We start from the raw sequence: 57,671 nt of genomic DNA, 5'->3' as shown, positions 1-57,671 counted from the left end.
GCGCGGCCGACGCGGGCAACGAGAGCACCTCCGGTGAGACGCCCCGCCGTCATCGCCGCCACGAAGGCGGCGAACGCCAGAGCCCCCGTGTGCTCGGCGGTGCCATAACCATCGACCAGGACATACGCGATCCACTCGTTGGCCGTGCCCTCGGCGAAGGCGAACCCCAGGACGCATATTCCGACAAGAAGGGTTCGCCGCTCACGCCAGGAGGTGAGCATTATGCTTCCGGGGGTGCGCGTGGCGTCGTCTGTTCCGCGCGTATCCGCGCCTTGTGTAAGGCGACTGAGCAGAAGAGCCATCAGTGCCAGCAGGCCTGCTATGCCCAGGTTCTGACTCGTCAGGGGCACCGACATGCTCGCCAGGAGTGCTCCGATAAGAGCCCCGACCACGGTTCCCAGGCTGAGTGTGGCATGAAGCCGCGGTAACAGGTTATCGCTGCCGATGAGATGTGCTATGCGTGAGCCGACAACGTTCATGCTGACTTCCCACAGCCCCATTCCCAGTCCGATGAAGAAGAGTGCGGCCGCCGCGACGGGCCAGGAGGCGGTTCGCAGGCCGAAGGCGAGCAGCAACAGTCCTGTTGCCGCAAGAGAGGTACCGGCGGTGACTCCTCGGCTCCCACCGACACGTTGGACCAGGAGGCCTGCGGTGGGGAGCCCGGACACGGCCCCGGCAGACAGCCACAACAGAAGTAGCCCGAGCTCTGCCGTAGACAGGCTCAGCTCCTCTCCCAGGGCTGGCACGCGACTCACAAGCGCTGCGTACATTACTCCGTTCGCCGCGAAAGCTCCATGGACAGCCGCCTTGCTGCTTACAGTCGTGCTGGGCATCGCGGTCTCTCATGTATGGTCACGATGGCGCAGATTGATTGGAGCTATGTACTTCCGTCGCAGAACGAGAGAAATGCATGACATATTTCCTTTGTCGCGCACCCGGGAGCCCAGCGTAAGATCATCGCCACACCGGTGCAACACCTGAACGACGCAGGTCTTCCTCCGTCCCGCCGGGGCACACCGGAAGCGACCGTGTGGTATGCGGTGATCAGCCGGTTCATCCAACGGTGGCCGGACCCGGCCACCGCTTCCACGGATTGACGCCACCCCGGGGCTCCCAAATCCTGTAGCGATCCTCCTCACCCCCGTGGTCTAGTCACGATTTACTCGGCGCCTGGATGACGTGCTCCTTTCTGATGCCCCATCTTCCGGTAAGGACCGTTGGAATACTTCTCGAACAGACACACCGCCCGAATGGCGAAGTCCCGTGCTGCCCCGAGTGCGGGGCCTTGTTGCGTCAGTGGCGTATTATGACTGGCCTTGGTGTTCCCCGGGGCCGCTGCATTCCACGGACGCGGTATCCGAACCAGATCCTCCGAGCAAGGTCGAACGTCCCGCGTGCTTCACGGCGCCTGCGCCGGCACGGGCGGCGGAAACGCCGCACCGGTTCCAGCAGTCCGGGGCAGGGGGCAGGTCCACGGGGTGGCCGCTCGGTCGGTCCAGCACGCCGCACACGGAGCCGGTGATGCTCGCCTGGTCGGCTCCGTGGCGGGCAGCGCTGCCACGTGCACGGACGCCGCCTCACGGAAGGGCATGTACACGGAGCGTGGGACGACACCGTTGACCGCTGGGCCGTCCTGGAGCCGGTTTCGGTGACCAGGTGCCATCTCAGATGTCCACGGCCATGGACGGAGTGCGCCCATGGCCGTTGCGCAAAGAAGACTTTGCAGAGGACTGTTTGCAGGGGGGTTTCCGCAGTACGTTGGGGTCATGACCGATGATGACCCCGACATCCCCTCCGACCCCCATGAACAGATGCAGGTCGACGCCCAGGCACTGCGGGGCCTGGCCCACCCCCTGCGCGCCCGCCTGCTGGACGAGCTCCGGCTCAACGGCCCGGCCACCGCCACCATCCTGGGCCGGCGTCTGGGGGAGAGCAGCGGCGCCACCAGTTACCACCTGCGCCAACTGTCGCGGTACGGCTTCATCGACAACGAACCCGGGCGCACGGGCGGACGCGAGCGCTGGTGGCGAATGCGGCCCGGCGGCTGGAGTATGTCGGGGCACGAGTTCCTCAGCAACCCGCAGACCCGGGTCGCCGCCCAAGCCGTCCTCGGCCGTCTCTACCAGCAGAAGCAGGAAAGGTTCGCGGACTGGACCACACTGGTTCGTGACAGCCCGGACCTGCCTGCGGTACGCCGCTGGAAGGACGCCGCCAACGACTCCATGAGCCACGCCCGGATGACCCCGGAGGAGGCGGCGGAGTTCGCCGACGCGCTCAACGACTTCCTCGGCTCCTGGGGGAAACGCTTCCAGGGGCGGACCTCCGAGAGCCACCCCGACACCGACGTCGTCCAGGTGGACACCGCCCTCTTCCCGATCCTGCCCGAGGCCGAGGGCCGGTCGGGAGAGGACGCCGCCGAGGAGGACTGACCGCTCCGGCGGTGGTCAGGCCCCGCGCAGCTTCTTCAGCGTGGCCACGTCGGCGGAGTGCGGACCGGCCGGGCCGGGGGTCTCCAGGACGAGCGGCACCCCGGCGCTCACCGGGTGCCGGAACAGTTCCCCGAACGGCTCCGCGCCGATGTGGCCGGCGCCGATGTTCTCGTGCCGGTCCTTGCAGCTGCCGCACTCGGCCTTGGAGTCGTTGCAGTGCACGACCTTCAGCCGGTCGGCGCCGACGACCTCGTCGAAGCGGTCCAGGGCCGTGCGCATGCCCTCCGCCGTGGAGATGTCGTGTCCGGCGGCGAACATGTGCGCGGTGTCCAGGCACACGCCCACGCGGGGGTGCCACTCCAGCACCTCCAGATAGGCGGCCAGGTCGTCGATGGTCGCGCACAGGACCTGGCCCTGTCCGGCCATCGGCTCCAGCAGCACAGGCGGGACGTCCTCGCCCAGTTCCTCCAGCAGCGGCATCAGCCGCTCGCGGGTGCGTGCGAGCCCCGTCTCCCGTCCGCCCGAGACGGCCGAACCGGTGTGCACCACCACGCCCAGCGCGCCGATCTCGGCCGAGCGGCGCAGCGCGTGCTCCAGCGAGCGCACCGACTTCTCCGCCGTCTCCTCGCTGGGGGTGCCCAGGTTGATCAGGTAGGGGGAGTGCACGAACACGGGCAGGTCGGTGCGCTCGCGCATCAGCGCGTCCTGCCGGGGATCGCCCCCGTTGGTCGCCCACCCGCGCGGGTTGGACACGAACACCTGGACGGTCTCGGCGCCGATCTCCTCGGCGTAGGCCAGGCCCTTGGTGGCCATGCCGCCCGCGACCGGGACGTGCGCGCCGACCGGGGACGGGGGGCGCTGCTGCTCACTGTTCTTCATCGCCAAAAGCCTAGAGGCCGCGTGGAGCGGCCCGTCCGTGCCGGTGCTCACACCGGTCCGCCGCCGGGCGGATGCGGCGACGGTGCCTCCGCCGCCGCACCGGGCCCCTACCGCTTCGGCGGGATCGGGCGGTTGGAGTGGAGCACTCCGGTCGGGTCGTACTCCGCCCTGACCCGTGTCAGGCGCGCGTAGTCGTGGGGGTCGAAGACCTCGCGGACCTCGGACTCCTCCATCGGCCCGAAACCCAGGGTGAACGAGCGCCCCACGGCGTCCTCACCGAACAGCGCCGCGGCCTCCTCGCGCAGGTCGCGCATCGCCCCGGTGTCGTCGGGGTCGGCGAAGGTCATGACCGTCAGCGCGTAGGCGGCGCCCCGGTGCCCGACCGCGTTGGCGACCTCCGGTTCACGGGCCAGGGCGCCGCCCAGGTGGCGCAGCGAGACCACGCAGAAGAACGGGGCCGAACCCGTCATCCGGATCAGCTCGGCCAGCGCCCCGTCGTCCAACCGGTCGACCAGCACGCTGCGGCCCCGGAAGCCCGCCTGGTCGTGGTGCTCGTCGAAAACCGCGCCCGACTCCGTGTAGGGCATCTCGCGCATGGTGTCCAGCAGCACCGGAGCGGCCGAGCGCAGCGGCTCCACCACCTTCGGCCCCTCCTCCGGCGGGCCCGACCAGGCCACCGACACCTGGGCGACCTGCCGGCCGCGCAGTTCCTCGGGCAGGCCGTCCATGTCCGGATAGACCATCACGGACACACCCGAGGTCAGCTCATCGGGGACCGAGCCGGTCCACCGCCGCCACGCCTCCAGCGCGCCGGGTTCGGCCGCCATGTCGAGGTAGAGGCTTCCGCCGTAGATCCGCAGGACCGGGAACAGGCCGATCTCCACCCCGGTGACCAGCCCGAACGCACCCGCACCGCCGCCGCGCACCGCCCAGAACAGGTCCGGTTCGCTCTCCTCGGTGACCTGGCGCGGGCGGCCGTCGGCGGTGACCATGTCGACGCGTCGTACGTGGTCGGCGGCGAACCCGTACCGGCGGGCCAGGAGGCCCACGCCGCCGCCCAGGGTGTAGGACACCGCACCCACACCGGGCGCGCTGCCCGACAGCGGCGCCAGCCCGTGCGGAGCGGCGGCCTCGGCCACCGTCCGCCAGGTGGCGCCGGCCTCCACCCACGCCGTGCGCCGGTCGGGGGCCACCCGCACCCCGTCCATGCGCCGGGTGGCGACCAGGACCCCGCCCTCCATGCCCGCACCGAGCCCGTGCCCGGTGAGCTGGGCCGACACCGGCAGTCCCCGCTCCGCAGCCCAGGCCACGGCCGCGCGCACGTCCTCCGCGTCGGCGGCCTCCACCACGGCGTCGGGCCGGTGCCGGTCCAGTAGCTGCATCCCCGTGCGGGCCTCGTCGTAGGCGTCGGTCCCGGGTGCGTGCACCGGCCCGGTCACCCGGCCGGCCAGGTCCGCCGCCATGTCCGTGCTGTTCGTCGTCTCGCTCATGTCGGCCACCGTAGGAACCGATGCGGTCACAACGTGGCCGCGATATCTGGCAGTCTGCGTCCATGAGCGGATCAGTACGCGGGGAGATGCCGCAGCGGCTGTTGCGCCTGCTGTCGCTGTTGCAGCTCCGGCGCGAGTGGAGCGGCGCGGAGCTGACCGAACGGCTCGGCGTCAGCGCCCGTACCCTGCGCCGCGACGTCGAGCGCCTGCGCGCACTCGACTACCGGGTGGAGGGCACGCCCGGTGTCGCGGGCGGCTACCGGCTCGCCTCCGGGCGCGACCTGCCCCCGCTGCTGCTGGACGACGAGGAGGCCGTGGCGACCGCACTGGGCCTGGTCACCGCCACCGGGGTGGGGGACAGCGCGCTGCGGGCCCTGGCCAAACTCGAACGCGTCCTGCCCGCCCGTCTGCGACCGCGCCTGGCCGCCGTCCGGGACACCGCCTCGGCGGTGCAGCACGTGGTGGCGCCCTCCAGGGTCGATCCCGCCGTCCTGGGACTGCTGGCCTCCTCCTGCCGTGACCGCGTGGTCACCGACTTCGACTACCGCGACCGGGCGGGCAACGCGCGCGGGCGCCGGGTCGAGCCGCACCACCTGGTCGCCCACGGCGGGTACTGGTACCTGCTCGCGCACGACACCGACCGCGACGACTGGCGCACCTTCCGGGTGGACCGGGTCAGCGGGCCGCGGGCCACCCACCGGCGGTTCACACCGAGGCGGCTTCCCGAACCGGATCCGGCGGTCTCCCTCACCCGACTCTTCGCCGACGGGGTGTACGAACACACCGTGCGCGTCACCGTGGAACTGTCCGCCGAGGCCTTCCGCGCCCGCTTCCACGGCCCTCTGCCCGGCCGGATCGAGCCGCTGGACGACGGCGGCTGCCGGATCCGGATCAGCGCCGACTCCCTGGACCTGGTCTGCCAGTACACGGCGGCCGTCCTCTCCCTCGGCGTCCCCTTCACGCTGGAGGCCCCGCCCGAGGTCGCCGAGCGCCTGCGCGGTGTCGGTTCCGGCCTGGCCGAGGTGCGCGGACACGTCGCCGACGGGCGGGGAGGGCGCTAGTCTCTTGGCCGTGAACACCGAGACCGCGCATCCCACACTGTCCGATGTGACCACCGCCTTCGAAGAGGTCTACCCGCCCGGGTGGGCCGCCTCCTGGGACGCGGTCGGACTCGTGGCGGGCGACCCCGCCCAGCCGGTCGCGCGGATCCTGTTCGCCGTCGACCCGGTCGACGCGGTCGTCGACGAGGCCCTCACCTGGGGCGCCGACCTGATCATCACCCACCACCCGCTGATGCTGCGCGGCGTCACCAGCGTGGCCGCCGACACCCCCAAGGGGCGGATCGTGCACCGCCTCATCCGCTCCGGGACCGCCCTGTACGCCGCGCACACCAACGCCGACACGGCCTCGCCCGGGGTGTCCGACGCCCTGGCCCGCGCCGTCGGCCTCACCGGGCCGCTGCGCCCCCTGGACCCCGACACCACCGACCCCGAGGGGTGCCGCGGCATCGGCAGGATCGGCTCCCTGGAGCGGCCGGCGGTCCTGCGCGAGTTCGCCGGGCAGGTCGCGCGCGGGCTGCCCGCCACCGCCGCGGGGATCCGTGTCGCCGGGGACCTGGACCGCCTCGTGGCCACCGTCGCCGTGTCCGGGGGCGCGGGAGACTCCCTGCTCGGCGCCGCCCGGGCCGCCGGCGTGGACGTCTTCGTCACCTCCGACCTGCGCCACCACCCCGCCTCGGAGTTCGTGGAGGAGCCGGGCGGTCCCGCGCTGATCGACACCGCCCACTTCGCCAGCGAGTGGCCCTGGCTGGCCGACGGCGCCGACCGCCTGGCCGAGGCGCTCGGGCGCACGGTCGGTCCCGATGGGGCTAACGTGGAGATCCGCGTTTCTACGACGGTGACGGACGCCTGGTCACAGGTCGTCTCACACGTCTGAGAGCCCGCCGCCCCGCGAGGGGCGGTCCGACCAACTGCACAGAGTAGGGCGCGGGCGGCATCCTCGCCTTCCCCAGCCACCCCAGGAGACGTCACAAGTGAAAGCCGAACCCGCAGCACAGGCCAGACTGCTCGACCTCCAGGAGTTGGACACCGAACTCCACCGCCTGGACCACCGTGCGCGGCACCTGCCGGAGGTCGCCGAGGCGAACCGGCTCAAGGAGCGGGTGGACCAGATCGACGGCGAACTGGTCTCCGCCCAGACCGGTGTCTCCGACGTCGAACGCCAGCAGCGCAAGGCCGAGAGCGATGTCGACCAGGTGCGCACCCGCTCCGACCGGGACACCAAGCGCCTGGAGTCGGGACAGATCACCAGCGCCAAGGAGCTGCAGAACCTGCAGTCGGAGATCGCCTCGCTGGGCCGTCGCCAGGCCGAGCTGGAGGAGGTCGTCCTGGAGGTGATGGAGCGTGCGGAGGAGCTCAACGCCGAGGTGGCCCGCCTGACCGCCGAGCGGGAGCGGACCGTGGCCGAGTACACCGAGACGGTCGCCCGCCGCGACACCGCCGCGGCCGGGATCCAGTGGGACCGCGCCCGCGTGGTCGAGAACCGCGCCCGTGTGGCCGAGGAGGTCCCCGACGACCTGCTGGCCCTTTACGACAAGCTGCGCGCCCAGTACGACGGCGTGGCCGCGGCGCCGCTGCGCTACGGCCGCTGCGGAGGCTGCAAGCTGGCCCTGAGTACCGTCGAGCTCAACGAGATCAAGGCCACCCCCGCCGACGAGATCGTGCGCTGCGACGACTGCCGCCGCATCCTGGTCCGCACCGAGGAGTCGGGTCTGGGCAGCCAGGACGGGCAGTGAGCACCGCCTGGGGCGCGCACGACACCGAGCCGACCCGGCTCCTCCTGCTGCGGCACGGGCAGACGCCGTGGTCGGTGGAGCGCCGCTTCGCGGGGCGGGAGGACATTCCGCTGACCGAGGACGGGCACGCGCAGGCCAAGGCGGCGGCCCAGCGCCTGGCCTCGCGGCCGATCGACGCGGTGGTCTCCTCGCCGCTGCTGCGGACCAGGGACACCGCCGCCTACGCCGCCGAGGCGCTCGGGCTGCCGGTCGAGATCGACGAGGGGTTCGTCGAGACCGACTTCGGGGCCTGGGAGGGGATGACGTTCGCCGAGGCCAGGGCCGAGGCCCCGGTCGGGGTCGACCGGTGGTTGGCCGACCCCGGGACGGCGCCGCCCGGCGGGGAGAGCTTCGGGGAGGTGGTCCGGCGGGTGGTCGCCGCCCGGGACGCCCTGGTCGAGCGGCACCGGGGGCGCACCGTCCTGGTGGTCTCGCACGTGACACCCATCAAGGTGGTGGTGCAGCAGGCCGTGCTCGCCCCGCTGGACGCGCTGTACCGGATGCACCTGGACACCGCGTGCCTGAACGAGGTGGACGTGTTCGCCGACGGTCCCATGGTGGTGCGCTCGCTCAACGACACCGCCCACCTGGACTGAGGGTTCACGGGGGAACCGGTGCTCCCGCCAGGGCGTAGGATGGGAGTGAGGGGAGTCGGCCAGGCGGCCGCGGACCGCGCCGGGTGCGCGGGTTCGAGGAAAGTCCGGACTCCACAGGGCAGGGTGGTCGGTAACACCGACCCGGGGTGACCCGCGGGACAGTGCCACAGAAAGCAGACCGCCACCGTTCGCGGTGGTAAGGGTGAAACGGTGGTGTAAGAGACCACCAGCGGCCGGAGTGATCCGGCCGGCTCGGTAAACCCCACCCGGAGCAAGGTCAAAAAGGGAGCCCCCGGGTTCCCGCGCGGATGTTCGAGGGCGGCCCGCCCGAGTCCGCGGGTAGACCGCACCGAGGCCGTCGGTAACGACGGTCCCAGATGGATGGTCGCCCGGTCCCTCGGGACCGACAGAATCCGGCTTATCGGCCGACTCCCCCTCCTCCAAGCCTTTGACCTGTGCCACGGCGCGCGAGAGCCGGCCGTGTTTGCTCCCTGTTCGCTCCGGCTGGTCCGCCGGAGCGCAGGAGCAGGTCTGTCGCCCCGCGTCCCGGCTCCCCATGGCCGGGAACGGGTGCCCGTAGGTGTCGATGGTCTCGGCGGTCGAGGCGTGCCCCATCCGGTGCCGGACGGCCTTCGGGGCCGCCCCGACGGATCGGCCCCCCGTGCCGGCGCCCCGTCCGGGCGCGGGCCCCGGCCGCCGTCGGGGCGTGCGCGGACGCCGACGCGGGGTGACACCGCACGGCTACATTCCTACAGCCCGGCGGTGATGGCCTCCTGCCCTCGCGCACCGATAGATTGGCCTTGCGCTCCCTACCCCGGGCGAGTTCCGGAGCGTGTACGCCCGTGGACCGACGTCCGGGGTCGACGGCCCACGGGCAACAGCGTTCACGGGAATGGGTGACTCTTGTTCGAATCCACCACCTTCTGGGTGGCTCTCTTCGGCCTGCCGGTCCTGGCCATCGTGGTGATCATCCTGCTCGCCTCCTACCAGGCCTCGGGTGTTCAGCAGGACGGACGCGACGACGCACCCGAGGACGACTCGTCCAGTAGCTGAGCCCCCTCGTTCGCGCCCGGCCTCGGCTGGGGCACCGGCTCTTTCACGCTCTGGGCGCCCCGCACGGGCGCGAACTCACCCGTCCCGGCGTCCAGGAGGTGCACCCTCGCCGTCTCCAGGTCGTAGTACATCCCCGTCAGCTCCAGCTCGCCCGACTCCACCCGTTCGCGCACCACCGGGTACCCCATGAGGTTGCCGATCTGCTCCTCCACGTTGGCCTGGGCCAGGCGGCGCAGCGCCTCGGCGGCCGGCAGGCCCGCGAGGGCCCCCGACTCCTCTCCCACGCGCACCAGGCTCCCCGCGCCGTTGGCCAGCCACCGGCACATGTGCGAGGTCCCCGCCTCGCCCGGCTCCAGGTGCGCCTTCTCCAGCAGCGCCCTCATCGCCCCGCAGTGCGAGTGGCCGCACACCACGATCGACGGCACCCGCAGGACGTTCACCGCGTACTCGACCGCCGCGCCCACCGACCCGTCGCCCGGAGCGTCCCGCGGCGGCACGAGGTTGCCGAGGTTGCGGATCGTGAACAGGTCGCCGGGCCCGCTCGCGGTGATCAGGTTGGGCACCACCCGCGAGTCGGCGCAGGTGACGAACAGCGCGGTCGGGTGCTGGCCGTGTGACAGGCGGTTCATCACCGACCGCATCCGGTCGGCCGTGCTGGAGTGGTACTCGCGGGCACCGGCGGCCAGCAGCCCCAGCGGGTTGACCTCCCGGTCGGCGTCGCCGCGCATGTCCCACGGCGCCCACCAGCGGGCCAGCCCAGCGGGCCCGGTCTTGACCGCGGGCGCCGACTGCGTGGAGTTGCGCGCGTACCAGTTCTCGTGCACCTCGTCGATGTCGACGCTGCCACCGGTGCGCTCGTGGTCCACCCTCCAGGCGTGGATGGCCTCGAAGGCGGCGTGGTCCATGAAGTCCACGTGCAGGTCCAGGTCGACCCGCGCGCCCTCGGGGACGGTGCGCAGCACGTGTGCGAGCCGGGGAACGCCCAGGAAGGTGAGCGAGCCGTGCACGGTGACGTGTACGCGGCCGGCGCGCTCCTCGGTGGTCACCGTCAGCTTGGTGAGCCTGCGCAGGGACACGATCATGGCCAGCGCGAAACCGATGGACACCCCCTCCAGCAGGCCCAGGAAGACCACTCCGAGCAGGGTCACCAGGTAGACGCTGCCCTCGTGGTGGCGGCGCAGGTCGCGCAGGTGGGCGACCGAGACCATCCGTACGCCGATGAACACCAGCAGCGCGGCCAGCGCGGGCATCGGGATCAGCTCGACCACGTTGGCGAACAGCGCGACGAACAGCAGGATCCACACCCCGTGCAGGACGGTCGAGAGCGGGGTACGGGCCCCCGCGCGCACGTTGGTGGTGCTGCGCACGATCACACCGGCGACGGGCAGTCCGCCCAGAGCACCGCTGACGGTGTTGGCCACGCCCTGCCCGCACAGCTCACGGTTGAGCATGACCCGGCGCCCGCTGTGCAGCCGGTCCACGGCGATCGCGGCGAGCAGCGTCTCGACGCTGGCGACCATGGCCACGGTGGCCACGCCCACGGCCACGCCGTGCCACTGCCCGGACTCGGGCAGGACCGGGCCGTTCCAGGCACTGGCGAGGGAGCCGGGCAGGGCGACGGTCTCCACCTGCCAGCGGCTCGTGGTGGCGATGACGGTCGCGGTGGCCACCGCCACCAGCGCGGCGGGCACCATGGCGGGCCGGAGCCGTCCCAGGGAGGGCATCCTGTTCCAGGCGAACATGATCGCGATGGTGATCACGCCGACCGCGACCGCCGGGGAGTGGTTGTGCATGACCTGGTCGGGCAGGTCGGTGATGTTGGCCAGCGCCGAGCTCTGCGGCGCTCCGCCCAGGACCACGTGCAACTGGGCCAGGGCGATGGTGACCCCGACCCCGGCGAGCATGCCGTGCACGACGGCGGGGGAGACGGCCAGGGCGGCCCGGGCGATGCGGAAGGCGCCAAGGGCGAGCTGGACCAGTCCGGCCAGCAGGGTGATCAGGCAGGTGACCCGCCAGCCGTGTGTCATGATCAGGTCGGCGACGATGATGGTCAGACCGGCGGCGGGGCCGCTGACCTGGACCATCGATCCGCCGACGAGTCCGGCGACGATCCCGCCGACGACGGCGGCGATGATCCCGGCGATGAGCGGGGCACCGGAGGCGACGGCGATGCCCAGGGACAGGGGGACGGCGACCAGGAAGACCACGAACGAGGCGCCGACGTCGGCGGCGATCCTCCTGTGGTCGACGCGGGGCCCGGTGGCGAGGGCGGGCGGCCTCTCGGGGGCGGCTCCCTGGGCGTCGTTGCGCATGGTTGCTCCGTTCGGGTTGGACCAGGCAGGTGATGCGTGGGCGCTCGGGGACGGCGGTGTCCGGACCCGGGGCACTCGTGGAGGCGAGAGGGCGGACGAGTCCGAAGAGTGTGCTGTCGGTAACCAACTGTAGTCAATTCTTGACGTGTGGTGTTACGGATTGTTGTGGTTCTGGTAACCATTTCCTTGTCTTCACGCGTCTTCGGGGAGAACCCGGGCAGAGAAAACCCGAGGTGGCGGGAGTTTCCCACCACCTCGGGGATGTGAAGCGGTGAACCGGTCCGGACGTCACGCCCGGAATGTCCGCTACCGTGCGTTACGGATGCCCGGTAGGGAGGTTCACAGGAAGCGGCCGTCCTCGTAACCGCCCTCGTAGCGGTCCTGGTCGTATCCGCGCCGGTCGTAGGGGTCGGCCGGGTACTGCACCGGCTCCTGCGGGCCGCTGGGAGGGCGGCCCTCGCCGCCGGGCCGCCAGCCCTCCCCGGGGTAGCCGCCGTACCCGGGCCGCTGCGGTTGCGGACCGGCCGGGTAGCCGTTGTCCATGACGCCGGAGTAGCCGCCCGCGGGGCCGCTCACCGGGGGCTCGAAGCGGTCGCTCGGAGCCGGGTAACCGCCGTATCCCGGGGGCAGGTCACCGCGGGCCTGGTCGGCGGGGCGGCCGCCCGCGGGATAGGAGCCGTACGGGTGGCTCTGCGTCTCACCGGGGAACGCGGGCCCGCCGGGGGGCTGCCGGCCCACGGGGCCCTGGTCGAACGGCGAGGGCACGCCGCGTACCGGGGTGTTGGGACCGCTCGTCCCGCCCATGCCACCGGGACCGCCCATACCGCCGGGGCCGTTGGGTGCCCCGAACGCGCCGCCGCCCTCCTGGCCGCCCCACGGCTGCGGGCCGGGGGCCTGGTAGGCCGCCCGGTTGTGGGTGCCGCTGTCGTAGGGGGTGTTGTTGTAGGGGATGCGGGTGTGGGGGCCGGTGTCGTAGTTGTCGAGGCTGAAGGAGTCGGTGGTGTGGGCGGGGCGGGTGTGGTTGCCGGTGTCGAACTCGGGCCGTCCTGTTCCCGGTGTGCCGAGGTCCCCGCGGCTGTAGGCGCCGGTGTCGAACTCCGACCGCCCTGTTCCCGGTGTGCCGAGGTCCCCATGGCTGTAGGCGCCGGTGTCGAACTCCGACCGCCCTGTTCCCGGTGTGCCGAGGTCCCCGCGGCTGTAGGCGCCGGTGTCGAACTCCGACCGCCCTGTTCCCGGTGTGCCGAGGTCCCCATGGCTGTAGGTACCGCTGTCATAGGAGGGGCGCCGCTGTGTCCCGGTGTCGTAGGCCGACTCCGAGAACGCGCGGTACCCCCCGGACAACGGATCGGAGGCCTCACCCGCGGGACGCGGAAGCGGACCGTTGTCCGTGCCGGACCCCGGCGCACCGCCCAGGCCGCTCTGCCCGCCGCCGAAGCCCAGGTCCGAGCGCTGGTGCGCGCCGGTGTCCAGGCTGGACCATATCGGCGAGCTCGTGTCCGAGGCCGGCGGTGGGGCCGAGGGCCGAAAGTCCGGGTCGAGCGGGTCGGAGGACGGGCGCTCGGGTCCGCTCGGGAGCCCCGGATAGTCCGGCCGGCTCACCGTGCCGTCGTAGGACGGACGGTCGCCGAGCGGGTCACGCGGACCGGAGGAGGTCCCCAGCGGATCACCGTGCGAGGGGGCGTAGGAGGAACCGGGCGACCACGGCCCCGAGCCGAGGGGGTCGTCGGAGGAGGCCGCCGGTGCGGCGGTCCGTGACGGCGGGGCCGCGCCGTGCGCTCCCTGCCCGTGGCGCCCGGGTTCGGGTGCCTGGTGGTCCCGGTCCTCGACGGCCCGAGGGCCGCCGCTCTGTCCGAGGCTGGCCAGCATCGCCAGGTCCGCGGAGGAGCTGATGCCTCCGCTCCCGGCCGCGGGCAGGACCGTGGTGGCTCCGGGCGGCCCCGACTCCTGGTCGTCGAAGTCCTCGTACCCGTCGTCGTAGTCGTCTTCCTCGTACTCGTACGCGGTGACGTTGGGGGCGTCGTCCCTGTCCCCGAGGCCGTCCCGGGCCTCCGGAGGGCGCTGTGCCGGGCCCTCCTCGCTCAGACTGGACCAGAAGTCGTTGTCGGACAGGGAGTCGTCGTCGCCCCAGTCGTCCTCGTCGCGCTTGCGACCGACCCTGGGACGCCGCTCAGCCCTGCCGCCACCGTCCTGACGCGGTCGGCGGGCGCGCCCGCGCGGCGCCGGCTCCTCGACCCGGCCGCGGCCCCGTCCCCGGCTCCGGCCCCGTGGTCGCTCGTCGGCGATTTCGGCGTCGGTGCCCTCCTCGTCGTGGTCCTCGTACTCGTCGTCGTAGTCGTCTTCGCGGGAACCGGTACTCAGCGACCGCATGCCCAGTAGGAGGAGCACGAGAACGGCGAGCACGACGATGACGACGATGATGATGATGACGGTTACGGTCATGTTGTACGCACTACCTTGGGGAGGTCGGCCGCGCCCGGATCGCATCGGAGACCGGCTTGGTGAGAACCGGTCGGGGGGAGGCGGTGACCGCCTGGTTCCGCGATGATTCGGGGTGTCCGGCCTGCGTGGATGGGAGGACGCAGGCGGTCCAGTGCGGTTCCGGGGCAGGGCGCCACGCGGCGAGCGGACGGGTATCGGTCATCTGAAATGGGGCGAGGGGCACAGGCCCACTGTATGCGTTGTCGCGCGATGTGTGCAGAGGGAGAGGGGAGCTTCCTCGGGGAATCACCGTGGGCCCGAAGCCACCGGAACACCCGGGTTCCACCCGGGCGGGACCCGGGTGGAACCCGGTGTCACTCGTTGCTCGCGACCAGGGTCCCACGGGCGACGGCCTGTTCGGCGATGGCCTCCAGGGAGTCGTTCAGCGGGGCGCCCTCCGGCAGTCCCAGCGCGTTCTTGAGCGCGTACACGGTGAACCGGTACTCGTAGGCCTCACCCGGCTCGGGGCAGGGCGCGCTGTAGGCGGCCTCGCCGGCGCTGTTGCGTCCCTGTTTGGCGTCGGCGGGAACGGTGTTCTGGCGCAACTCGACCAGCTCGGGATCCAGGTCGTAGACCACCCAGAACACCTTGGCCTTTTGCGGATCGTCCACCACCAACGCGATCGAGCCCGCCTCGTCGGGCAGCCCCGACCAGCTCAGCGGCGGCGAGTACGCCTCCTGGACCTCTTCCTCGTCCCCGGCGCCCCCGTCGGCCGAGCCGCCTCCACCATCCCCGGAGCCCTCGCCGTCCTCGATCTCCTCACTGACGCCACCGCAGGAGTAGGCGGCGGGAAGCGGCTGGTCCTCCTGCATCAGCGGGCTGGTGACGTTGATGTCGTCGGGCATGTCACCGTTCTGGCCGGGGGAGAGGATGCCGCAGCCCGTGGTCAGGACCAGCGCGGCCCCCGCCGCGACCGCGCCCACGCGTGTACCGGGGGGCGTGTGGGCCGTACGCGGCGCACCGGTGATCCGAGGGAAGGGGAGGGCCGGGAACAATGGGACTCCTGCTGGACTTTCGGGCCGTGGAGGCGCAACTCGCTGTGACCACCGGCGCGGTGTCGGGGAGACACCCGGTGCCGGGCTCGGTGGAGAACGCACGGATGCCGGCACGGGCACCGCGAACACGTTCCAGAGCGAACCCTACTGTGGTCGGGAGAGCGCTCGGTCTGCCGTTACCGCTCGCACCTCCCCGGGAACGTGCCCCGTCTCGTTCAGCCGGAAGAGAAGCGGGGGCGAAGGAGCGTCCGACCACGGGCGCCCACCCGCGCGATCGGTGATCATGGGGCAGTGCGGTTCTCCATCCTGGGGCCCCTCGCGGTCCACGACGCGGCCGGGCGGCCCGTTCCCATCGGCGGCGTGCGCCTGCGCACCCTGCTCTGCCTCCTCCTGCTCCGCCCCGGCCGGAGGTTGACCACCGAGGAGCTCACCGACGCGATCTGGGCGGGCAGCCCGCCCTCGGCCGCGGGCAACGCCCTACAGGCCCTGGCCTCCCGCCTGCGCCGCGCCCTGGGAGAGGGCGCCGTGATCGACGGTGGCGCCTCCGGCTACCGGCTGGCCGTCGCCCCCGAACAGGTGGACCTGGTCCGGTTCGAGACCCTGGCCCGGCGGGGACGGGACCACCTGGCCGCGGGCAGGTCCGCCGAGGCCGCCCACGACCTGGACGGGGCACTCTCCCTGTGGCGGGGGCCGGCCCTGGCCGACCTGACCGCGCACGGCCTGGCGGAGGACACCGCGCTGCGCCTGTCCGGGACCCGCCACGCCGCCCTGGAGGACCACCTGGCGGCACTGGCCGACCTGGGACGGTACACCGAGGTCCTGTCCGAGGCGGAGGCCCTGGTCCGCCGGGCCCCGCACCGCGAACGCCCCCTGGAACTCCTCGTTCGGGCCCTGGCCGCCACCGGCCGCACCGCCGACGCGCTGGCCGCCTACGACCGCTTCCGCACCCACCTCGCCGACGAACTGGGCCTGGACCCCTCACCCCGGTCGCGGGACCTGCACCTGAGGCTGCTGCGCGGCGAACTCGACGCGCCCCGCCCCGGGAGCGCACCCCGTCCGGAGGGTGCGGAGCCCCTCTCCGAGACGGCCGGGCCCGCCGACGCGCCCGCCCCGTCCCCGCCCCTGCGCCTGCCGGACACCCTGACCAGCTTCGTGGCGCGTGACGCCGAGGTGGACACCACCGTGGACCTGCTCACCCGGGGACGCCTGGTCACCCTGCTCGGGCCCGGCGGCGCGGGCAAGACCCGCCTGGCGATCGAGAGCGCCTCCGCCCTGGCCGTCCGCGCACCGCACCTGCTCACCCGCGGCGGCTGGTTCGTCGAACTCGCCTCCAGGACGGCCGCGGACATCCCCCAGGCCCTGTCCGGCCCGCTGGAACTGCGCGAGCACGTCGTGATCCAGGCGCGGTCCACCGGCTCCGCCGCCGCCCCGGCCCTGGAACGGGTCGTCTCCTTCGTCGACGACCATCCCGTCCTCCTCGTCCTGGACAACTGCGAGCACCTCGTGGAGGAAGTCGCCCGCACCGTGGCCCCGCTGCTCGCCCGGTGCCCGCGCCTGCGGATCCTGACCACCTCGCGTGAACCCCTGGGGGTGCCCGGCGAGCAGCTCATGAACGTTCCCTCCCTGGCCCTGCCCCCGGAGGGCGCCACCGCCGAGCACGCCGCCACCTGTCCCTCCGTCGTCCTGTTCGCCGAACGCGCCGCCTCCGTCCGGCCGGACTTTCGCCTCACCCCCGACAACGTCGCCCACGTCGTACGCGTCACCCGGGAACTGGACGGCATGCCGCTGGCCCTGGAACTGGCCGCCGCCCGTCTGCGCTCCATGACCGCCGCCCAGCTCGCCGACCGGCTCGGCGACCGCTTCCGGCTCCTCACCAGCGGGTCCCGGTCGGTGCTGCCGCGCCACCGCACCCTGCGCGCCGTCGTCGACTGGAGCTGGGACCTGCTCGACGAGTCCGAGCGCCGCCTGCTGCGCCGCCTGTCGGTCTTCGCCGGTGGCGCGACCCTGGAGGCCGTCGAACGCGTCTGCGCCGATCCGGGGACCGAGGGCACGGTCGGTGGACACGACGTGTGGACCGTCCTGTTCAGCCTGGTCGACAAGTCCCTGGTGATCGCCGAGAACCCGACCCGGGACGACACGCCGCCCCGCTACCGGCAGTTGGAGACCGTGCGCGCCTACGCCGCCGAGCGACTGGAGCGCAGCGGGGAGGAGGAGTGCGTCCGCGACGGGCACGCCCGCCATGTCCGCGACCTGTGGCGCGGGGCCGACCCGCTGCTGCGCGGTCCCCGCCAGCGGGAGACGCTCGCGCGTCTGGACGCCGAGGCCGACAACTGCGGTGCGGCCGTGCGCTGGGCCGTGGACCGCCGCGACACCGCTCTCGGCCTGGACCTGGTCGAGTACACCCAGTGGTACTGGACCCTGGGCGGATCCTGGCGCCAGCTCAACCGGTGGTCCGAGGCCGTCCTGGACATGGTCGGCGACCGTGTGCCCCGGGGACGCGCCGTCGCCTACGCCAGCTGCCTGTTCCACCGGGGCGTCGACGGGACCCTGGACCACGGGGCCATGATGAGGTGCCTACGCCGTGTCGAGGCCGTCCTCGACGATGAGGGGAGGCGGGTCGAGGAGCACCACATGCTGGTGTACGCCCTGGTGTACGGAGCACTGGGCGAGGGACGGGTGGGCACGGCCCGCGACCGCCTCGCCGCGGCGATGGACCAGTCCGACCCGTGGATGCGCGCCATGGTGCGGCTGCTGCTGTCCCTGCTCGACTCCGTCTCCGGGCGCGTCGGGGGGTCCGTGGACGGGGCGACCGCCGCCCTGGAGGGGTTTCGCGCGTGCGGGGACACCTGGGGCGAGTGCCAGGCGCTCGCCCATCTGGTGGACGTGCACCGGTTCGACGACCTCGGGCTCTGCCGTGAACTCCTCGACCGGGGGGTGAGCAGGACCGAGGAGGCGGGGCTGTGGGGGATGTCCGCGATGTTTCGGACCCGCCGTGCCCAGGTCCTCACCGACCTCGGCGAGCTGGAGGAGGCCTACCGCGACCTGAGGGCGCTGTTCGAGTGCGAGGGTCCGGTCGAGAGGGAGCACATGGTGCTGCTGCGGCTGGGCGAGGCCCAGTGGCTGCGTGAGACGGGTGACCTGGCGGCGGCCCGCGAGGTCCTGGACCGGGTCGGGGCCGACCTGGACGGTCTGGGCGGGATCTCCCCGGCCTACGTCGGGGCGGCCTGGCGGGCCATGCGCGCGGTCGTCTCCTGGATGTCGGGCGAGACCGAGGAGGCGTGGCGGGATGCCGGGCGTGCGTGGTGGCTGGCCGCACACGGCCTGGGACTGGTGTGCGCCGAGGTCCTGGACGTGTTCGCCGTGATGCTGGCCGAGGAGGAACCGCGTCGGGCGGTCCTGATGCTGGGCCGCTCCGAGGCGTTGCGCGGGGTGCCCGACACCGCCACCCCGTTCGTGGTGCGGGCCCGGCGGCACGTGCGCCGCGCGCTGGGCGGGGAGGAGTACGACCGCCTGGTCGCCGAGGCGCGGTCCGAGGACACCGAACGGATCCGCCGGCTCGTGGGCGAGTGGCTGGCACCGATCGTGCCCGACACCGGGCTCCAGAGGACGAACCGGCACTTCTGAGCAGCCCCGGTGCCTCCCCTCCGGGAACACGTCCGGGCCCGTACCCCGGCCCGCCGGCGCGGGAGGCCGCCCGCGCCCTCGCGCGAACGACGCGACGCTCCGGAGTCCGGCCCCGGGGCGTCGCGTCTTCGGTGCCGCCTCGGCCCGCTCAGGTGCGGCGGCGGTAGGCCCACACGGCCAGCGGGAAGAAGACCGCGGTGATGATCGCGGTCCACACCACGGTCCACAGCACCGGGCCGGCGGCGTCGCCCGTGTCCAGCATCAGGGCGCGCATGGCGTCCACGACGTGGGTGACCGGGTTGTTCGCGGCCACGGCCTGCAGCCAGCTGGGCATGTCCTCCGGGCTGACGAACGCCGAACTGCTGAAGGTGAGCGGGAACATCAGGATCATCCCGAAGGCCTGCACCGCCATCGGAGTGCGCACGATCATGCCGACGAAGGCCGACATCCAGCACAGGGCGGAGGCGAACAGCAGCACGAGGGCGGCCGCCACGACCACGCCGACCACGCCGCCCTCGGGGCGGAAGCCGATGGCCATACCCACCAGCATCACCATCACCACGGTGATCGTGTACCGGACCAGGTCGCCGAGGATCGCCCCGGTCAGAGGGGCCGAGCGGGCGATGGGCAGTGACCGGAACCGGTCGAAGATGCCCTTCTCCACGTCCTGGCTCAGCGAGAACCCGGTGCCCAGGGTCGCGAAGATGACCGACTGGGCGATGATCCCCGGCATGAGGAAGTCGCGGTAGGCCTGCCAGTCGCCCATCATCGCCTGTCCGAAGACGAAGACGAACAGGGTCACGAACATGACCGGTTGCAGCATCAGCCCGAAGACCTCTTCGGGGTTCGCCTTGATCTTCAGGACACTGCGCCAGGCCAGTTGGAACCCGTTCTGCACGGTGGTCAGCGGGGTGATCCGGACCGGGGTGTCGGGTCCGCCCCCAGGCTGCGCCGACCGCGTCGGGGTCGTTACGGCGCTCATGCTCTGGTCCCTTCGTTCGCGGTGTCGTCCGCGGTCTCGTCCTCGGCGGAGTGCCCGGTCAGGGCGAGGAACACCTCGTCCAGGCTGGGCTTGCGCAGCGACAGCTCGGCGACCGCCACACCCTGCTCGTCCAGGCGGCGCACCACCTCGGGCAGCACGCCCGAGTCGGTGACCGGGACGCTGGCGCGCAGACCGTCGGAGGTGACCGGCGTACTGGTGACCGTCTCGATGATCTTGGTGGCCAGGGACAGCTCGGAACCCTCGACCGTGCGCAGCTCCAATACCTGGTCGCCCGCCTGGTTCTTCAGCTCCTCGGGCGTGCCCCGGCTGATCACCCGGCCGTGGTCGAGCACCATGAGGTCGTCGGCCAGCCGGTCGGCCTCCTCCAGGTACTGGGTGGTGAGCAGGACGGTCACGCCGTCGTCGACCAGCCCGCGCACCACGTCCCACAGGCCGTTGCGGCTGTGCGGGTCCAGGCCGGTGGTCGGCTCGTCCAGGTACAGCAGCGCCGGGCGGCCCACCAGGCTCGCTGCCAGGTCCAGCCGTCGGCGCATGCCGCCGGAGTAGGTCTTGGCGGGGCGGCCGGCGGCGTCGGAGAGGCCGAAGCGCTCCAGCAGCTCGGCCGTGCGGGCCCGGGCACCGGCCCGGTCGAAGCCCAGCAGCCGGGCGATGAGGACCAGGTTCTGGGTTCCGGTCAGGTCGGCGTCGACCGCCGCGTACTGGCCGGTCAGTCCGATCAGGCGGCGCACCTCGTGGGGCTGGCGCACCACGTCGAACCCGCCGACCTCGGCACGGCCCTCCTCGGGGCGCAGCAGGGTCGCCAGGATGCGGACCATCGTGGTCTTTCCGGATCCGTTGGGTCCCAGAACGCCCAGCACGGCCCCCGTCCTGGCCGCCAGGTCGACGCCGTCCAGGGCTCGTTTGCCCTTGAACTGCTTGACCAGGCCCTCCGCGCGGATGGCGTCAGTCATCGCTCCTCCATTTCAACGTCTGCCATCAAGTGTGCCGACCCGGTCTGACAGAACGCTGACAAAGCCTTGTGTACCAGCACGGACCGTCTCCGAACTCCGGAAAAAGGAGTTCCGGGAGCCGAAGCCCTAGACTCGGGCGGGTGATGAACACCCCGCCGCACGAAGCCGCCCCCGGCCCCGGAGAGGCACCGGAACCACCCGGGCCCGACACGGGGGAGACCGCACGCCTGCGTCCACCGCTACACCGCGTGAGCGGACGCGCGATCGGGGTGTGGACCGTCCGTCTGCTGCTCGCCAGCGCGTTCACCCTCGCCCTGGCCTGCGCGCTCGCCTGGGGCGCCTCGTCGCTGGGCTGGGCGTGGATCCCGGCGTGGGCGCGGGACAACGCCTGGCTGCTGCCGGCCGTCTACGCGGTGTACGCCCTGCTCAAGGTGGCGATCGTGCCCTCCTGGCGCTACCGGGTGCACCGCTGGGAGGTGGCCGACGACGTCGTCTACACCCGGACGGGCTGGGTCAGCCGCTCCTGGCAGCTGGTCCCGGTCAGCCGGCTTCAGACGGTCGACCACACGCAGGGATGGCTTGAGCGGATGTTCGACGTGGCGACGCTGGAGGTGCAGACCGCCTCCTACGCCGGGTCGTCCACGATCGAGGGACTGGACGAGAAGGAGGCCCGCCGTCTGAGCGAGGAGCTGGCCGTACGCGCCGGAGCACTGCGGGACGACGCGACCTGATGGACGGACACGAGAACCACGCGCACCCGGACGATCCCGGCCACGGACGCCCGGACGGCTCCGGCCCCGGCGGCTGGGTCGCCCCCGGCGGTGCTCCCCGAGACGCCTCCGAGGACGCCCCCGGCAGTCCCTCCGAGAACGCGTACGACGGGCCGGACCGCGCTCCCGCGGGGGAGGGGCCGCCGCCCGAGGACCCGCGGGAGGCGGGTGAGCGGCCCGGCGCCCCCCGCGACTGGTGGGGAGGGCAGGATACGGGCGCCCCGGTTCCCCCGGGGACCGGGCACGTCCGCCGGCTCAGTCCCCGCAGCATGGTCGTGGGCCCCATCAACCAGCTCAAGGGCCTCCTGCTGCCGATCATCGTGGGCCTGGTGGTCGGCGGGTTCAACGCCTGGGTGCTGGCCGCCACCGGCGCGACCGTCGTGGCCCTGCTCGTGGGCGGGTTCGTCACCTGGAGGACGACCCGCTACGAGGTCGCCGAGGACCGGCTGGAGATCCGCAGGGGGCTTGTCAGCCGGTCCCGGCGCACCATCCCGCTGGAGCGGGTGCGCGGCGTGGACGTCACCAGTACCCTGCTGCACCGGCTGCTGGGCGTGGCCGTGGTCCGTATCGAGGCCGCCGCGGGGTCGGCGGGCGCCACCGAGGACGGCAAGCTCGACGCCGTGCGGGCGGCCGAGGCCGACCGGCTGCGGCGGGTGCTGCTGCACCGCCGGGCGGTGCTCACCGGCCGGAGCCCCGAGGCGGCCGCCGCGCCCTCCGGGGAGGACGCGCGGACGGACACGGGGGAGGAGCACGGCGGTGCTCCGGCGGCCCCGGAGGACGACACCGTCACCCACTTCACCATGCCGCGCTCGTGGTACCTGTACGGGGCGCTGAGCCTGGGTTACCTGCTCACCCCCTTCGCGGTCCTGGCCACCCTGTCCGGTGTGGTCCAGCAGTCGGCCGGCGAGCTGGTCTCCGACTACGTCGTGGACTGGGTGACCGGCTCCGACCGCGGGTTCCTGCTGGTCTCCGCGGTGGTCTTCGCCGGTGTGCTGGTACTGCTGATGCCGGTGTTCGCCGTGGTCTCCTACTCCCTCACCCACTGGGGCTTCACCCTCAAGGAGCGCGACGGCTCCCTGGTCGCCGAGCGGGGCCTGTTCACCCGGCGCAGCGTGACGCTGGAGAAGCGCCGCATCCGCGGGTACGAGCTCCTGGACAACCCGCTCGAACGCACGCGCCGCACGGTACGGCTGCGTGCCGTCGTCACCGGGCTGGGCGACACCGCCAACCGCGCGGTGCTGCTGCCGCTCGGCCGCAGGGAGGTGGTCGAGGAGGTCGTGGACCGTGCGCTGGCCCTGTACCGGGGACGTCTGGACCGCCATCCGCGGGCGGCCCTGTACCGCCGCCTGACGCGTGCGGCGGGGCCGTTCGTCCTGGTCCTGGGAATCGCCCTGGCCGTGGACATGGCCTGGCTGGCCTGGGTGTCGGGGGGCCTGGCGGTACTGGGCGCCGTCGTGGGGGTGGACCGGTACCGCTCCCTGGGCCACGGCTACGACGGCGAGCGGGTGAGCGTGCGCTCGGGTTCCCTGAGCCGGAGCCAGGCGACGGTGGAGCGGTCGGCCGTGATCGGCTGGACCTGGACGCAGACCCTCTTCCAGCGCCGCTCCTCCCTGGCCGACCTCCAGGTCACGGTCGGCGCGGGCGCGGGCGGCTACACCGCCCAGGACGCCTCGCAGGCGGGGTCGGTGGCCTTCGCCGCGCGCGTCACCCCCGAGATGGTGCGCCCGTTCCTGGCCGGTGCCGGGCCGTCCGGTCCGGGAGACCGGGACCGGGAACCGGAGGGCCGGGGCCGGGAACCGGAGGGCCGGGGCCGGGAACGGGGCTGAGGCACACGGAAGGGGCGGCCGCGCCCCCGAGGCGCGGCCGCCCCCTCCTGCTCCGGTCCTACTCGTCCTTCTTGGAACCGAACATGATCTCGTCCCACGAGGGCACCGAGGCGCGGCGGCCACGGCCCTTGCGCTTGGGCGCGGCGTGCTCGGAGCCCCCGTTGGCGGCGGCCGGGACCGCGGCCGCGGGCGGCTGCTCCGCGGCGCGGCGCGGCGTGCCGGTGTCGTTGAGGTCGATGGTGGCCCTGCGGCGGCGGGGCGCCGGACGCGGCTGGGCCGGGCCCTCGGCGGCCGGTGGGGCCGCCTCGGGCTCCGCGGGCCGGGCGGGACGGGTCTCGTGGGGCCACTCCGGCGCCGGGCGGCGCTCGGGGCGTCGGGGCCGCTCCATGGGCTCGGTGTAGGCGGTGGGACGCTGCTCGGGCTCGGGCCACCGCTCGGGCTCGGGGCGGCGGCGCTGGTCGACGGGCTCCGGACGCTGACGGCGCTGGTCGACGGGCTCGGAACGGGGCGCCGGACGCTCGGCGGGCCGCTCCACGCGCGGCTCCGAGCGCCACTCCCCCTCCCGGGGGTGGCGCTCGGCCATCCGGCCCGCGTCGCGGTACTCGGCGGGCGCGGGACGCGCCTCGCCGAACCGGTCGTCCTCGGCGCGGCCCGTCGGAGCGGGGCGCAACGGCTCGTCGGGGGACACGTCGGAGGAGCGGCGGCGGGGAACGGCGTGGTCGGGGCGGCGCTCGGCGGCCGACTGGGCGTCGATCCGGGGCAGGTCGGTGGCGGACTCGGCACGGCGCGGGGCGAAGGGCGTCACGTTCGCGCCGGGGGAGGGTACGGGGTCGGACGAGGAGAACAGCGCGGCCTCCTCGTCGGCGGGGGTCACACTGTTGTGTCTGGGCTCGTAGAGCCAGTGGGCGACGCGCTCCTCGCCACCGTCCATGAAGACGAGCTTGAGCTGCCACGAGCGGTCCTCGCGCTTCCACGAGTCCCACGCCGCGTCGCCGGTCTCCAGTTGGTGCGCACCGATCCTCTTGGTGACCAGTTCCTCCAGGGAGGGGCCGGGAACGGCGTCGCCCTGCGCGCGCACGCTGGCGCGCTGGGCCTGTTGGGCGATGTACTCGCGTTCCTGGAGGACGGGGCCCTCGAACCAGCGGACCCGCTCGATTGGTATACCGGAGATCTCGGAGATGGCCTCCGCGGTCTCGCCGGACCGGATGCGGGCCTGGATTTCCTTGGGGCGCAACGGATTCTCCACTTCGATCTCGTACTGGCCGAGCCGGGAGAACTGGCCGCGTACTGCGGCTCGGAGGCGGTCGTCGACGGGCAGCATGAAGCGGGTTCCACGGCCGGCGCTGGCGAGCACCAGGTAGGTGCCGTCCTCGCTCACGGCCACGAGGCGAAGCTCGTGCATCGCCCTCCCTTTCGCGTCCCGTCGAGGGTAGGTCCCACGACCGACCCCCGCGTTCTCCAAGTCTGGTCGGCCGACAACTGTTCGGCCAGTACCGCGCCCGGCATGTCCGAACTGTGTGCCCGCCTCCCGATCCGCGGCGTGTGCCGCGGTGGGAGATGCCCCGGATGTCCCGGAGCCCTCACGGTCGCTTCTTTGCCAATCTTGACACGCCGACCCTTCGGCGACCGGGAGCGATCGCGGGGGAATGTCGCCGATCCCGCGCGAAGTCTCCGCCGTGATGGTATCCCGCACACCTCGAATCCCCCCAGGTCTGGGAAAAACTCCGATCTCGGACCGCTCCACAAGCAGGGGTGTCCTCCGGAGCGCAACCCGACACGCCGACGCGCGCCGGAGAGTGATGCTTCTTCGTTGATGGCGTTATCGGAAAGTTGTCGCCCTTAACCTTGGTTATCCGCCTATGAGCGAAATGTGAAGGTTGGGGCCTGTGGGGCTGTATGCCCCACCACACGCCCATTCCGCTCTCGCCAGTTCCCGTCGCGCCTGTGTGCGCCCGAAGAAGCCGCGCCCGTGCGCGCCCGAAGAAGGGGGACGACCGGATGGGTCGGACCGGACACCACGACGACCACGAGGAGGGGGAGGAGGAGCGCGGCAGGAAGCGGATCGACCTGAGCGCGGCCCAGGTCGCCGGAGCCGCCGGCGCGACACTGGCCGCGGCCACCGCCGCCTCCTACCTGAACGTGTACGGCACCGTCATCGGCGCCGCCGGCATGGCCGCGCTCAGCACCCTCGTCAGCCCGCTGTTGCAGCACTGGTTCTCCCGCAGCGGCGAGCAGGCCCGGCAGCTGGCCGGAAGGGCCAGGACCGCCGGCCGCACCGGGCCACCGGTCCCGCACGCGCCGGGAGCGGCGGTCGCTCCGCTCCCCGAGGGGATCTCCGAGACCGGACTGCTGCGTGAGGTCGCCGAGACCGATGCCCCCACCGAGGGTTCGGACGCCACGGGCGCCGACGCCCCCGGTACCACCGCGCACCTCCTCGTGGCCGGCCGGGACGCTGCGGACCCGGACGGCGCCGACGACGGGCCGCGGGCCCGGGGGAGGGGCGGCCGTCGGCGCGGATGGCGTTCCATGGTGGTCCCGGCCGTCGCGGTGTTCGTCCTGGCCATGCTGGTGATCCTGGTCTTCGAGCTGTTCACCGGGCGCTCGCTGACCTCTTGGACCCGGGGCGCCGACGAGGCCACCGCACCCACCCTGTTCGGCGGCACCACCTCCGCGCCCCCGGCCGAGGAGAGCGGGTCCGAGGACCCCGACACCACCGGTGAGGCCACCGAGGACCCGGCCCCACAGGGAGAGGACGGCACCTCCGGCGCCACCGAGCCCCCCGCCACCGCCCAGCCGACCGAGCCCGCACCCGGGACCGGGGCGCCCGAGGACGGCGGCACCGAGACGAGCCCCGCGCCCACCGGCCCGCCCGCCGAGGAACCCGGGGGTCCCGTCGAGCAGGCCCCCGACACCGGGACCGGCGGGCAGGGCGGCGGGCAGGGCGGTGAGGAGGCCGTTCCGGCGCCCGAGCCTCCCGCCCCTCCGGAGGAGTGATCCCGCGCACCGGTCCCGCGGGGACCGCGCACCGGTCCCGCCCCGCCCGCCCCCTCGCGACGGGCGTGGCCGGTCGGGGGCGGGCCCCGGCCGCTCAGTCCAGGACGCGCTCCAGGTAGGCGTTGGCGAACCTGCGCCCGGGGTCCACCCGCTCCCGCACCGCCAGGGCCTCGTCCAGCCTCGGATAGACCCCCTCCAGATAGGAGCGGTCCCGGGTGTGCATCTTGCCCCAGTGCGGACGCCCGCCCACGGAGGTGAACACCGCCTCCACGTCGGCGAAGTAGGCCTCGTACGGGGTCCCCTTGTACATGTGCACCGCCACGTAGGCGGTGTCGCGGCCGTAGGCGGTGGACAGCCACACGTCGTCGGCCGGGGCGAAGCGCACCTCCACCGGAAAGCTCACCCGGTGCCCGCCCCGGTCCACGACGGACCGCACCTCGCGCAGGACGTCCACCAGGTGCTCGGCGGGGACCGCGTACTCCATCTCCACGAACCGCACGTCGCGCACCGAGGCGAACACCCTGTGCGAGGCGTCGGTGTAGTCGCGCGCCGACAGCGCCCGCGAGCTGATCCGGTTCACCGCGGGCACCGCGCCCGGGAAGCGCCGGCACACACGGTTGACCCCGTCGAAGAGGGTGTTGGACAGGAACTCGTCGTCCAGCCACGCCCGGAAGGGCGGCAGCGGCCGGGCCGGGCCCGCGCTGACGTTGTTGCGCTTGGTGTTGGTGTTGCCGGTGTGCGGGAACCAGAAGAACTCGAAGTGGTCGTTGTCCGCGCGCAGCTCGGGCAGGCGCTCCAGCACCTCCTCCAGCCGCATCGGCTCCTCCCGCGCGTGCAGCCGGAACGCCGGGCGCACCGCCATGGTCATCGCGGTGACCACGCCGAAGGCGCCCAGGCCGACCCGCGCCGCGTGGAAGAGGTCCGGATCGTGCTGTGCTGAGCACTCGACCACCGAGCCGTCGGCGAGCACCATCTCCATGCCGACCACCTGGCTCGCCAGGCCGCCCGCGTCCCGGCCGGTGCCGTGGGTGCCCGTCTGCACCGCGCCCGCCATGGTCTGCACGGCGATGTCGCCCATGTTGGCCAGGGCCACACCGTGTCCGGCCAGCACGTCGTTGAAGTCGCACAGGGGAAGGCCCGCCTCGACCGTCGCGGTGCCCTCCGCCGGGTCGACCGAGCGCACCCGGGTCAGGGAGGTGGGGGACAGGAGCAGGCCGTCGGTGACGGCCACGTCGGTGAAGGAGTGCCCCGTACCGACCATGCGGACCCGCAGGTCCTCGTCGGCGGCCGAGGAGACCGCCGCGGCGACCTCCGCCGTGCTTCCCGGGGCCGCCGTGCGCTTGGGACGGGCCTGGTGGGTGCCCGCCCATGTGTGCCACAACACGTCTGTCATGCCGTGACATTACCGAGCGGTCACTTGTGTGGCCAGAGGCCCGGGCACCGGGTGCGCGGCCCGGGACGGAGGAGGCCAAGACCACAGGACACGGACACGGGAGGCCGTGTGGGCGGGTGCGGACGAGCTGGTTTCATAAGGCGTATGAGCTACTACGACGCGTTTTTGCTGATCTCCTTCGGCGGGCCGGAGGGCGAGGACGAGGTCATCCCGTTCCTGGAGAACGTCACCCGAGGACGCAACATCCCCCGGGAGCGGCTCGCCGAGGTCGGCGAGCACTACTTCCTCTTCGGCGGAGTGAGCCCGATCAACCAGCAGTGCCGCGACCTGCTCGCCGCGGTCACCGACGACTTCGCCGCCAACGGGATCGACCTGCCGATCTACTGGGGCAACCGGTTCTGGGCCCCGATGCTCACCGACACCCTCGCCCGGATGAAGGAGGACGGCGTGCGCCGGGTACTGGCGCTGCCCACCTCCGCGTACTGCAACTGGTCCAGCCGCACCGCCTACGAGGAGGACGTCGCCCGCGCCCGCGCGGCGCTGGGCGAGGACGCCCCCGAGGTGGACCTCGTCAGGCCCTTCTACGACCACCCCGGATTCGTCGAGCCGCTGGTCGAGCACACCCGGGCCTCCCTGGCCGCCCTGCCCGCGGAGCAGCGCGAGGGCGTGCGCCTGCTCTTCTCCGCGCACTCCATTCCCACCTCGATGGCCGAGGCCAGCGGCGGTCCCGGCCACGGCTTCGGGCCGGCGGGCGCCTACGGTGCCCAGTTGGCGGAGGTGGCGCGCCTGGTGGTGGAGCGGCTCGGCCGCGAGTACCCCCACGAGCTCGTCTACCAGAGCCGCAGCGGCCCGCCCAGCCAGCCCTGGCTGGAGCCCGACGTCAACGACCGCATGGAGGAGCTGGCCGCCGAGGGCGTGCCCGCCGTGGTCGTGATCCCGCACGGCTTCGTCTCCGACCACATGGAGGTCAAGTTCGACCTCGACGTGGAGGCCCGCGAGACCGCCAAGAAGCTCGGTATCGGCTACGAGCGCGCGCTCAGCCCCGGCACGCACCCCGCGTTCGTGTCCATGGTGACCGACCTGGTCCGCGAGTACACGGAGCGGTCGGAGCCCCGGCGCCTGAGCTCCCTCGCCCGGTGCGCCGACTGCTCCTGCCCGGCCTGAGGCGGCGGTTCCCGGGACGGTGGCCGGGAACCGTCCACAGCTTCGAGGAGGGGCTTTCGTCCCACCGCGCGCCGGGCCCATCCTGGTGGAGGGGAGGGGCCTCGCGGCTCCCGCCCCGGAGCCGCTGTGCGGGGGTGAGGCCGAGCACATCGATCCGGCGTGTGGGAAGCTGGGTAAACACTGCTGACGCTGCTCCGGGGGTGGACGAGGGATCCAGTCGCCCCGGGCCCCGCCCGACAGTGTCCGCCCAGATCACAAGTCGACGTTCAGGAGTATGTGTCTTGGTTCGTTCCTGGTATGAACTGCCGGAGTACGTCCGACTCCGCCGTGTCAACGGACTGCGCCTCTCACCGGACGGAACCCGTCTGGTCGCGCCCGTCAGCGGCATCGCCCCCGACTCCAAGTCCTTCCGGGGCGCCCTGTGGGAGATCGACGTCCTCCCCGAAACCGAGGGAGGGCGCGCCCCCAGGCGCCTCACCCGCTCAGCCAAGGGCGAGGGCGGGGTCGGCTTCCTGCCCGACGGCTCGGTCCTGTTCACCAGCGGCCGCCCCGGCCCCGAGACCAAGGCCGAGGACAGGGCCGGGGCCTCCCTGTGGCTGCTGCCCGCCGACGGCGGCGAGGCCCGCCAGGTCGCCTCCCGTCCCGGGGGCATCGGCTCCTTCACCGTCGCCCGCGACTCCGGGCTGGTCGCCCTCACCTGCGACACCCTTCCGCGCAGCACGGACGAGGAGGCCGACCAGGAGGCCCGCAAGGCCCGCGAGGAGGCCGGGGTCACCGCCATCCTCCACGAGACGCTGCCCGTCCGCTCCTGGGACAGCGACATCGGCCCGGACCACCCCCGCCACCTCGTCGCCGAGCCTCCGGCCGACGACGAGTCCCGCCTCGGCGACCCCAGGGACCTGACCCCCGACGCCGGGACGGCCCTCCTGGGCGCCGGCGCCGCGCTCACCCCCGACGGCTCCCTGCTGATCACCGAGTGGCGGGTGCCCGTCGGCCGTGGCTCCCAGCGCTCCGACATCGTCGCCATCGACACCGCCACCGGCGAGCGCCGCACCCTGGCCTCCGACCCCGACCACGAGTTCAGCGGTCCGCTCGTCTCCCCGGACGGACGCCACGTCCTGCTCTCGCGCGACTTCGAGGGCGACTACGACGGCGAACCCCGCGACGAGACCGTCTGGCTCGTCGACCTGGCCACCGGCCGGGGCCGCGACCTGCTCCCCGGACACGAGCTGTGGCCGCGCGACCTCGCCTGGGCCGCCGACTCCGGAGCGGTGTTCGTCGCCGCCGACGAGAACGGTCGCCGCCCCGTCTTCCGGATCGACCTGGCCGACGGCGCGGTCACCCGCCTCACCGGCGACCATGGCGCCTACAGCAGCCTCAACCCGTCCCCCGACGGCCGGTACGTGTACGCGCTGCGCGACGCCTGGGACGCCCCGCACGCGCCCGTGCGCCTGGCCGCCGACGCCGCCGACGGGCGGCCCGAGTACCTGCGCACGCCCGGGTCCGAGCTGACCATGCCCGGCACCCTCACCGAGATCGAGACCACCGCCGACGACGGCACCCGTGTCCGCGCCTGGCTGGTGCTGCCCGAGGAGGCCTCGGCCGAGTCCCCCTCCCCGCTCATGCTCTGGGTCCACGGCGGCCCCTACATGAGCTTCAACGGCTGGTCCTGGCGCTGGAACCCGTGGCTGCTCGCCGCGCGCGGCTACGCCGTCCTGCTGCCCGACCCCGCCCTGTCCACCGGCTACGGGCAGGACATGCTCCGCCGCGCGTGGGGCAGGTGGGGGCCGCGCACCTTCGCCGACGTCATGGCCATCACCGACGCGGCCGAGGCGCGCGAGGACGTCGACGCCGAGCGCACCGCCATGATGGGCGGCTCCTTCGGCGGCTACATGGCCAACTGGATCGCCGGGCACACCGACCGGTTCCGGGCCATCGTCTCCCACGCCTCCCTGTGGGGCCTGGACGGTTTCAGCGGTACCACCGACCACCCGCCGGTGTGGGAGCACGAGTTCGGCACCCCGCTGGACCGCCCCGAGCGCTACACCCTGAACTCGCCGCACCTGCACGCCGACAAGATCCGTACCCCGATGCTCGTCATCCACGGGGACAAGGACTACCGGGTGCCCATCTCCGAGGGCCTGCGCCTGTGGCGCGACCTGCTGCTGCACGAGGTGGACGCCAAGTTCCTGTACTTCCCCGACGAGAACCACTGGATCCTCAGCCCCGGCAACGCCCGGATCTGGTACGAGACGGTCTTCGCCTTCCTCGATCACCATGTGCACGGCAAGGAGTGGAACAGGCCCGGCCTGCTCTGAGCCGCCCGTGACACGGCCGGGTGCCACGGGGGCACCCGGCCCGGACCCGCGTGCGGGGCGTCCCGCACGGCACCGCGCCACGACAGGGAGGACATCCAGTGAGTACCACCGACGCCGCATCCGACCGGGAGAGCCTGCGCGACCTCGCCGTGAGGGTGGCGACGGAGGCGGGGGAACTCGCCAGGGAGGGACAGGCGGGCATCACCGTGCTCGACACCAAGTCCAGCCCCACCGACGTCGTCACCAAGATGGACCAGGCCACCGAGGACCTCATCCGGACACGCCTGCTGGCCGAGCGCCCCGGCGACGCCGTCCTGGGCGAGGAGGGCGGTGAGGAGGCCGGTGACGGGAGCGGCACCAGCGGGGTGCGCTGGGTCGTCGACCCCATCGACGGCACCGTCAACTACCTGTACGGCCACCACGACTGGGCAGTGTCCATCGCCGCCGAGGTCGACGGTGTGGTCGTGGCCGCCGCGGTGAACGTCCCCCGGCGCGGTGAGATGTACGAGGCGGTGCTCGGCGGGGGCGCGCGCCTCAACGGCCGGACCCTCCAGGCCCCGCCCGCGGTGCCGCTGGAGCAGGCCCTGGTCGCCACGGGCTTCGGATACCGCTCCGAGCGCCGGGTCCACCAGGCCAGGGTCCTGCTGGAGGTGATCCCGCGCGTCCGCGACATCCGGCGCGGCGGTTCGGCGGCCGTGGACCTGGTCGGACTGGCCTCGGGACGTGTCAACGCCTACTACGAGCGCGGGCTCCACGTCTGGGACTGGGCCGCCCCCGGCCTGGTCGCCGGTGAGGCCGGCCTGCGCGTGGGAGGACTGCACGGGAGGCCGCCCGGCGAGGACCTGGTCATCGCCGGGCGCCCGGAGCTCTACGAGGCCCTGCAGGAGCTCCTGGAGCCGCTGGGAGCCGACACCGACGGCTGAGGCGGGCCGGTCCCGCACGTCTCGGGCCCGGACGCGCGTCCGGGCCCGGACACACGGAAGGGCGCGGTGGGAGGCCAGGTCCCACCGCGCCCTTCCGTCAGCTAGGCGCAGGTGTTGACGCCGTTGCGAGCCGCGATGCGGTAAAGGTCCTCCAGCTCCGACGCATGCGTGTCGGCGAGGAAGTCGTCCCCCTCGGCCTGAGCGGCCTGGAACGACCGGTAGGTCTCGTTGATGCGGACCTTGATCTCCGCGAGGAACTCGCCCATTGCACCTCTTCCAGGGGTAGGCACCGGAACACGGCCGTGTACCGGTGCGGAATCCGTCCGCGCACGCCGCGGCGTGTGCATGATCGAAGTAGTCACGTCCCTGTGACATGCGTGCGCGTCGCGGTCCGGCCCGGGGCCGGTGTCCACGCGCGCATCTTCTACCTGTACCGCACCGTGATCCTCGCCAAACCCCCACCCCCGGACGAAATCCTTCCGTGACCTCCTCCGCGGCCGGCCCCGCACCGGGGGAGGACCCCGCCGCGGGGGCCTGCGCGGGGGTGCGCGTGCCGGCCGTCCGGACCGGGCGGGGTGTGGGACGGCCAAGCAGCGGGCAAGGGTGTCACATGACACATTTGCCCGTGAGGGCTTGCTGCTTACTTGTTTCTTATTCTTGATGTGTCAGATTTGAGACGTGCGGGGTTAAGTCGCTGCCGACGGTTGGGGGATTCGCCGGCAGCGACTCCCCGCGCTCAGGGGAGCAGTGAAGCTCCCGGTTCGGCGCCCGTGTCCGCACGGGGCGAGGAGAGCGGCCAGGTTCACGGAACCGCCGCGACGGGTTTACCGTCTCCTTACCCCGGCTGTGGGACAACGGATGACGCGGCCGGGACCAAGAACGCCGCTGCCGGTGTGTTGGGGGATGCGCCGGCAGCGGCCCCCCTCTCTCTCCCGACCCATGCTTGAGAAGGACAACGTGCGCGTACTCGTGGTCGAAGACGAACAGGTCCTGGCCGACGCGGTGGCAGTCGGACTGCGGCGCGAGGCGATGGCGGTGGACGTGGTCTACGACGGGGACACCGCGCTGGAGCACACCGCGGTCAACGACTACGACGTGGTCGTACTCGACCGCGACCTCCCCGGTGTCCACGGCGACGAGGTCGCCCGCACCCTCGTCCAGGAGAGCTACAACGGCCGCATCCTGATGCTCACCGCCTCCGGCGGCGTCCAGGACAAGGTCGAGGGCCTGACCATCGGCGCCGACGACTACCTGGCCAAGCCCTTCGCCTTCGCCGAGCTCATCGCCCGGGTACACGCCCTGGGCCGCCGGTCCGTGCCCCCGCTGCCCCCGGTCCTGGAGCGCCACGGCATCACCCTCGACCCGGCCAACCACCGTGTGCACCGCGACGGCCGCGAGATCCCCCTCACGCCCAAGGAGTTCGCCGTCCTGCAGGTGCTCATGCGCGCCCAGGGAACGGTGATCAGCGCCGAGGGGCTGCTGGAGAAGGCCTGGGACGAGAACGCCGACCCCTTCACCAACGTCGTCCGCGTGACCGTCATGACCCTGCGCAAGAAGCTCGGCGACCCTCCCGTCATCCAGACCATCCCCGGCGCGGGGTACCGGCTGTGACACCGTCGGACCGCTCCGAACCGGAACGCGGGGAGCCCGCCCGGCCCGCCGACACCGGTACGTGGCGGCGCCTGAACGCCGCCGTGCCCGAGGACGGGGAGCGCTCGGCCGCAGCCGAGCGGGTACACCGCTTCACCGACAACCTCAGCCTGCGCGCACGGCTCACCCTCATCTACGGGATGCTCTTCTTCGCGGCGGGTTCGGTCCTGGTCCTGGTCAACTACCTGATCGTCGCGGTCCTGCTCAACGCGCTCCTGGACGAGGACACCGCCTCGGAGCTGATCACCCACCGCTACCTCATCGACGAGGTCCTCACCCACGTCACCCGGTTCTCCCTGCTCGCGCTGTTCCTGGTGGGCCTGCTCGCGGTCGCCCTGGGGTACGCGGTGGCCGGAAGGGCGCTGTCCCCGCTACAGAAGATCACCCGCATCGCCCGCCGCCTGTCGGAGCGCTCCCTGCACGAGCGCATCGCCCTGTCGGGGCCCGACGACGAGATCCGTGAGCTCGCCGACACCTTCGACGGCATGCTGGAGCGTCTGGACCGCGCCTTCGACGGCCAGCGCCGTTTCGTGGCCAACGCCTCACACGAGCTGCGCACACCCCTGGCGATCAACCGGACCCTGCTGGAGGTGGCGCTCAGCGCCCCCGACGTCTCCCCCGACCTCAAGAGCGTCGGACAGACCCTGCTGGAGACCAACGCACGCCACGAACGCCTCATCGACGGCCTGCTCTTCCTCGCCAGGAGCGACCGCGAGCTGGAGGTCCGGGCCAGGGTCGACCTGGGCGAGGTCGCCGGGACGGTGCTCAGCCAGTTGGAGGGCGAGCTGTCCGGGTCGGGCCTGAACCTGCGCCAGGACCTGCGTCCCGCCCCCGTGGTCGGCGACCCCGTCCTGCTGGAGCGGCTCGTGGGCAACCTCGTGGAGAACGCCCTCAAGTACAACGTCCGGGACGGTGACATCACCGTTCGCAGCGGCATGTACGAGGGCATGCCGGCGGTCCAGGTGGAGAACTCCGGCAAGGTCATCCCGGCCTACGAGATCGAGGGGCTCTTCGAGCCGTTCCGCCGCGGCTCCGGCGACAGGGTCGGCTCGGGCCGCAGCGCCGGCCTGGGGCTGTCCATCGTCCGGTCGGTGGTGCGCGCGCACGGGGGTGTGATGACCGCCTGGCCGCGTTCCGGGGGCGGTCTCGTCGTCACCGTCTGCCTTCCCGTCCCGGACTAGGCCGTGCTTCCTTGAGGCCGCGCTGCGCCTCGCCTGGTACCCGGACGCCGCGGGCACGGGAGTCCTCGGTCCCCGCGGTGCGCCCGCCCGTACCTCACGGACGCACCCGCGGGGCCTCCGGCGGCCCCGCTGTGTTGTCCTTGAGGCTGCGCTGCGCTTCGCCTCGTGCTCGTGCGCCGCGGGTACGGGAACCTTCGGTCCCTGCGGTGCGCCTGCTCGTTCCTCGCGGGCGCACCTGCGGGACCTCCAGAATCCCGTCGGCGCCCTCGCTGTGTCGTCTTTGAGGCTCCGCTGCGCTTTGCCTCGTGCTCGGGCGCCGCGGGTACGGGAACCTTCGGATCCTCCGGTATGGCGGCTCGTTCCTCGCAGCCCCACCTGCGAATCCTCCAGAACCCCGTCGGCGGCCTCGCTGTGTCGTCTTTGAGGCTCCGCTGCGCTTCGCCTCGTGCTCGGGCGCCGCGGGTACGGGAACCTTCGGATCCTCCGGTATGGCGGCTCGTTCCTCGCAGCCCCACCTACGAATCCTCCAGAACCCCGTCGGCGCCCTCGCCACCCCCGGCGGCACAGGACCGGTCCACCGGACAGAACCCGGCCCCACGGGGCCAGGCTGCGTTCTGCCGTACTTCGTGGTATCTATACGTGTCCGAAGACACGCCCACCCGTGTCACGGGGGCCGGACTCGGGTGTGTATGCTTCCCCGGGCGTGGACCCGGAGAGAATGCCTCCTGACGTGGGCATGTCCTGGTTTTCGCCCACTCATGGGAAGCAATCCGCGTTTTGTCCCGAATGGGTGAAGCGGGTCTTCCAGGTCTACGAGGCGCCCGGCGTTGGGTAGTACACAGGGGGACCGATCCTTGGGCGGTAGCCGCGCGTGGCCGTCTCCGGTCACGGACCCGTAAAAGTACTGCTGACCTGTGGATGGTGACCCGGGAGGGGACACGGTCCGCCGACATCGGGAAAACTCATCGGCCGAATCGGGCACAAACGAAGGTCTCTCAAGCGTTACACCCGCGCGACGAGGCACTGAACGAGGGGGATGGAGTTAGCAGAGATGGCCACCGACTACGACAGCCCGCGCAAGACTGACGAGGACATCAACGAGGACAGCCTCCAGGAGCTGCAGGCGCGGCGCGTGGACAAGGGCACCGGCACGATCGACGTCGACCCCGACGAGGTAGCCGAGGGCATGGAACTGCCCGGTGCCGATCTGTCGGGCGAGGAACTCGCGGTGCGCGTGCTCCCGCGCCAGGCCGACGAGTTCACCTGCTCGCGCTGCTTCCTGGTACACCACCGCAGCCAGCTCGCCGAGCAGCGTGCCGGCCAGCTGGTCTGCAAGGAGTGCGTCTGAGCGGACGGGACGGCCCCTGAACCGGTCCCGTCCCGCCGGCTTCCGCCCGCGCGGGCGGACACCACCGCGTCCAGGCGCGTCCGCGGACGCGCCTAGCACCCCCTGCCGCGGCTCCCCACCCGGGAGCGGCGCGGAAACGACGGCGGACGGCCGACCACACCCCGGTGCGGTCGGCCGCCCGCCGTCGTCATGGGCGCGGTGCGGGTCCCGGTGTCAGATGTCCAGTTCCTCGGGACCGGCACCGACCAGTTTCGCGCGGGCGGCGCGTACGGCCAGCACCCGGGCCACCTCCGTGCCGACACCGGCCATCACGGCCCAGCTCAGCGCGCGGCCGAGGCTGATGTCGGGGGAGTCCACGTCCGTGGGCGGCTCCTCACCCGTCACACGGGCCCAGGTAAAGTTCAGCGCCTTGCGCATGACGAACTGCGCCGCGAGCCCGGACGCGACACCGATGAGCGCGGGGACGATGTCACCGCCGTCCTTCTTAGCCATCGAATCCTTCACCGTTTCCGTTGGGGTGGACGAGGATGCGCGTACGGCGCACACCCTCCCGTCCGTACGGGGAGATACTTTCATGCCCGCTCTCCGAACGCGCGGGCCAACCCCGCACGCCGGCGCCGCGGGGCGGGGTTCCCGACCCCCGGGTGAGGGCCGGGAACCCGGAGCGATCACGGTCCGAAGAGCATTACCATTGCCCCCATGACCAACCGCTCTCATTCCTTCCGCATGCCCGACAAGCCTTCGCTGGACGGTATCGAGGCGAAGTGGGTCGACGTATGGGATGAGTCCGGCGTCTACCACTTCGACCGCACGCGCAGCCGCGAGGACGTCTACTCCATCGACACCCCGCCGCCCACGGTCTCGGGTTCGCTGCACATCGGCCACGTGTTCTCCTACACGCACACCGACACCGTCGCGCGCTTCCAGCGCATGAACGGCAAGGCCGTCTTCTACCCCATGGGCTGGGACGACAACGGCCTTCCCACCGAGCGCCGCGTCCAGAACTACTACGGCGTGCGCTGTGACCCCTCGGTCCCCTACGACCCGGACTTCCAGCCGCCCGCCAAGCCCGACCCCAAGCGGCAGATCCCCGTCTCCCGGCGCAACTTCATCGAGCTGTGCGACACGCTCACCGCCGAGGACGAGAAGGTCTTCGAGTCCATCTGGCGCCGTCTGGGGCTGAGCGTGGACTGGCGCCACACCTACGCCACCATCGACGGCAACTCCCGCGCCGCCGCCCAGCGCGCCTTCCTGCGCAACCTGGCCCGCGGCGAGGCCTACATGTCCGAGGCCCCCACCCTGTGGGACGTCACCTTCCGCACCGCCGTCGCCCAGGCCGAGCTGGAGGACCGCGAGCGCCCCAGCGCCTACCACAAGGTCGCCTTCCACAAGCCCGACGGCGCCCCGGTCCACATCGAGACCACCCGCCCCGAGCTGCTGGCCGCCTGCGTCGCCCTGGTCGCCCACCCCGACGACGAGCGCTACCAGGACCTGTTCGGCACCACCGTGCGCACGCCGGTCTTCGGTGTCGAGGTCCCGGTCAGGGCGCACCGCCTCGCCGACCCCGAGAAGGGGTCGGGCATCGCCATGATCTGCACCTTCGGCGACACCACGGACGTCACCTGGTGGCGCGAGCTCCAGTTGGAGACCCGACCCATCATCGGCTGGGACGGGCGTATCATCGCCGACCCGCCCCGGGGCCTGGAGAGCGGGCCCGGCCGCGAGGCCTACGACACGCTCGTCGGCGCCACCGTCCACACCGCGCGCGAGCGCACCGTGGCCCTGCTGCGCGAGAGCGGCGACCTGGTGGGCGAGCCCGCGCCGATCACCCACCCGGTGAAGTTCTACGAGAAGGGCGACAAGCCCCTGGAGATCGTCACCACCCGCCAGTGGTACATCCGCAACGGCGGGCGGGACGAGGGCCTGCGCCAGCGGCTCATCCAGCGCGGCCGCGAGCTCACCTGGCACCCCGAGCACATGCGCGCCCGCTACGAGAACTGGGTCGGGGGGCTCAACGGCGACTGGCTGATCAGCCGCCAGCGCTTCTTCGGCGTCCCCTTCCCCGTCTGGTATCCGCTGGACGCCGACGGCAACCCGCGCTACGACGAGCCCATCGTGCCCGCCGAGGACCAGTTGCCCGTCGACCCCAGCTCGCAGGCGCCCGAGGGCTACACCGAGGACCAGCGCGGGCGGGCGAACGGTTTCATGGGCGACCCCGACGTCATGGACACCTGGGCGACCTCCTCGCTGTCCCCGCAGATCGCCTCCGGCTGGGAGCGCGACCCGGACCTGTACGCCCGGGTCTTCCCCATGGACTACCGGCCGCAGGGCCAGGACATCATCCGCACCTGGCTGTTCTCCACCGTGGTCCGTGCCCACTTCGAGAACGGCACCCTGCCCTGGAGCACCACCGGCATCTCCGGTTGGATCCTGGACCCGGACCGCAAGAAGATGTCCAAGTCCAAGGGCAACGTCGTCACCCCGCTGGCGCTGCTGGAGAAGTACAGCTCCGACGCGGTCCGGTACTGGGCGGCCAGCGGGCGGCTGGGCACCGACACCGCCATGGACGAGGGCCAGATGAAGGTCGGCCGCAGGCTGTCCATCAAGATCCTCAACGCCAGCAAGTTCGTCATGTCCGTGGCGGGTGAGGGCGCCACGTCCGACCCCGCGCGGGTCACCCAGCCGGTGGACCGGTCGATGCTGGCCGCGCTGGCCGACGTCGTGGAGGACGCCACCGCCGCCTTCCACGCCTACGACCACACCCGGGCGCTGGAGCGCACCGAGCGCTTCTTCTGGGACTTCTGCGACGACTACCTGGAGCTGGTCAAGACCCGCGCCTACGACGTGGACTCCGCTGAGGGCGCCTCCGCCCGCACCGCGCTGCTCATCGCCCTGGGCGCCCTGCACAAGCTCTTCGCGCCCTTCGTGCCCTTCGTGGCCGAGGAGGTCTGGAGCTGGTGGCGGGAGGGCTCAGTCCACGCACAGCGCTGGCCCGAGACGGCCGAGTACCGCGCCGCGGCCGCCGACGGGGACCCGGCCGTCCTGGCCGCGACCGCCGAGGTGCTGCGCGCCGTGCGCAAGGCCAAGTCCGAGGCCAAGCTGTCCATGCGGGCCGAGGTCGAGCGCGTCAGGGTGGCGGGCAAGCGGGTCGAGGCCGCACGCGCCGCCAGCGGCGACCTCGCCGCCGCGGGCCGAGCCGCCGGGATCGACTTCCACGCCACCGACGACGCCGAGCTCACCGTCGAGGTGACCCTGCCCGAGTCCGTCGAGGAGTAGTCGAAGCCCCGAAGCGGGCACCGGGGCGGCGCCGGAGGAATCCGGTGCCGCCCCGCTTCGCGAACCGGCGGCGCTGGACACCGGTCCGGAGTCCGGGAAACGATAGGCTCGGCCAATGTGAGTACCACATCCCTGGAAGGCGGACGGATCCCTGTCACGGTCCACCGCCTGGACCCCGGCCTCCCCCTGCCCGCCTACGCTCATTCCGGTGACGCGGGCGCGGACCTGTACACCGCGGTCGACGCCGTACTGGACCCCGGTGAGCGGGTCACGGTCCCCACCGGCCTGGCGATCGCCCTCCCCGAGGGGTATGCGGCCTTCGTGCATCCGCGCTCGGGCCTGGCCGCGCGCTGCGGGCTCACGATCGTCAACGCGCCGGGCACGGTCGACGCCGGGTACCGGGGTGAGATCAGGGTGACCCTGCTCAACACCGACAGGGACACCCCGGTGAAACTGTCCCGGGGCGACCGGATCGCGCAACTGGTCATCCAGCGCGTCGAACACGCGGTGTTCGTCGAGGCGGACTCCCTGCCGGAGTCGCCCCGGGGAACGGGCGGTTTCGGTTCGACCGGGGGCCACGCCGCACAGAGGTGACGGCGCCCCAATCCCCGGTGTCATCCCGGGACCAACGCAAAGCGAAGAGGTGAAGGCGTGTTCGGACGCCGCCGCAAGAAGCGGGACGCGAAGACCGAGAGTACGGGGACGGAGGCCGCTCCCAGACGTGAGGGCGCCGCCGGAGCGGTCTCCTTCGGCAACGAGATCGAGCCGGAGCGCCCCACGGAGCAGCCGGCCAAGGAGGCCGACCGCTACCGCGCCACCGGGCCGTGGGACTCCGCCGAGGACGTCCCCGAGGCCAAACGGATGGACCTGGGGAGCATGCTCCTGCCCATGGCGCAGGGCGCCGAGATCCAGGTCAACGTCGCCCAGGACGCCCAGGGCAAGCAGAAGATCATCGGCGTGACCATGATGCGGGACAAGAGCGCGCTACAGGTGCAGCCCTTCGCCGCGCCCAAGTCCTCCGGCCTGTGGGACGAGATGCGCGAGGAGCTGCGCGAGCAGGTCGTCAAACAGGGCGGCAAGGTCGAGGACCACGAAGGCACCTTCGGCCCCGAGCTCAGGGCCCTGGTGCCGGTCAAGGGCCGCAAGACCGAGGACGGCAAGCAGCTCGCCCAGCGGGTGCGGTTCATCGGCGTGGACGGTCCGCGCTGGGTGCTGCGCGGCGTGATCCGCGGCGACGGCGCGTCCAAGCCCGAGGTGATGTCCGAGGTCGAGCAGCTCTTCGCCGACATCGTGGTGGTGCGCGGCGACCAGCCGGTGCCCCCGAACGAACTGCTGCCGATCACCGTGCCCAAGCAGATCCAGGAGCAGATGGCCCAGGCGGCCAAGACGCGCGCCGCCCAGCAGGCGGCCCAGAGCGGCAACGCGGGCCGCTCGCCCAACGGGGCCGCGCCCGGCGGTCAGCCCGGCCGGTCCGGCAGCACCCCGAACGGTTCCGGGCAGTCCTGACACCCGCCCCGCCGAGAACGCGCCGGGGGCACGCGCTCCTTCCGTAGTCTGTGCTCCATGACACAGACGACGGAGAACAGCGTGCCCCGGCCGCTCCCGGAGGACTGGGAGCGCGCCCTGGCGGTGGTGGCCCACCCCGACGACCTGGAGTTCGGCAGCTCCTCCGCGATCGCCCGGTGGACCGGCCAGGGCAAGGACGTGGTGGAGCTGCTGGTCACCAAGGGCGAGGCGGGCATCGACGGCATGGCCCCCGAGGAGTGCGCGCCGCTGCGCATGGCCGAGCAGCGCGCGTCGGCGGCGGCCGTGGGCGCCGCCACCGTCGAGTTCCTGGACTTCCCCGACGGCACCCTGGAGTACGGGCTGCCGCTGCGTGCCGCGCTCGCCGCCGCGATCCGGCGCCACCGGCCCGAGGTGGTCGTCTCCATCAACTTCCGCGACCACTTCCCGGGCGCGAACGGGTTCAACCACGCCGACCACCGGGTGCTCGGCCCGGCCCTGCTGGACGCGGTCCGCGACGCCGCCAACCGGTGGGTGTTCCGCGAGCAGTTGGACGAGGGGCTCCGGCCGTGGTCGGGTGTGCGTTTCGTGGCCTTCGGCGCCTCGCCCCGGGCCACCCACTACGTGGAGCTGGGCGAGGACGACCTGGCCGCGGGCGTGGCCTCACTGGACGCCCACGAGGTCTACCTGTCCAATCTGTCCGGGTTCGACCAGAAGGCCTTCCTGCCCCGGGCCGCGGCCCGCTCCGGGGAGTGGGCCGGCGTCCCGCTCGCCACCGCCTTCGAGGTGTTCGAGACCTGAGGCGGGACCTGGGACCCCGGAAACCGGATGAGGGGACCCGGCCGCCCGGCCTCAGGCGGCCGGACCCGGATCCACCGGGTCGGTGACGCGGCCCAGGAACAGGACCGACTCCCGGCGGCGCAGCACGAACACGAACGGCCGGTCCACCGTGAACCGGACCGGCCTGGTGGGCGTGAACGCCGCCCGGAGCATCATCACGGCGGTGGCGGCGGCGCCCTCGGCCCCCTTCTCGTCCACCCTCAGCACCGACTGGTGCAGGATCTCGTCGGCCCTGAGCGGCTCCGGGCTGATCCCGTCGAAACGGGCCTCGTCCGTGGCCATCCGGCGCACGCCCACGGCCGCCAGCGGTTCGAGCAGGGAGGTGTCGGTCTCCACCCGGAAGCGGGGCAGGGTCAGTTCGACCTGTTGGGAGGAGCGCTCGCGGTACAGGTCCGCGAGCACCTCGGCGGACACCGGCGGGGGAGCGGTGGTCCGCCCGTCGGGCAGCAGCACGTCCAGGACCAGCTCGTGGTCGCCCTCCAGGCTCACCATGCTCCATCCCCGCGCCTGTGCGTGGGGCAGGCGGGCCGACCGGTGCATGGTGGGGACCCTCCTCTTCCCGTCGGGGGTGTGGAAGGTCCTGGCGCGGGTCTGCGCGGGGTCGAAGGGATCGGGCCAGACCACCTTCACCCACAGCGCGTTGACCAGCAGCATCCGCAGGTCGGGGCGGACGCCGCCGGGCGGGAGCAGCTCCCTGATCAGGCCGCGGGTCACGTCCGCGACCTTGCCGTTGATCCGGGAGCGCACCCCCTCGGCGTCGCGTGCGAAGTCGGCGCGTCCCACCTCGGCGCCGGCGCGTCCGCGCACCCGCGCCTCGAAGTCCGGCAGGACCTCCAGGTCGGCGGGCACGTACAGCCCGTTCAGGGTGGCCAGGTCGGGGTCGGAACCGGTGTCCACGGCCGCGTCCAGGGCTTCCAGCTGTCCCTTGGTGTCCGGGCCCAGCAGCGCCTCCAGCTCGTCCAGGGTGCGGCCCGAGGCCCCGGCGGCCAGCAGCCCCAGCACCGTGCCCACCGAGTGGGGCGACCACACGTGCGACCCGCCGGTCCGGGCCAGGACCCGGTCCAGGGCGGCGGCGAACTCCAGGTGGTCCCGTCTCGGGGACGTGCTCGGCTGCATGGGGATCCTCGTTCGCTCTCGGCTCCGGCGGCTCTGGCCGCCAGCGTACGGAGTCGTCCGGGTGACCGCCAGGGTCCTCGGCCCGGCCGTGGCGGCCGGGGCGGTCGGGCCGAGGACGCGAGGCGGTGCGGCGAAACCCCGTCCGAACACGGCGAACACGGGCGGAGCGCAGGCGCGCGGACACGCTCCGTGACACGGAGGTGGTGACAGGTCGCATAGTCTGGGGCATCATGGCGGGCGGACCCGCGCGGGAGGCCCCGTGCGGCGGCGGCCGAGACCGCGACCACCCACGAGCGAACCGGACCGGGAGCAGGATGACTGAGCAGCAGCGGGCCGCCGAGGAGGCCGCCTCGAAGGCCGAGGCGGACGACCGGGAAGAGGTACCCGCGGCGGCGGACGGCCGGGGCGACGCTCCCGACCCGGAGCGGAGGCCGGGCGGGGAGGGCGCCGGGGACACCCCGGCGGTCACCGAGGACACGGTCGAGGCGCTCGTGCGCTCCCAGTTGTCCAAGGCGCTGGGCGGCAAGCGCGGCATGGTCGAGGCGGCCATGCCCACCCTGGCCTTCACCGTCTCCTACATCCTCACCTCGGAGCTGAGGCTGTCGATCGGCCTCGGTGTGGCCGCGGCCCTGTTCCTGGGCGGGATCCGGCTCCTACAGCGCTCCTCGGTGCAGTACGTGCTCACCAGCCTGTTCGGCATCGGCATCGCGGCCGTCTTCGCGATGCGCAGCGGCAACGCCGCCGACGCCTTCCTGCCGGGCATCATCTACAACGCCGTCTACGCCGTGGTGCTGAGCCTGTCGGTGCTGGTGCGCTGGCCCGCGATCGGGCTGATGATCGGCCCGTTCATCGGAAACAAGGAGGACTTCACCTCCTGGCGGTCCAACCCGGCCGTGCTCTCCCTGGCCTCGCGCCTGACCTGGCTGCTGGTACTGCCCTGCGTGATCCGCGTACTCGTGCAGTACCCGCTGTGGATGGCCGAGACCTACGGCTGGGCCGACACCTTCGGCCTGCTCGGCCTCTCCAAGATCGCCATGGGCTGGCCGCTCCAGGTCGCCGCGTTCGCCGCCATGGTGTGGGTGCTGGCCCGGGGGCGCACCCCGCTGGACGAGTACGAGGAGGGGACCTCCGCCCGGGGGGAGGACGGCCCCCGGCGTAGCTAGCGGTCCGGCCACCACCCGGCCACCACCGGGGCGGCCGGTTCGGCCCGGCGCCCCTTCAGGAGCCTGTGCACCGCCCGCCCCCACCGGGGACGGGTCCGGCCCGGGGCTCGGCGCTCGGGATCCGCTCCGGGTGCGAGGCCACGGTGCACGGGGCGGGAGTGTGCGGTGCGGGGCTAGAGGTCCTCGTCCGGGGGCGCCATCAGGGCCTCCAGGGTGCTCAGCGCCTCGGGCTCGGCCAGGAACACCACCGTGTTGCCCACGGACAGGGCCCTTCCGGGGTCGGGAGGGCGCACCCCGCCGGGGCCGACGACCGCCACCAGGGCCACGCCCTCGGGCAGCGCCTCCGTCAGGGCGCTCTCCGGTCCGCCCGCGAACGGGCTCTCGGCGTGCAACACCGACTCGGCGATCTCCGCCCCGGGCAGCGGCGGCAGGCTCCCCTCCTGGTCCGGGTCCTCCTCCGGGGCGCCCTCGACCAGGTCGGCGATCAGCCGCGGCGGGGACACCGCCAGGTCCACGCCCCAGGACTCGTTGAACAGCCACTCGTTGTCGGGGTCGTTGATGCGGGCGATCACCCGGTCCACCCCGAACTCGTTCTTGGCCAGCAGGGACACGACCAGGTTGACCTTGTCGTCGCTGCTGGCCGCGATCACCACGTCGAAGTCGTCCAGCCGGGCGTCCTCCAGGGTGGTCAGCTCACAGGCGTCGGCCAGCAGCCACTCCACCTGGGGCAGGTCGTCCACCCCGATGGCCCGGGTGTCCCGGTCGATCAGCAGCACGTCGTGGCCGCTGCCCGCCAGTTCCGTGGCGATGGAGCGGCCCACGCTCCCGGCTCCCGCGATGGCGATCCGCATCTCACCCACGCCCCGTCTCGTCGTCGTGCAGCCGCCCGGACAGCCCGTCCAGGTCCCGGCCGTGGGCGACCACGTGCAGGACGTCGCCCTCCTCCAGAGGATCGCCGGAACGGGCGAGGACGATCCGTCCCCGACGGGTCAGGTAGACCACCCGCATCGGCACCCGCTCCTCCAGGTCGGCGACGCGGCGCCCCGCCCACCCCGGAGGCAGGGTCAGCTCGTTCATCGCCAGGGTCCCGGACGCGTCCTGCCACTCCGGGCCCACGGTGAGCCGTCCGTCCCCCGGCACCATGCGGCGCAGGATCGCGTCGGCCGTCCACCGCACCGTCGCCACGGTGGGGATGCCCAGACGCTGGTAGACCTCCGCGCGGCGGGGGTCGTAGATCCGCGCGACCACGTGCTCGACCCCGAACGCCTCGCGCGCCACCCGCGCGGAGATGATGTTGGAGTTGTCACCGTTGCTGACCGCGGCGAAGGCTCCGGCCCGGTCGATCCCGGCGGAGAGCAGGACCTCCCGGTCGTGGCCCACGCCACGGACGGCGTGCTTGGACACGGAGCCGCGCAGGCGCCGGAACGCCTCGGGGTCCTGGTCGATCACCGCCACCGTGTGCCCCAGGTCCACGAGGGTGTGCGCCAGGGTGGAACCCACCCGGCCGCACCCCATGATCACGATGTGCACCTCGCCCGCACTCCCGTCGAGATAGCCGACCGTCACGCACGCCGCGCGTGCCTGGTCCCACCTTGGCACAGACTCCTCCGCCACGCGCGTCGGCCCCGGCGCCGACGGCCCGGACACGAAGCAGCACGGATGGTGTGTCGAGGCCGGTAGATTGGGAATGGTTGGTGGCTGTGCGCGCAGGGTCACCCAGAAGCGACCCACCACCTTGAGGACACCACATCATGACCGGCCAGGAATTCGAACTCACTGTTGACGACGTCGCGCAGGGGGGCTGGTGCGTGGGACGCCACGGCGAGCAGGTGGTCTTCGTACGCCACGCCCTGCCCGGTGAGAGGGTCCGCGTCCGCGTCACCGAGATGACCTCCCGCTTCCTCCGCGGCGACGCCGTGGAGATCCTCACCGCCTCCCCCGACCGGGTCGAGGCCCCCTGTGCCTTCGCCGGACCGGGCAAGTGCGGCGGCTGCGACTGGCAGCACGTCTCCCCGGAGGCCCAGCGCGCCCTCAAGGCCAAGGTCGTCTCCGACCAGTTGAGCCGCATCGCCGGGATCGACCGCGAGGTCGTGGTGGAGGAGCTGCCCGGCACCCCCGACGGCCTGGGCTGGCGCACGCGCGTGCGCTTCGCCGTGGACTCCGAGGGCCGCGCCGGACTGCACCGCCACCGCTCCCACGACATCGAGCCCGTCGACCGCTGCCTGATCGCCCACCCCGGTGTGGCCGAGCTCGGCGTGACCGACGTGAAGTGGGAGGGCGTCCGTGACGTGGAGGCGGTCGCCTCGTCCGCCTGCGCGGACCGCGCCGTCGTCGTCACCCCCACCGGGGCCAGACTGAACAACCTTCCCGAGCTGGGCACCTCCAGCGCGGTGCTGCGCCGGTTCAAGGGAGGCCGCGTCCAGCAGGTGCGCGGGCGCCGGGGCGTGCGCGAGAACGCGAACGGCCGCGAGTACCGCGTCAGCGCCGGCGGCTTCTGGCAGGTGCACCCGGCCGCCGCGGAGGTCCTCACGGCCGCCGTGATGGAGGCCCTGGAGCCCAAGCCCGGTGAGACCGCCCTGGACCTGTACTGCGGCGCGGGCCTGTTCACCGGTGCTCTGGCCGAGGCGGTGGGCCCCGAGGGGCGCGCCATGGGTGTGGAGAGCGGCGTCCAGGCCGTGAGCGACGCCCGGTACAACCTCAGGGACATGGAGCAGGTGCGCATCGAGCAGGGTGACGTGGCCGCCCAGCTGCGCGAGTGGGCGGACGTGCACGCCGACGTGGTCGTCCTGGACCCGCCCCGGGCCGGTACGGGCGCCGAGGTGGTGCGCTCCCTGACCGGGACGCGCCCGCGCAGGGTCGCCTACGTCTCCTGCGACCCCGCCACGCTCGCCCGCGACCTGGCCTCGTTCGATCGGGCCGGGTACCGGCTGACGGAGTTCCGCGCCTTCGACGCCTTCCCGATGACCCACCACGTGGAGTGCCTGGCGGTGCTGGAGCCCGTCCGCCCGGCCCGCCGCCACCGCGAGTAGCGGGCCGACCGGGGCTCCCCACCGGATGATCTTGCTCCCAGTGGCACTCTCGACCGCCGACAGTGCCACCAAGAGCAAGATCATCGCTGTGGGGGGCGTGCCCGGCCGACCTCGGCGGTCACCGCTGCCGGGGCCGGGCGGGGGTACGCAGGACCGCCAGCCCCAGGGCGAGCACGGCCAGCCCCGCCCACGACACGGCGGGCAGGCGCTCACCGACCACCACCACGCCCAGCAGCGCGGCCACGGCCGGTTCGGCCAGGGTCAGGGTGGTGGCCACAGACGCGGGAGTGTGCCGCAGCCCGTTCCCGAACAGCCGGTAGGCCAGGAACACGGTGAACACCGCCAGGTGCAGGGCCACCAGGGCACCCTCGGCCGTGGCCAGCCAGGCCGTCCCGGTGGCCAGTACCACCGGGAGCACGGCGATCCCGCCGCCCGCGAACATCGTGCCCATCACGGCGCCCGAGGGGTGCCCCCGCCGGATGAGCCGTTCGGCGACGAGCGCGTAGGCGGAGTAGGACAGCCCCGCGAGCAGGGCCAGGAGCACCCCGGCGGGCCGCACGGCGGACTCGCCGCCGGTGGACTCCGAGCCCAGCACGAGTACGGCACAGCCCAGTACCGCGGCCAGTGTGGCCACGGCCCAGCGCGCCGTGGGCCGGGTCCGCCCGGTCAGCCAGGCCAGCAGCCCGGCGAAGACCGGCGCGCTGCCCAGCGTGATCACCGTGCCGACCGCGACGCCCGCCTGCGCCACGGCCGGGTAGAAGGCCAGCGGGTACCCGGCGACGGCCAGGGCGCCCAGGGCGAGTGCCCACCGGGTGGAGGCCCCGCCCCGGACGACCAGGGCCAGGGAGCCCCGGCCGGTGAGGAACAGCAGCAGGCCGCCCAGGACCAGGCCCGCGGAGCCGATGGCGGCCGCCGGCGCGCTCGCGGGGGCCAGGGAACCGGCGGTGCCGGTGGTGCCCCACAGCACGGCCGCGGCCAGGATCGGCAGCGGCCCCCGGGCCAGGGACGCGGTGGCGGAGGCCGGCGGGGCGGATGCGGGGAGGGAGCGTTCTGACACGGTCGTGGTCCTTCGTCGTCGCGTGTTCCAGGAGGGGGCGGGACGGGCGCGCGACGACACGCGGCCCGGCGGACGCCGCCGGCGGGCCGTGGCCGGGGTTCCCCGGAAGCAGGGGAGGGGCGCGCCCGGTCAGGCGCGCAGAGGGGGAAGCACGACGTGCCAGTACGGATTCTTCATGCCTTCCATCCTACGATCGGATGTATGGGGCGGAGCGTGCGGACCCCGCCCCGGCCGCGGCGTCAGGAGCACACGGGGAGTCCGCGCCACACCGGCTCGTCGGCGACCTCCCCGTAGGGCTGGTGGGGGTACAGCCGCCTCCAGTCGTCGGAGGTCGCGGGTCGGCCGGAGGCCGCCCGGACCCGCAGCCCCAGCAGCTCCGCGAGTTCCCGGGTGCGTCCTCCGGGCGAGGACAGCCTGTCCCAGTGCTGTTCCAGGACCCGGCCCACCCGCTCCTCGGGGAGCCCGACCAGCGCCCGGGCCACCTCCAGGTCCACCGGTGAGGGCAGGTAGGGGTCCAGGCCCATGGTGAGGGCGTCCAGCCTCTCGGTGCGGGACGCCCCCTCCCCGACGGTGGTCAGCCAGGCCGCGATCACGACGCGCGACTGGTCGGTGGCGCGGCAGCGGCGGGGCTCGTAGGGGGAGGACAGGTCCAGGACCGACCGGACCACGCCGCCCACCAGTTCGGCCCGCCAGTACGTCCATCCCGGGTTCATGTAGCTGTAGACCATCACGGACCGGTCCTCGGGAACGTCCAGGTCCCGTTCGTAGGAGGAGCCGTCCTGCCACACCACCGGCAGGCGGCCGTGCGCCTCCTCGGGCAGCAGGTCCACGGCGGGTGCCAGGGTCTCGTGCCAGCGGTCCACCCACGGCTCGTAGCCCGGCAGCGGGCAGTAGGTGATGCCCTCCCTGGTCTGGCAGGAGGGTCCGTGCGCGCCGTACACCTGGCTGTCGGCTATGGGCTTGAGGGGTGTGTAGGTCTGGCGGCCGTGGGCGACGGTGAGCAGGGCGCAGGCCAACAGCACGGCGATCGTTCCCAGGCAGGCGGCGCGGAAGGCGCGCCCGCCCCGTGCGGCCAGGGCCAGGAACACCAGGACGGCCACGGCCAGTACCGCGTAGACGAGGTAGTGGGCGGCCACGTCCGTGACGGAGGGCGCGCGCACCTTGAACGGTTGCATGGTGACGCGGACCGCCCACTGCATCCGGAACGCGGCGCTCTGCAGGCTGTTGTCCAGCAGCGAGACGCCGTACAGCGCGTAGACGGGCATGGTCAGCCCCACCACGACCAGCGGCAGGTACGAGCGGGTCCACGCCACCAGGGTGATCGACAGGAGCGGTCCCGCCGCCGCCAGCAGGAGGGGCGCCGGGTACGCGGGCGGACTCAGCGTGCCCACCAGGGGTGGGGAGGCCATCCAGTACTGCAGGCCGGCCAGCACCGCCACCATCACCGTGCTGACCAGTGAGGAGGCCGCCATCAGGGACAGGAGGCGGCTCGTCCGGCCCAGGGGGGACACCAGCGCCGTGGAGTAGCGGGCCTCACGCATGGCGGGGAAGGTGACCACGGCGAACATCACCACGCCCACGACCGTCGCGATGGAGCCGGCCCTGTTGTGCCAGCTCTCCAGCGTGAGCACGCCCGTGGCCCGGCCCATGTCCATGATCATGTAGGAGCCCGCCGCCATGCCCAGGGCCAGGAGCGGGTTCCGGCACAGGCGCACCGTGTTGAACCACGTCAGCCGGGCGAACGCGGCCGCGCGCCTGGTCACGCGCGACCGGCCCGGCCGGCCCGCGGTGGCCCGGAGGGGCGTCACGTCCACGGACGGCTCCCCGGCGGACGGCTCCGCCGGGGCCGGTTCCACGTCCGCGGAGTCCGCCCGCCCGACGGCACGGCTCACCGGACGTCCTGTTCCACGCCCGTGAGCAGCAGGTAGGCGTCCTCCAGGGTGGGCTCGACCGGTTCCAGCCCGGGACCGGAGACGGTGTGCGCACCGTCGGCCGGGGTGAGCACCCGATAGCGGCCGTCGGCCAGCCGCCAGGCGGTGTACCCCTCACCGGGGTGACCGCGGTGCTCCCACACGTGCCCGCGCGCACGGTCCACCAGTTCTCCCGGGGTGCCGTCGAAGACCACCCGGCCCGCGTCCAGGCACACCACGCGCTGGCACAGCGCCGCCACGTCCTCGATCTGGTGGGTGGACAGCACCACGGTGCTGCGCACGGCCAGCTCCGAGACCAGTCCGCGGAACCTGATGCGCTGTTCGGGGTCCAGCCCGATGGTCGGCTCGTCCAGCAGCAGTACCTCGGGATCGCCGAGCATGGCCGCGGCCAGCCCCAGGCGCTGGCGCATGCCGCCGGACAGGCGGCGGATCCGGCTGTGGCGGCGGTCGAGGAGGCCGACCCGCTCCAGGCCGCGGCGCACCTCGTCGTGGCGGGCCCGGCGCCCGCCCAGCTCCTTGAGCACCGCCATGTAGTCCAGCAGGCCGAACGCGGTGAAGTGCGGGTAGAACTCGGGGTTCTGCGGCAGGTAGCCCAGGCGTCGCCGGATCTCGGTCCGCTCGGCCGCGCGTTCGGGGGCGCACCCCAGCACGCGGACCTCGCCCCCGGTGGCCTCCAGGTCGGTGTTCAGGCAGCGCAGAAGGGTGGTCTTGCCCGCGCCGTTGCGTCCCAGAAGCCCGGTCACCCCGGGGCCCAGGTCGAGGTCGACACCGTCCAGGGCGGTCCGGGTGCCGTAGCGGCGCACCAGCCCGCGCACGTGGACGGAGGCGGTCACCGTGGTCGTGGGGCTCATGCCGTCCTCACACGCCACAGGATGGCGACGAGCAGGGTGGCGAGCGCGCCCGCCCACCACACCTGGGCCTGGGGCGCGAGCAGTTGCAGGGGTGTGGCGTCCGAGGAGGTGACCAGGGCGCCCAGGGCGAGCAGCCACAGCAGCCCCATGACGGCGCTGGCCGCGCCCATGTGCAGCCAGCGGCTGAGCACCAGCGAACCGGCCACGAGGGTGAGCGCGGGCAGCAGCCAGAACGCCGACGCCCAGGGCGCGTGCGAGGAGGGCAGCATCAGGGACGCCGCCGTGCACAGGGCAAGCGCGGGCACCAGTACCGCGCAGGTGCGCAGGAACAGCAGCCGCTGTCCGGCCAGCGGGGTGACCGACGTCAGGGTGTGGGCGGGGTCCACGCCGCGCCCGTAGGCCAGGGCCACGCCCACCAGCGGTACGACCGGGGCGGTGAAGCCGAACATCAGCGAGCCGAGCGGCAGGTGGTGGGCGGCCAGCAGGGCGGCCGCCAGCACCACGACCGTGGCCAGCAGCCAGGCCCGGTACAGGCCCGGAGTGGCGGCGAGCAGTTTGGCGGTGCCCTCGCCCACTCCGAGCGAGGACAGCAGCGCCTCGACCGGTCCGCGCCGGGGGCGGTCCACCACGTCGCGCAGGTCCGCCCAGCTCCGGGCCAGCCAGGCCTCGTCGGCGGGGAGCAGGTCGCGGCAGGGCGCGCAGCGGGTGATGTGTGCCTCCACGGACATGGCGGTGACGTCGTCGGATCGGTGGTGGGCGTACTCGTGTGCCTGGGCAGGGGTCAGGTGCCAGTTCATGTCAGTGCCTCCCGTAGTCGCGCCTTGGCGCGCATGACCCGTGTCTTGACGGTTCCCTCGGGGATCTGGAGGATCTGCGCGGCCTCCCGGACGGTGAGTCCGTCGAGCACGGTGGCCTGGATGGCCGAGCGCAGCTCGGGCGAGAGGGAGTGCAGGGCGGCGCCCAGCGGGCCGTACTCGATGTTGAGCAGCACGGTGTCCTCGGCGGAGGCGTCGCCGATGGTCTCGTAGTCGGTGTCGGCGTCGGCGATCCAGCGGTTGGCCCGCCTGCGCAACTGGGAGATCAGTTGCCGGATCGCGATGGTCCACAGCCAGGCCCCGGCGTCGGTGTCGCCGTGGCGGGGGGTGAAGGATCCCGCGTTCTTCCACACGGCCAGGAAGGTCTCCTGGAGGGCGGCGTCGAGCTGGTCGGGATCGGAACAGCGGTAGCGCAGCCGCGCCCGCAGCCAGGGCGCGTGCCTGTGGTGCAGGATCTCCAGGGCACGGGTCTCGCCCGTGGCGACGGCGGCCAGCAGTACCGGGTCGGCGCTGTCGGAGCCGTAGGAGGGGGCGCGGCGGCGCGCGCGGCGGAGCAGCTTCACGTGGAGGGCTATCGCTACGGGGGTACGGTTCGGTTCTACGGGGAGGGAGCGGGCACGTCTTTTCCACGGTATCCGCGCGGCGGTTTCGGTCTGGTCGTCGCTGTGGGAGAAAATGGGACGTATGCGTCTGAGGATCTTCCTTGAGCCCCAGCAGGGGGCCACTTACGAGGACCAGCTCGCCGTCGCCAGGGCCGTGGAGGACCTGGGGTTCGACGCCCTGTTCCGATCCGACCACTATCTGCGTATGGGAGATCACGTCAGCGGCCTTCCCGGGCCCACCGACGCCTGGATCACCCTGGCCGGGCTGGCCCGTGACACCTCCCGTATCCGTCTGGGCACGCTGATGAGCGCGGCGACCTTCCGCTACCCCGGCCCCCTCGCCATCTCCGTCGCCCAGGTCGACCGCATGAGCGGCGGCCGGGTGGAGTTCGGCTTCGGCGCCGGCTGGTTCGAGGAGGAGCACGCGGTCTACGGGATCCCCTTCCCGGCCACCGCCCGCGAGCGCTTCGACCGCTACGAGGAGCAGTTGGACATCATCACCGGGCTGTGGTCCACCCCGGTGGGCGAGACCTTCCGCTACGAGGGCAAGCACTACCGGCTGGCGGAGGGGCCCGCGCTCCCCAAACCGCAGCAGGGCCCGCGGCCGCCGGTGCTGATCGGCGGGACCGGGCCCAAGCGCACGCCGCGCCTGGCCGCCAAGTACGCCGACGAGTACAACGTGCCCTTCGCCTCGGTCGAGGACACCGCGGCCGCCTTCGGGCGGACCCGCGCCGCGGTCGGGGCCCTGGGGCGCCGCGCCCCGATGGTCTACTCCGCCGCGCAGGTGCTGTGCGTGGGCAAGGACGAGGCGGAGGTGGCCCGGCGGGCCGAGCGGATCGGCCGCGAGGTGCCGGAGCTGCGGGAGAACGGGCTGGCGGGCACCCCGGACGAGCTGGTGGAGAAGATCGGCCTGTTCGCCGCCGCGGGTGCGGAGCGCATGTACCTACAGATGATGGACATGTCCGACCTGGACCATCTGGAACTGGTCGCGTCGCAGGTCGTGCCGCAGTTGGACTGACCGGCCGTTCGGGCGTCGGCGGGGTTCTGGAGGGGCTGAAGGTGAGACAGGCAAGTGCTGCGGTCGTAGGCCGTCGTCTGAGGGCGGCGGCGGGCGACGGTGTGGGCCCGAGCCGTCACACCGGAGGCGCCGAGTGTTCCCGCCTCCGGGCGCTCGAACACGGGGAGGACCGCGCGTAGCGTCCGTTGGGGGTGGCGGCGGGCGACGGGTGGGAGGAGCGGAGCGGGCCCCGAAGAGGCACTTCCCGGGGGGCGGACGCGCCCGGGGAGCGGGTACCCGATAACTTGATATCGAGATACAAGTCAGATAGCTTGATATCAAGATAAAGCGGGGCCCCCCCGACCCGCTCCCCGTTCGGGCGTGTGAGGTTGACCGCTCGGCGGAGCCCGGACCCGAACATCGTGGGCGTCCGCGACCAGCGGACCGCCCGGCCGGTGGCGAGTGGCGTCGCCGCAGGTCACGGCGGCCCTGACGGAGGCCGGAAGGCAGGCGGAGACCACCCCCGCGGCCCTCCGCCCCCGGCACCCGGCCAGGGCGGCCTCAGTAGGTCCCGCATCCGCCCGATGGGGCAGGATGCTGGGAGCAAAGTGGCGAGATCAGGAGGCAGACACCGTGTCCGCGAACAGCTTCGGCGCCCGTGACACGTTGCGCGTTGGCGACGAGTCGTACGAGATCTTCCGTCTGGAGTCCGTTGAGGGCTCCAAGCGGCTTCCCTACAGCCTGAAGGTGCTGTTGGAGAACCTTCTACGCACCGAGGACGGTGCGAATGTCACCGCCGACCACATTCGGGCACTGGGCAACTGGGACCCCAACGCCCAGCCCAGCCAGGAGATCCAGTTCACCCCCGCGCGGGTGATCATGCAGGACTTCACCGGCGTGCCCTGCGTCGTCGACCTCGCCACCATGCGCGAGGCCGTGCGCGACATGGGCGGTGACCCGGACCAGATCAACCCGCTCGCCCCCGCCGAGCTGGTGATCGACCACTCCGTCGTGGTCGACCTCTTCGGCAGTCCCGACGCCTTCGAGCGCAACGTCGAGATCGAGTACGAGCGCAACTACGAGCGCTACAAGTTCCTGCGTTGGGGCCAGACCGCCTTCGACGAGTTCAAGGTCGTCCCGCCCGGCACCGGCATCGTGCACCAGGCCAACATCGAGCACCTGGCGCGCGTCACCATGAGCCGGGGCGGCCAGGCCTACCCCGACACCTGTGTGGGCACCGACTCGCACACCACCATGCAGAACGGCCTGGGCATCCTGGGCTGGGGCGTGGGCGGCATCGAGGCCGAGGCCGCCATGCTCGGCCAGCCGATCTCCATGCTCATCCCGCGCGTGGTCGGCTTCAAGCTGAAGGGCGCGCTCAAGCCCGGCACCACCGCCACCGACCTGGTGCTCACCATCACCGAGATGCTGCGCGAGCACGGCGTGGTCGGCAAGTTCGTCGAGTTCTACGGCGAGGGCGTCGCGTCCGTGCCGCTGGCCAACCGCGCCACCATCGGCAACATGAGCCCGGAGTTCGGTTCCACCGCCGCGATCTTCCCGGTCGACGACGAGACCATCCGCTACATGAGGCTGACCGGCCGCTCCGAGCAGCAGGTCGCCCTGACCGAGGCCTACGCCAAGGCCAACGGCTTCTGGCACGACCCGGCCGTCGAGCCCGAGTTCTCCGAGTACATCGAGCTCGACCTGGCCGACGTGGTCCCCTCCATCGCCGGCCCCAAGCGCCCGCAGGACCGCATCGCGCTGTCGGAGGCCAAGAGCACCTGGCGCCACGACGTGCACAACTACGTCGAAGACGAGGTGGACGAGGCGAGCGAGGAGTCCTTCCCGGCCTCCGACTCCCCGGCGCACATGGCCAAGCCCGGGGGCGAGCGCCCGCACCGCCCGGTCCAGGTCACCATGGCCGACGGCACCGAGACCGAGATCGACCACGGCGCCGTGGTGATCGCCGCGATCACCTCCTGCACCAACACCTCCAACCCCTCGGTCATGCTGGGCGCCGCCCTGCTGGCCAAGAAGGCGGTGGAGAAGGGGCTGTCCCGCAAGCCGTGGGTCAAGACCTCCATGGCGCCCGGGTCCAAGGTCGTCACCGACTACTACGAGCGCTCCGGCCTGACCCCGTACCTGGACAAGCTGGGCTTCAACCTGGTCGGCTACGGCTGCACCACCTGCATCGGCAACTCCGGCCCGCTGCCGGAGGAGATCTCCAAGGCCGTCCAGGACAACGACCTCGCGGTCTCCGCGGTCCTGTCCGGCAACCGCAACTTCGAGGGCCGGATCAACCCGGACGTGAAGATGAACTACCTGGCCTCGCCGCCGCTGGTGGTCGCCTACGCGCTGGCCGGGTCGCTCGACGTGGACATCACCACCGAGCCCCTGGGCGTCGGCGCGGACGGCGAGCCCGTCTTCCTGGCCGACATCTGGCCGAGCGCCGAGGAGATCCAGGAGGTCATGGACTCCGCGATCGCCTCGGACATGTACGAGTCCGCGTACGCGGACGTGTTCGCCGGCGACGAGCGCTGGCGCTCGCTGCCCACGCCCACCGGCAACACCTTCGAGTGGGCGGACGACTCCACCTACGTCCGCAAGCCCCCCTACTTCGAGGGCATGGGCGCCACCCCGGACCCGGTCACCGACATCACCGGCGCCCGCGTCCTGGCCAAGCTGGGCGACTCGGTCACCACCGACCACATCTCCCCGGCCAGCGCCATCAAGCCGGGGACGCCGGCGGCCGACTACCTCAAGGCCCACGGCGTGGAGCGTCGCGACTTCAACTCCTACGGTTCCCGTCGGGGCAACCACGAGGTGATGATCCGCGGCACGTTCGCCAACATCCGCCTGCGCAACCAGCTCGCGCCGGGTACCGAGGGCGGCTACACCCGCGACTTCACCCGGCCCGAGGCGCCCGTGTCGTTCATCTACGACGCCGCGCAGAACTACGCCGAGCAGAACACCCCGCTGGTCGTCCTGGGCGGCAAGGAGTACGGCTCCGGCTCCTCGCGCGACTGGGCCGCCAAGGGCACCGCCCTGCTGGGCGTCCGCGCGGTCATCACCCAGTCCTACGAGCGCATCCACCGCTCGAACCTGATCGGCATGGGCGTCCTGCCCCTGCAGTTCCCCGAGGGCCAGTCCGCCGACTCCCTCGGTCTGACCGGCGAGGAGACCTTCTCCATCACCGGTGTGACCGAGATGAACGAGGGCCGCGTCCCCGAAACGGTGAGGGTCAGCACCGACACCGGTGTGGAGTTCGACGCCGTGGTGCGCATCGACACCCCCGGTGAGGCCGACTACTACCGCAACGGCGGCATCCTGCAGTACGTGCTGCGCCAGTTGATCGCCAAGTAGGCCGATCCCGCGTCGGCCGCGACGCACCCGGGGCCGCCACCGTCGTCCGACGGCGGCGGCCCCTTCGCCGTCCGGGCACCGCGCGTTGCCCAAAACAAGGTCACGGAAAGGTCTCGAAACGGTGATTGCCTTGGCGGGTGACGGGTAGCGGGTCCGACGAGGAAGAACACAAGCGACGGCGAAGGAATCGGATCAATGTCAGAGATCATCGAGACGGTGGAAGTCGACGTTCCGGTCACCGCCGCCTACGCGCAGTGGACGAGGTTCGAGGAGTTCCCGCAGTTCATGGAGGGCGTCGACAAGGTCGTCCGCGCCGGCGACGGGCACATGGTGTGGACCATCGAGATCGGCGGCCAGAAGAGGGAGTTCGAGGCCGTGGTCACCGAGCAGGTCCCCGGTGAGCGGATCGCCTGGAGGACCACGGACGGTGTGACCCACGCGGGTGTGGTGACCTTCCACCGCCTGTCGGAGACGAGCAGCAGGATCACCCTCCAGCTCAAGACCGTCCCGGAGGGCGTGGTCGAGCAGCTCGGCGACAAGCTCGGGCTGGTCGGGGCCCGGGCCAAGGGCGACATGAAGCGCTTCAAGGCACTCGTCGAGTCGGCGAGGACCGTCTGACCGCCCCTTCGCCCCCGAACACGTGACCCCGGTCCCCGTTCCGCCTGGCGGTACGGGGACCGGGGCCGTGCGCGGGTCCCTGACACGCGGGCTCCCGGCACCGGCGTACGGTGCCGGGAGCCCGTTCCTCCGGCCGGGGCGCGGGGCCGTGGTTTCCTTGAGGCTCCGCTCGCCTCACCTCGTGCTCGGACGCCGAGGGTACGGGAACCTCCGGCTCCCACGGTGCGCCCGCTCCTACCTCACGGGCACACCCGCGGGACCTGGCGGAGTCCCGCCGGCGCCCTCGCCGCCCCCCAGCGGC

45 protein-coding genes and 1 other RNA gene (1 of these 46 only partly in view) are annotated in these 57,671 nt (G+C 72.6%); 26 read left to right on the top strand and 20 right to left on the bottom strand.

Features of this window, described 5'->3' with window-relative positions; genetic code table 11:
- On the bottom strand, positions 1-833 hold the 5' portion of the coding sequence (locus NOSIN_RS12485; protein WP_236743359.1) for an MFS transporter. It extends 373 nt beyond the left edge of the window; 833 of the gene's 1,206 nt are visible here — the first part of the coding sequence; it begins with the start codon at positions 831-833; the stop codon falls past the left edge of the window.
- A 933-nt stretch (positions 834-1,766) separates the two neighbouring features.
- Here NOSIN_RS12485 and NOSIN_RS12480 point away from each other — a divergent pair.
- The gene (locus NOSIN_RS12480; protein ID WP_077690903.1) at positions 1,767-2,429 is read left to right on the top strand and encodes a winged helix-turn-helix domain-containing protein; all 663 of its coding nucleotides are present in this window, start codon (positions 1,767-1,769) and stop codon (positions 2,427-2,429) included.
- Between the two features lie 15 nt (positions 2,430-2,444).
- On the opposite strand, the gene NOSIN_RS12475 is transcribed toward NOSIN_RS12480, so the two are convergent.
- Both NOSIN_RS12475 and NOSIN_RS12470 read right to left on the bottom strand, forming a co-directional pair.
- Positions 2,445-3,308, bottom strand: coding sequence for a deoxyribonuclease IV (locus NOSIN_RS12475; RefSeq protein ID WP_077690902.1), 864 nt, complete (start codon positions 3,306-3,308; stop codon positions 2,445-2,447).
- Between the two features lie 107 nt (positions 3,309-3,415).
- Positions 3,416-4,798, bottom strand: a complete 1,383-nt coding sequence (locus NOSIN_RS12470; RefSeq protein ID WP_077690901.1) for an FAD-binding oxidoreductase — start codon at positions 4,796-4,798, stop codon at positions 3,416-3,418.
- A 62-nt stretch (positions 4,799-4,860) separates the two neighbouring features.
- Between NOSIN_RS12470 and NOSIN_RS12465 the strand changes: the two genes are divergently transcribed.
- From NOSIN_RS12465 to NOSIN_RS27210, 6 genes are all read left to right on the top strand, one after another.
- On the top strand, positions 4,861-5,859 hold the full coding sequence (locus NOSIN_RS12465) for a helix-turn-helix transcriptional regulator (RefSeq protein ID WP_170293639.1): 999 nt from the start codon (positions 4,861-4,863) through the stop codon (positions 5,857-5,859).
- Between the two features lie 4 nt (positions 5,860-5,863).
- Complete coding sequence (locus tag NOSIN_RS12460) at positions 5,864-6,733, top strand: Nif3-like dinuclear metal center hexameric protein (protein WP_077690899.1); 870 nt, start codon at positions 5,864-5,866, stop codon at positions 6,731-6,733.
- A gap of 97 nt (positions 6,734-6,830) precedes the next feature.
- Positions 6,831-7,592 carry a zinc ribbon domain-containing protein gene (locus tag NOSIN_RS12455; protein ID WP_077690898.1) on the top strand — a complete coding sequence of 254 codons (762 nt, stop codon included), beginning with the start codon at positions 6,831-6,833 and terminating at the stop codon, positions 7,590-7,592.
- A complete protein-coding gene (locus NOSIN_RS12450; protein ID WP_077690897.1) occupies positions 7,589-8,227 on the top strand; it encodes a histidine phosphatase family protein in 639 nt (212 codons plus the stop codon). The genes NOSIN_RS12455 and NOSIN_RS12450 overlap by 4 nt, the downstream gene beginning before the upstream one ends.
- A gap of 51 nt (positions 8,228-8,278) precedes the next feature.
- Positions 8,279-8,664: RNase P RNA component class A (gene rnpB, locus NOSIN_RS12445), an RNA gene on the top strand.
- A gap of 466 nt (positions 8,665-9,130) precedes the next feature.
- Positions 9,131-9,280: a hypothetical protein gene (locus tag NOSIN_RS27210; RefSeq protein WP_170293640.1), complete on the top strand. Its 150-nt coding sequence runs from the start codon at positions 9,131-9,133 to the stop codon at positions 9,278-9,280.
- Here the strand turns inward: NOSIN_RS27210 and NOSIN_RS12440 are convergent.
- The 3 genes from NOSIN_RS12440 to NOSIN_RS12430 all read right to left on the bottom strand — a co-directional run bounded on the left by NOSIN_RS12440 (position 9,229) and on the right by NOSIN_RS12430 (position 15,065).
- Complete coding sequence (locus NOSIN_RS12440) at positions 9,229-11,592, bottom strand: bifunctional SulP family inorganic anion transporter/carbonic anhydrase (protein WP_077690896.1); 2,364 nt, start codon at positions 11,590-11,592, stop codon at positions 9,229-9,231. The genes NOSIN_RS27210 and NOSIN_RS12440 overlap by 52 nt on opposite strands.
- 339 nt (positions 11,593-11,931) lie before the next feature.
- The gene (locus NOSIN_RS12435) at positions 11,932-14,031 is read right to left on the bottom strand and encodes a hypothetical protein (protein WP_077690895.1); all 2,100 of its coding nucleotides are present in this window, start codon (positions 14,029-14,031) and stop codon (positions 11,932-11,934) included.
- A 353-nt stretch (positions 14,032-14,384) separates the two neighbouring features.
- The gene (locus NOSIN_RS12430) at positions 14,385-15,065 is read right to left on the bottom strand and encodes a YbhB/YbcL family Raf kinase inhibitor-like protein (RefSeq protein ID WP_077690894.1); all 681 of its coding nucleotides are present in this window, start codon (positions 15,063-15,065) and stop codon (positions 14,385-14,387) included.
- Between the two features lie 291 nt (positions 15,066-15,356).
- Here NOSIN_RS12430 and NOSIN_RS12425 point away from each other — a divergent pair, with 291 nt between their 5' ends.
- Positions 15,357-18,689 (top strand): AfsR/SARP family transcriptional regulator, encoded by a 3,333-nt coding sequence (locus NOSIN_RS12425; RefSeq protein ID WP_077690893.1) that lies wholly within the window; start codon positions 15,357-15,359, stop codon positions 18,687-18,689.
- 148 nt (positions 18,690-18,837) lie between these two features.
- On the opposite strand, the gene NOSIN_RS12420 is transcribed toward NOSIN_RS12425, so the two are convergent.
- Together NOSIN_RS12420 and NOSIN_RS12415 are read right to left on the bottom strand one after the other, a co-directional pair.
- A complete protein-coding gene (locus NOSIN_RS12420) occupies positions 18,838-19,671 on the bottom strand; it encodes an ABC transporter permease (RefSeq protein WP_077690892.1) in 834 nt (277 codons plus the stop codon).
- A complete protein-coding gene (locus tag NOSIN_RS12415; protein WP_077690891.1) occupies positions 19,668-20,642 on the bottom strand; it encodes an ATP-binding cassette domain-containing protein in 975 nt (324 codons plus the stop codon). The genes NOSIN_RS12420 and NOSIN_RS12415 overlap by 4 nt, the downstream gene beginning before the upstream one ends.
- Positions 20,643-20,785: 143 nt before the next feature.
- On the opposite strand from NOSIN_RS12415, the gene NOSIN_RS12410 reads away from it, so the two are divergent.
- Positions 20,786-21,373, top strand: a complete 588-nt coding sequence (locus NOSIN_RS12410; RefSeq protein WP_077690890.1) for a PH domain-containing protein — start codon at positions 20,786-20,788, stop codon at positions 21,371-21,373.
- On the top strand, positions 21,373-23,238 hold the full coding sequence (locus tag NOSIN_RS12405) for a PH domain-containing protein (protein WP_077690889.1): 1,866 nt from the start codon (positions 21,373-21,375) through the stop codon (positions 23,236-23,238). Before NOSIN_RS12410 ends, NOSIN_RS12405 begins: the two co-directional genes overlap by 1 nt.
- A 58-nt stretch (positions 23,239-23,296) precedes the next feature.
- Here the strand turns inward: NOSIN_RS12405 and sepH are convergent, their stop codons facing one another.
- Positions 23,297-24,640: a septation protein SepH gene (gene sepH / locus NOSIN_RS12400; RefSeq protein ID WP_077690888.1), complete on the bottom strand. Its 1,344-nt coding sequence runs from the start codon at positions 24,638-24,640 to the stop codon at positions 23,297-23,299.
- 596 nt (positions 24,641-25,236) lie between these two features.
- Between sepH and NOSIN_RS12395 the strand changes: the two genes are divergently transcribed.
- Entirely contained in the window at positions 25,237-26,232 is a 996-nt protein-coding gene (locus NOSIN_RS12395; protein WP_077690887.1) for an ICP22 family protein, read from the top strand.
- A 94-nt stretch (positions 26,233-26,326) separates the two neighbouring features.
- On the opposite strand, the gene NOSIN_RS12390 is transcribed toward NOSIN_RS12395, so the two are convergent.
- Positions 26,327-27,625, bottom strand: coding sequence for a D-arabinono-1,4-lactone oxidase (locus tag NOSIN_RS12390; protein WP_077690886.1), 1,299 nt, complete (start codon positions 27,623-27,625; stop codon positions 26,327-26,329).
- A gap of 144 nt (positions 27,626-27,769) precedes the next feature.
- Here NOSIN_RS12390 and NOSIN_RS12385 point away from each other — a divergent pair, with 144 nt between their 5' ends.
- The 3 genes from NOSIN_RS12385 (at position 27,770) to NOSIN_RS12375 (ending at position 32,030) form a co-directional block, all read left to right on the top strand.
- A complete protein-coding gene (locus tag NOSIN_RS12385; protein ID WP_077690885.1) occupies positions 27,770-28,789 on the top strand; it encodes a ferrochelatase in 1,020 nt (339 codons plus the stop codon).
- A gap of 281 nt (positions 28,790-29,070) precedes the next feature.
- On the top strand, positions 29,071-31,107 hold the full coding sequence (locus tag NOSIN_RS12380; protein ID WP_077690884.1) for a S9 family peptidase: 2,037 nt from the start codon (positions 29,071-29,073) through the stop codon (positions 31,105-31,107).
- A gap of 98 nt (positions 31,108-31,205) precedes the next feature.
- The gene (locus NOSIN_RS12375; RefSeq protein WP_077690883.1) at positions 31,206-32,030 is read left to right on the top strand and encodes an inositol monophosphatase family protein; all 825 of its coding nucleotides are present in this window, start codon (positions 31,206-31,208) and stop codon (positions 32,028-32,030) included.
- A gap of 101 nt (positions 32,031-32,131) precedes the next feature.
- Here NOSIN_RS12375 and NOSIN_RS27205 read toward each other — a convergent pair whose 3' ends face one another.
- Entirely contained in the window at positions 32,132-32,296 is a 165-nt protein-coding gene (locus tag NOSIN_RS27205; protein WP_170293641.1) for a hypothetical protein, read from the bottom strand.
- 691 nt (positions 32,297-32,987) lie between these two features.
- On the opposite strand from NOSIN_RS27205, the gene NOSIN_RS12370 reads away from it, so the two are divergent.
- The 3 genes from NOSIN_RS12370 to NOSIN_RS12360 all read left to right on the top strand — a co-directional run bounded on the left by NOSIN_RS12370 (position 32,988) and on the right by NOSIN_RS12360 (position 36,209).
- The gene (locus NOSIN_RS12370; protein ID WP_077693558.1) at positions 32,988-33,641 is read left to right on the top strand and encodes a response regulator transcription factor; all 654 of its coding nucleotides are present in this window, start codon (positions 32,988-32,990) and stop codon (positions 33,639-33,641) included.
- Positions 33,638-34,861 (top strand): sensor histidine kinase, encoded by a 1,224-nt coding sequence (locus NOSIN_RS12365; protein ID WP_077690882.1) that lies wholly within the window; start codon positions 33,638-33,640, stop codon positions 34,859-34,861. Before NOSIN_RS12370 ends, NOSIN_RS12365 begins: the two co-directional genes overlap by 4 nt.
- A gap of 1,051 nt (positions 34,862-35,912) precedes the next feature.
- Complete coding sequence (locus NOSIN_RS12360; protein ID WP_017572625.1) at positions 35,913-36,209, top strand: DUF4193 domain-containing protein; 297 nt, start codon at positions 35,913-35,915, stop codon at positions 36,207-36,209.
- A 213-nt stretch (positions 36,210-36,422) separates the two neighbouring features.
- On the opposite strand, the gene NOSIN_RS12355 is transcribed toward NOSIN_RS12360, so the two are convergent.
- Complete coding sequence (locus NOSIN_RS12355; protein WP_077690881.1) at positions 36,423-36,701, bottom strand: DUF4235 domain-containing protein; 279 nt, start codon at positions 36,699-36,701, stop codon at positions 36,423-36,425.
- Positions 36,702-36,908: 207 nt separating this feature from the next.
- Between NOSIN_RS12355 and valS the strand changes: the two genes are divergently transcribed.
- The 4 genes from valS (at position 36,909) to NOSIN_RS12335 (ending at position 41,789) form a co-directional block, all read left to right on the top strand.
- Positions 36,909-39,485 (top strand): valine--tRNA ligase, encoded by a 2,577-nt coding sequence (gene valS, locus NOSIN_RS12350; protein ID WP_077690880.1) that lies wholly within the window; start codon positions 36,909-36,911, stop codon positions 39,483-39,485.
- Positions 39,486-39,602: 117 nt separating this feature from the next.
- Entirely contained in the window at positions 39,603-40,079 is a 477-nt protein-coding gene (dut, locus tag NOSIN_RS12345; protein ID WP_077690879.1) for a dUTP diphosphatase, read from the top strand.
- Positions 40,080-40,136: 57 nt separating this feature from the next.
- Complete coding sequence (locus NOSIN_RS12340) at positions 40,137-40,991, top strand: DUF3710 domain-containing protein (RefSeq protein WP_077690878.1); 855 nt, start codon at positions 40,137-40,139, stop codon at positions 40,989-40,991.
- 57 nt (positions 40,992-41,048) lie between these two features.
- The gene (locus NOSIN_RS12335; protein WP_077690877.1) at positions 41,049-41,789 is read left to right on the top strand and encodes a PIG-L deacetylase family protein; all 741 of its coding nucleotides are present in this window, start codon (positions 41,049-41,051) and stop codon (positions 41,787-41,789) included.
- 51 nt (positions 41,790-41,840) lie between these two features.
- Here the strand turns inward: NOSIN_RS12335 and NOSIN_RS12330 are convergent, their stop codons facing one another.
- A complete protein-coding gene (locus NOSIN_RS12330) occupies positions 41,841-42,944 on the bottom strand; it encodes a serpin family protein (RefSeq protein ID WP_077690876.1) in 1,104 nt (367 codons plus the stop codon).
- A gap of 314 nt (positions 42,945-43,258) precedes the next feature.
- Between NOSIN_RS12330 and NOSIN_RS12325 the strand changes: the two genes are divergently transcribed.
- Positions 43,259-44,107, top strand: a complete 849-nt coding sequence (locus tag NOSIN_RS12325) for a DUF3159 domain-containing protein (RefSeq protein ID WP_077690875.1) — start codon at positions 43,259-43,261, stop codon at positions 44,105-44,107.
- A 173-nt stretch (positions 44,108-44,280) separates the two neighbouring features.
- Here the strand turns inward: NOSIN_RS12325 and NOSIN_RS12320 are convergent, their stop codons facing one another.
- Together NOSIN_RS12320 and NOSIN_RS12315 are read right to left on the bottom strand one after the other, a co-directional pair.
- A complete protein-coding gene (locus tag NOSIN_RS12320; protein ID WP_077690874.1) occupies positions 44,281-44,967 on the bottom strand; it encodes a potassium channel family protein in 687 nt (228 codons plus the stop codon).
- The gene (locus NOSIN_RS12315; protein WP_077693557.1) at positions 44,960-45,637 is read right to left on the bottom strand and encodes a potassium channel family protein; all 678 of its coding nucleotides are present in this window, start codon (positions 45,635-45,637) and stop codon (positions 44,960-44,962) included. Before NOSIN_RS12315 ends, NOSIN_RS12320 begins: the two co-directional genes overlap by 8 nt.
- Positions 45,638-45,858: 221 nt before the next feature.
- Between NOSIN_RS12315 and NOSIN_RS12310 the strand changes: the two genes are divergently transcribed.
- On the top strand, positions 45,859-47,136 hold the full coding sequence (locus NOSIN_RS12310; RefSeq protein WP_077690873.1) for a class I SAM-dependent RNA methyltransferase: 1,278 nt from the start codon (positions 45,859-45,861) through the stop codon (positions 47,134-47,136).
- Positions 47,137-47,254: 118 nt separating this feature from the next.
- Here the strand turns inward: NOSIN_RS12310 and NOSIN_RS12305 are convergent, their stop codons facing one another.
- The 5 genes from NOSIN_RS12305 to NOSIN_RS12285 form a co-directional block, all read right to left on the bottom strand.
- Positions 47,255-48,193: an EamA family transporter gene (locus tag NOSIN_RS12305; protein ID WP_077690872.1), complete on the bottom strand. Its 939-nt coding sequence runs from the start codon at positions 48,191-48,193 to the stop codon at positions 47,255-47,257.
- 239 nt (positions 48,194-48,432) lie between these two features.
- Positions 48,433-50,007, bottom strand: coding sequence for a hypothetical protein (locus NOSIN_RS12300; protein WP_193371957.1), 1,575 nt, complete (start codon positions 50,005-50,007; stop codon positions 48,433-48,435).
- Positions 50,008-50,081: 74 nt separating this feature from the next.
- A complete protein-coding gene (locus tag NOSIN_RS12295; RefSeq protein WP_077690870.1) occupies positions 50,082-50,975 on the bottom strand; it encodes an ABC transporter ATP-binding protein in 894 nt (297 codons plus the stop codon).
- Positions 50,972-51,772, bottom strand: a complete 801-nt coding sequence (locus NOSIN_RS12290; RefSeq protein ID WP_077690869.1) for a hypothetical protein — start codon at positions 51,770-51,772, stop codon at positions 50,972-50,974. The genes NOSIN_RS12295 and NOSIN_RS12290 overlap by 4 nt, the downstream gene beginning before the upstream one ends.
- The gene (locus NOSIN_RS12285) at positions 51,769-52,353 is read right to left on the bottom strand and encodes an RNA polymerase sigma factor (protein WP_077690868.1); all 585 of its coding nucleotides are present in this window, start codon (positions 52,351-52,353) and stop codon (positions 51,769-51,771) included. The genes NOSIN_RS12290 and NOSIN_RS12285 overlap by 4 nt, the downstream gene beginning before the upstream one ends.
- Before the next feature lie 121 nt (positions 52,354-52,474).
- Here NOSIN_RS12285 and NOSIN_RS12280 point away from each other — a divergent pair, with 121 nt between their 5' ends.
- The 3 genes from NOSIN_RS12280 to NOSIN_RS12270 all read left to right on the top strand — a co-directional run bounded on the left by NOSIN_RS12280 (position 52,475) and on the right by NOSIN_RS12270 (position 57,370).
- The gene (locus NOSIN_RS12280; RefSeq protein ID WP_077690867.1) at positions 52,475-53,410 is read left to right on the top strand and encodes an LLM class F420-dependent oxidoreductase; all 936 of its coding nucleotides are present in this window, start codon (positions 52,475-52,477) and stop codon (positions 53,408-53,410) included.
- Between the two features lie 612 nt (positions 53,411-54,022).
- The gene (acnA, locus tag NOSIN_RS12275) at positions 54,023-56,752 is read left to right on the top strand and encodes an aconitate hydratase AcnA (protein WP_077690866.1); all 2,730 of its coding nucleotides are present in this window, start codon (positions 54,023-54,025) and stop codon (positions 56,750-56,752) included.
- Positions 56,753-56,947: 195 nt separating this feature from the next.
- Positions 56,948-57,370, top strand: coding sequence for an SRPBCC family protein (locus NOSIN_RS12270; RefSeq protein WP_077690865.1), 423 nt, complete (start codon positions 56,948-56,950; stop codon positions 57,368-57,370).
- Positions 57,371-57,671 lie beyond the last annotated feature (301 nt).

Source organism: Nocardiopsis sinuspersici (genome assembly GCF_001998325.1).
GTDB classification, from domain to species: Bacteria; Actinomycetota; Actinomycetes; order Streptosporangiales; family Streptosporangiaceae; genus Nocardiopsis; species Nocardiopsis sinuspersici.
The sequence above is the reverse complement of the archived record's forward strand: the minus strand, read 5'-3'. Positions and strand labels throughout refer to the sequence as shown.

What these genes read in the sequence shown, in the direction of transcription:
- NOSIN_RS12335 (WP_077690877.1), top strand. Translation starts at nt 41,049, where the DNA reads ATGACACAGACGACGGAGAACAGCGTGCCCCGGCCGCTCCCGGAGGAC.
- NOSIN_RS12415 (WP_077690891.1), bottom strand. Translation starts at nt 20,642, where the DNA reads ATGACTGACGCCATCCGCGCGGAGGGCCTGGTCAAGCAGTTCAAGGGC.
- NOSIN_RS12405 (WP_077690889.1), top strand. Translation starts at nt 21,373, where the DNA reads ATGGACGGACACGAGAACCACGCGCACCCGGACGATCCCGGCCACGGA.
- NOSIN_RS12395 (WP_077690887.1), top strand. Translation starts at nt 25,237, where the DNA reads ATGGGTCGGACCGGACACCACGACGACCACGAGGAGGGGGAGGAGGAG.
- NOSIN_RS12440 (WP_077690896.1), bottom strand. Translation starts at nt 11,592, where the DNA reads ATGCGCAACGACGCCCAGGGAGCCGCCCCCGAGAGGCCGCCCGCCCTC.
- NOSIN_RS12470 (WP_077690901.1), bottom strand. Translation starts at nt 4,798, where the DNA reads ATGAGCGAGACGACGAACAGCACGGACATGGCGGCGGACCTGGCCGGC.
- NOSIN_RS12325 (WP_077690875.1), top strand. Translation starts at nt 43,259, where the DNA reads ATGACTGAGCAGCAGCGGGCCGCCGAGGAGGCCGCCTCGAAGGCCGAG.
- NOSIN_RS12410 (WP_077690890.1), top strand. Translation starts at nt 20,786, where the DNA reads ATGAACACCCCGCCGCACGAAGCCGCCCCCGGCCCCGGAGAGGCACCG.
- NOSIN_RS12280 (WP_077690867.1), top strand. Translation starts at nt 52,475, where the DNA reads ATGCGTCTGAGGATCTTCCTTGAGCCCCAGCAGGGGGCCACTTACGAG.
- NOSIN_RS12475 (WP_077690902.1), bottom strand. Translation starts at nt 3,308, where the DNA reads ATGAAGAACAGTGAGCAGCAGCGCCCCCCGTCCCCGGTCGGCGCGCAC.
- NOSIN_RS12420 (WP_077690892.1), bottom strand. Translation starts at nt 19,671, where the DNA reads ATGAGCGCCGTAACGACCCCGACGCGGTCGGCGCAGCCTGGGGGCGGA.
- NOSIN_RS12310 (WP_077690873.1), top strand. Translation starts at nt 45,859, where the DNA reads ATGACCGGCCAGGAATTCGAACTCACTGTTGACGACGTCGCGCAGGGG.
- valS (WP_077690880.1), top strand. Translation starts at nt 36,909, where the DNA reads ATGACCAACCGCTCTCATTCCTTCCGCATGCCCGACAAGCCTTCGCTG.
- NOSIN_RS12390 (WP_077690886.1), bottom strand. Translation starts at nt 27,625, where the DNA reads ATGACAGACGTGTTGTGGCACACATGGGCGGGCACCCACCAGGCCCGT.
- NOSIN_RS12330 (WP_077690876.1), bottom strand. Translation starts at nt 42,944, where the DNA reads ATGCAGCCGAGCACGTCCCCGAGACGGGACCACCTGGAGTTCGCCGCC.
- NOSIN_RS27205 (WP_170293641.1), bottom strand. Translation starts at nt 32,296, where the DNA reads ATGGGCGAGTTCCTCGCGGAGATCAAGGTCCGCATCAACGAGACCTAC.
- NOSIN_RS12465 (WP_170293639.1), top strand. Translation starts at nt 4,861, where the DNA reads ATGAGCGGATCAGTACGCGGGGAGATGCCGCAGCGGCTGTTGCGCCTG.
- NOSIN_RS12290 (WP_077690869.1), bottom strand. Translation starts at nt 51,772, where the DNA reads ATGAACTGGCACCTGACCCCTGCCCAGGCACACGAGTACGCCCACCAC.
- NOSIN_RS12360 (WP_017572625.1), top strand. Translation starts at nt 35,913, where the DNA reads ATGGCCACCGACTACGACAGCCCGCGCAAGACTGACGAGGACATCAAC.
- NOSIN_RS12385 (WP_077690885.1), top strand. Translation starts at nt 27,770, where the DNA reads ATGAGCTACTACGACGCGTTTTTGCTGATCTCCTTCGGCGGGCCGGAG.
- NOSIN_RS12270 (WP_077690865.1), top strand. Translation starts at nt 56,948, where the DNA reads ATGTCAGAGATCATCGAGACGGTGGAAGTCGACGTTCCGGTCACCGCC.
- sepH (WP_077690888.1), bottom strand. Translation starts at nt 24,640, where the DNA reads ATGCACGAGCTTCGCCTCGTGGCCGTGAGCGAGGACGGCACCTACCTG.
- NOSIN_RS12355 (WP_077690881.1), bottom strand. Translation starts at nt 36,701, where the DNA reads ATGGCTAAGAAGGACGGCGGTGACATCGTCCCCGCGCTCATCGGTGTC.
- NOSIN_RS12435 (WP_077690895.1), bottom strand. Translation starts at nt 14,031, where the DNA reads ATGACCGTAACCGTCATCATCATCATCGTCGTCATCGTCGTGCTCGCC.
- NOSIN_RS12295 (WP_077690870.1), bottom strand. Translation starts at nt 50,975, where the DNA reads ATGAGCCCCACGACCACGGTGACCGCCTCCGTCCACGTGCGCGGGCTG.
- NOSIN_RS12480 (WP_077690903.1), top strand. Translation starts at nt 1,767, where the DNA reads ATGACCGATGATGACCCCGACATCCCCTCCGACCCCCATGAACAGATG.